This window comes from Dongia sp. agr-C8 (genome assembly GCF_054658695.1).
Map to the genome: position 1 here is coordinate 1,350,044 of NZ_BAAGHZ010000001.1, position 56,461 is coordinate 1,406,504.

The window sequence follows — 56,461 nt, forward strand, 5'->3', positions numbered from 1 at the left end:
GCATTCCGGACAGAAGAAGTAGCTGACGCGGTTTCCCGCGTCGCTGATCCGCGTGTACTCTTTTGCCACTCCTTCGAAGGAGACGCGATCCTCCGGGAAGCGCGCATTGTTGCTGAAGGCGCTGCCGCTGCGCCGCTTGCAGTCCAGGCAATGGCAGACCGAAACCCGCACCGGCTCGCCCTCGCAGATCGCGGCGAGCTTTCCGCAGGAACATTCGGCGCGACGTGTGGTCATGAGGGCACTCCTCCAAGCAGGTCGGCGAAGGAACCTACAATCCCAGCGCGGTCAGCCCCGGAAAGTCCTTTGGCCGCGGGCCCTGCGGCCAGGTGAACTTGCGCTCGCTCGGCTTGATCGGCAGGTCGTTGATGCTGGCCTGGCGCCGCCGCATCAACCCGTTCTCGTCGAACTCCCAGTTCTCGTTGCCGTAGGCCCGGAACCAGTTGCCGCTGTCGTCGCGGTATTCGTACTGGAAGCGGACGGCGATGCGGTTGTCGTGGAAGGCCCAGAGCTCCTTGATCAGGCGATAGTCGAGCTCGCGGGCCCATTTGCGGGTCAGGAACTCGACGATCTTGGCGCGGCCGGAGAAGAACTCCGCGCGGTTGCGCCACTGGCTGTCCTCGGTATAGGCCAGCGACACCTTGACCGGATCCTGGCTGTTCCAGGCGTCTTCGGCCATCCGCGCCTTCTGCGCGGCGGTCTCGGCGGTGAAGGGCGGAAGCGGGGGACGCTGGTCGGCCATGACGGACTCCGGGCTGCTGTCGCGATGGGAGGTTTCGCATACGCCCGTGGCGGCGGTGCGTCAAATCAGCGGAATTGATTGCGTCATCACGGCAGGCGAATGATCGCCTCGAACCCATCCGCACGCCCCGTTGCCGGCGAGCGCAGCTCCAGGCGGCCGCCGGCCTGGTCGAGGATCTTCTCGGCGATGGCGAGGCCGAGACCCGACCCCTCCGCCGCCGTGTTGCCGCGCACGAAGCGCTGGGTCAACCGGCGCAGTACGTCCGGCGCCACCACCGGCCCGCCGTTCGCGATGTGGATGCCGCGATCGCCGCCGATCGAAACCGCCACCGGCCGGGCACGGTCGCCGTGCAGCAGCGCGTTCTCCAGCAGGTTGCGGAACACGATGGCGAAGGCGTCGATGTCGATCCGCGCCGCCAGCCGGTCGGCCGGGCCAGAATCGAAGTCGATGCGCCCGGCATATCCAGGAATGCGTGCGAACTCGTCGATCACCAGGCCCATGATCGGCAGCAGGTCGGCGGTCTCGCTGGTGACGGCGACGCCGCTGTCGGCGCGCGAGAGCTGAAGCAGCTTCGCGACCCGGCTGGCGAGGCGGCGCAGCGCATCCTCGATGGCGTGGATGCGCGCCTGCTGCGGACTGCCGGCGAGTTCCGCGCCGAGGCGCTGCACCTGTGCCAGCGCCGCTGCCACCGGCGTGCGCATCTCGTGCGCGCTGTTGGCGGCGAAGGCGCGCTCGGCCTCCAGGGTGGAGCCCAGCCGCTCGATCAGGCGGTTGACGTCGCGCACGATCGGCGTGAGCTCATTCGGCAGGCCGGCTTCGGGCAGCGGCTCGAGATTGGATCCGCCGCGGCTTGCGATCTCCTCGCGCAGTGCGCGCAGCGGGCGGATGCCGCGGGCGACCGTGCGCCAGATGATCAGGCCGGCAAGCGGCGGCAGCAGCAACAGGGGCACGATCAGCGAGATCAGGCCGCGCAGCATGGCGCGATAGCGGTGTGCCTGCTTCTCTGCGACCTGGATCACCAGCTTGCCGTCCGGCGAAGGCTCGGTGTAGACGCGCTGTCCCGCGACGTCGGTGAAGCCATGGAGCAGCGGGACCGCGAACGGGTCATGCGGCGCATCATGCGAGCGCAGCAGGACGCGCCCGTTGCGGTCGCGGAACTGGTAGACCAGGTATTCGTCATGGCCCGGCAGCGGAATCGTGTCCTCCGCCTCGAAGCCGTCATCCTCGGCCCGATCGGCCAGGTCGTCGATGTCGTCCACTGCCAGGGCCAGCAGGCGCTGCGCGGTTTCCTGCAGCGCGCTGTCGAAGATCTCGTTGGTCTCGTGCACCGCCGCCCAGCTCGCCAGCGCCGCGGCGACCAGCCAGAGCAGGCCGAGGCTGACGGTGAGCGAGACAATGAGCCGCCGTGACAGGCTCCACGGGCGGACTGCCGTCCCCGGCTTCATGTCTCGCCCAGCCGATAGCCGACGCCGCGCACAGTCTCGATGAACGACTTGCCGAGCTTCTTGCGGAGCCTGCTGACATGCACCTCGATCGCATTGCTCTCGATCTCCGCGCCGAACGGATAGAGCGCTTCCTCGATCTGCTCCTTGGTGACGATGCGGTTGCGCCGGCTGAGCAACTGGTCCAGCACCGCCCATTCCCGCCCGGTGATGTCGACCCGGCGGCCATCGCGCCGCAACTCGCGGCCGCTCTGGTCGATCTCGATCTCGCCGAGGCGGATGATCGGCGCCGGATTGCCGCTCGCCCGGCGCGCCACCGCGGCAACCCGCGCCGTCAGTTCGTCGAGATCGAACGGCTTCACCAGATAGTCGTCGGCGCCGGCGTTCAGGCCCTCGATGCGGTCGCGGATCTGGTCTCGCGCGGTAAGGATGATCACCGGCCGCCGGTCGCCGGCATTGCGCAGGCTCTTCAGGAGATCGATGCCGAGCCCGTCCGGCAGGTGGAGGTCGAGCAGGATGAGGCCGTAATCGACGCCGCGCAGCGCCGCCCGTGCGTCATCCAGCCGCAGCACGTGATCGACGGCATGCCCCGTGGCCGCGACATGTTCGCGAACGGCTTGGCCCAGGCTCGGTTCGTCTTCGATCAGGAGTATGCGCAAGATCTGGATCCAGTTTCGTCCGGGCAATCTGCCGAAAGCACCTTAAGCCAGGCTGAAGAAGAATTTCATGCCGCTTCAGGTCGCCTTCAGGAGGCGCCCTCATGTTGTCCCGCGTCAACCCCAACTTGAAGAGGTTTCCAGTATGAAGCGTTTCGCCCTTTCCCTTCTGATCGCCTCCGTCGCCGGCATCGGCACCGCCGCCGCTGCCGACATCTGCAGCGTCCCGCAGGCCGAATGGCAGCCGAAGGAAGCTCTGCAGAAGAAGCTGGAATCAGAAGGCTGGACGATCAAGGCGATCAAGATCGACGAAGGCTGCTACGAGGTCTACGGCAAGGATGCCGCGGGCCAGCGGATGGAGACCTACTTCGATCCGAAGTCCTTCGCCGTGATGAAGCAGGACTGAGGACAAGGGATATGGCGGCGACGGTGAAGATCTGGGATCCCTTCGTCCGGGTATTCCACTGGAGCCTGGTGGCGAGTTTTGCCGTCGCCTGGCTCACTGCGGAGGACGTGCGGGTGCTGCATGAATGGGCCGGCTACGCTGCCGGCGCGCTCATCGGGCTCCGGCTGGTCTGGGGCATCATGGGCACGCGCTACGCCCGGTTCCGGCAGTTCATCCGCTCCCCCGGTGCCGTCGCCGCCTATCTCCGCGATATCGCCACCGGCCGGGAGGCGCGCTATCTCGGCCATAATCCGGCCGGCGGCCTGATGATCCTCGCCTTGCTGGCGACGATGGCCGCGGTGGCCACCACCGGCTGGATGCAGACCACCGATACCTGGTTCGGCGTCGATTGGGTTGAAGAACTGCACGAGGCCCTGGCCAGTGTGATGCTCGGCCTGGTCGGGCTGCACGTGCTGGGCGTCGTGGTGGCGAGTCTCCGCCATCGCGAGAACCTGGTACGCGCCATGTTCACCGGCCGCAAGCGCGTGCCGGGCGGTGCCGACATATCCTGATCGAACGTGTTAGCATGGCGGTCTTCATTCGGAGACCGCCGTGCTCGATCAAGCCTTGATCGCCGCCTACCGCGCCACCGACTACGTTCTCTTCGTGGCCGCGGGGCGGGAAGTCACCCTCAACATCGGGGTGCCGAACGCCGCCTTCGATCGCGAGCTCGAGAGGCGCGGCGTGGCCACGGCGGCGGTGGTGACCGCCTACAATCCCCGCAGCATCATCCTGTCGGAGGGCGAGAATCGCGCCCGCCATGCCGAGCTCACCGCCTTGCTGGAGCAACGCGGCCATGCCTATGCGCTCGGCGAGGGCAGGGACCCGACCGGCCGCTGGACAGCCGAGCTGGAATGCGTCGTCTTCGGCATTCCGCTGGGGACGGGACTGGAGATCGCGCGCCGCTTCGAGCAGAACGCGATCGTCTTCGTGCGAAAGGGTGGGGTGCCGGAGCTCGCCTATCCGGAAGGCGCCTGATCTACTCGGCGGCCTGCCGCGCCGGACGGCGCTCCGGCTCCGGGCTCTCGGCGCCTTCGATCATGGCCTGGGCGACCCGGCCATAGGCGTTCTTCCAGGCTTCCGCCAGCTCATTGGTCCAGCCGGTGCCGAGCCCGATCTCCAGAGTCCAGAGCAAGGCCGCGCCGACCACGTCGTAATGCCGGTCGCGTACGCCGTAGGTCTTGTGGCGGCGGCCCAGCTGCCGGACCGAAGGCAGCAGGCTGTCCATCTTGTCGAGATTGGTCACGACCAGGGCGATTGCCACCATCAGCTTCTGCTTCTGCTCGGTCAGGTCCGACCGGAACATCAGGCGCAGTGAAGGATCGAGCTCGAACAGCCGGCAATAGAACAGCTCGGCCGCCTGGTCCTTGAAGGGCATGATCTTCGCAAAGCTCAGCTTCACGATCTCAATCTGGCGCGGGGTCATTTCGGTCTTCCGTTAGGTGCCTGCCTTAGGCGCAGTGGCCCGGATCAAGGTTCGACCCTAGCGGAGCGATCCGGCCCCTGCTGTGACCCCAATCACAAGGCCGGGTGCCGTCGCGCCCAGCTGTGGGGGCCGTCACCGCCCGGTCATGCCCGGAAGGCATCGAATCCGGTCACGCCAGGGTGATTGGCTCGGCCCCTGGAGGCGCTTATCTTCAGGGCCGGATTCACCTTCTAGGATCGCGACTCATGCGGGCGCCCTGGCGCGAGCGCAACGGCAGTTTCTCCTGGTTCCGGGCCGCCATCCTGCTGGCGGTCTGCCTGCCGGGCATCGTGACCGCGATCCAATATTCCGCCGGCTTCTTTCCGGTGCGGCCGATCACCGAGATCATCCATGCGACGGGCTTGTGGACCATCCGCTTGCTGATGATCAGCCTCGCGGTGACGCCGTTCCGGCAGTCCTTCCGCTGGGCGCGCCTCGTCACCGTGCGGCGCATGATCGGCGTCGCCGCCTTCGCCTATGCCGTGCTGCACGTCGCCTTCTATGCCGCCGACAACATGTTCGACCTCTATAAGGTGGTCGGCGAGATCGCGCTGCGCATCTATCTCACGATCGGCTTCGCCGCCTTGCTGATCCTAGGCGCCCTGGCACTCACTTCGACGGACGGCATGGTGAAGCGGCTGGGCGGCAAGGCCTGGGCGCGGCTGCACCGCTGGATCTATGCCGCGGGTGTGCTCGCCTGCATCCACTACTTCATGCAGTCGAAGCAGAATGTCAGCGAGCCGCTGGTGGTCGCCGGCCTGTTCCTCTGGTTGATGGCCTATCGCCTGGTCTATTGGCTGAGCTCCGCCGAGCGCGCCGGCGCGCTCTCGACCCTCGCCGGACTCGGGGTCTTCGCGACGCTGGCGACCGCGCTCGGCGAGGCGGCCTATTATCATTTCCGGTCCAACGCGCCGTTCCTGCGCGTGCTCGAACCCAATTTCACCTTCCACGCCGGCATCCGTCCGGCCTGGGTCGTGCTCGGCATCGTCACCACCATCGTCATCGTTGCCGCCTGGCGGCAGTGGCAACGGACACGCCAGGGGGCTTTGGCCTCGGCCTGAGCTTGCCAAGCGCCGTCCCGAGGCTCAGACTTAACCGGATATGCAACGCCGGTCGGGAGTGGGCGTCTTTGCATGCGTGGGTTCTATCCAGGCTGATCGGGTTCGCGCTGCTCTGCGGCGTTTGCTGTATTGCGCCGGCGGCGGCGCAATCGACCGAGCCCCGGGTCGCGCTGGTGATCGGCAATTCGAGCTATGGCGGGGAGATCGGCGACCTCGCCAATCCCGCCAACGATGCCAGGCTGATGGCGGATACGCTGCGCAAGCTCGGCTTCGAGGTGATCGAGCGGATCGACGCCGACCAGAAGCAGATGCAGCGCGCGGTGATCGACTTCGGCAAGAGCCTGTCGCAGGCGGGCTCCGAGGCGACCGGGCTCTTCTATTACGCCGGCCATGGACTGCAGGTCGATGGCGAGAACTACCTCATTCCGGTCAATGCCGCGATCAACGACGAGCGCGACGTCGAGGTCGAGGCGGTCGCCAGCAATCTGGTGCTGAAGCAGATGGATTTCGCCGGCAACGCGGTCAACATCGTGATCCTGGATGCCTGCCGCAACAACCCGCTGTCGCGCAGCTTCCGCTCGCAGGTGAGCGGCCTCGCCGAGCCGCGGCGCAAGCCGCGCGGCAGCTTCATCGCCTATTCGACGGCGCCGGGCGACGTGGCGGCCGACGGCGCCAGCCGGAACAGCCCCTACACGCGCGCACTGGTCGACGCCATGCAGAAACCCGGCGCCGCGTTGGAAGAGATCTTCCGCGACGTGCGCAGCAGCGTGATGGCGGCGACGAAGCAGAAGCAGGTGCCCTGGGACTCTTCCTCGCTGACCGCGCCATTCTATTTCATCCCGCCGACCGAGACCGCCGCCGCGGCCGAAGCGCCGCCACCCGCACCCGCGCCGGGCGGCGACACCAAGGCGGTGGAACTGGCCTATTGGAATGCCATCGCCAACAGCAGCAACCCGGCGATGTTCCAGAACTATCTGAAGAAATACCCGAACGGCGAGTTCGCCGACCTGGCCGCCGCCAAGCTGGAGGAGCTGAAGCAGCCCGCCGCCGAGAAGTCGCGCACGCCCGAAGCGCCCGCCGATGCCGGCGCGGAGATAGCCGAGCTCGACGCGACCTATGTGGCGGTGCAGGGCGCCAACATCCGCGCGGCGCCGAGCACCGATGCGAAGATCGTGGCGCGCTTGAAAGCCGACGATCCGGTGCTGGTGACGGGGCAGGTCAAGGGCAAGGACTGGTACCGCGTCGAGTCCGAAGCCGGCTCGGGCTTCGTCACCATGAGCTTGCTGGCTCAGGCGGATGCAAACGAGGTCGCCGAATGGCGCGATCTCAAGGCCTCGCCCGAGGTCGATGCGGCGAAGGCCTTCCTCGCCAGGCATCCGGACGGCTATTTCAAGCCGAAAGCAGAGGCCCTGCTGGCCTCCCTGCAGCAACCGGCACCGGCACCGTCTCCGGCACCGATGCCTGCTCCCGCGGCGCCGGCCGCTGCTGCGAGTTCGGCGAAACCGGGCCAGGTGATCCGTGACTGCGCCGACTGCCCGGAGATGGTCGTGGTGCCATCGGGAACCTTCGTGATGGGTGCGGCGAATGGCGAGACCGGAACCTACACGAACGAGAGCCCGCAGCGGCAGGTTGCCATCAGGGCCTTCGCCGTCGCCAAGTATGAGGTCACGATCGGCGATTACGCGGCATTTCTGCAGCAGTCGGGCTACGACAACGGCGCTGGTTGCTACATCGACACGATCAACGTGGCGCCCGGCGTCAACTTCAGGAATCCCGGCTTTTCCGGCTACGCGCCGGGCTCGCGCGACGCCGCGGTCTGCATCGATTGGAATGCGGCCCAGGCCTATGCCGCCTGGCTTTCGAAGAAGACCGGCAAGCGCTATCGCCTGCTCACCGAGGCGGAGTTCGAATATGCGACGCGGGCCGGCTCCACCGGCTTCTTTCCCTGGGGCATCGACGCGAACCAGGCCTGCGCCTTCGCCAACATCGCCGACGTGACCGCGATGGGCGCGCCCTGGTGGCAAGCCGGCTATACCGGGGTCAACTGCAGCGACGGCGCGAGCTATACGACCTCGGTCGGCCGCTACCAGCCCAATGCCTTCGGCCTCTACGACATGATCGGCAATGTCGCGGAATGGGTGGCCGACTGCTACTTCGACGGCTATGCCTCGGCGCCGACGGATGGCAGCGCGGTCGATGTCGCCGGCTGCCAGCAGCGCGCCTTGCGCGGCGGGAGCTGGGGCAGCAATCCCTATCTCTCGCGCTCGGCGGCGCGGGTCTATGCGGGGCCTTCGGCGCGCGTCACCGTCTACGGCTTTCGGGTCGCGCGCGATCTCTGACCGCTATTCGGCGGGCGCCTCGGCGGCGCGTGCAGTCCGCGCCCGGCGCCATTCCTCGATCACGATGAAGGCGCCGCTCACCATGATGAGCACGGCGCCGGCGAAGACGTTGAGCCCGGGCATGTCGGCCCAGATCCAGTAGCCGAGCACGAAGGACCAGACCAGCGCTGTGAACTCCAGCGGCGAGACCACCGAGGCGGGGGCGCGGCGGATGCCTTCGATCAGCAGGTACTGTGCCAGCGCGCCGAGCACGCCGATGCCGATCATGAAGGTGAGGTCCATGAGGCCCGGCGTCACCCATTTGAACGGCATGACCGCGCCGGTCATCAGCACGAAGGAGAAGCCGGAGGTCAGCATCTGGACCAGGGTCGGCTCCTTGGTCGCGATCTGCCGGATCAGGATCATCGATCCCGCCCAGAGCACGGCGGCCAGCAGCGCGAGGCCGATGGCGCCGGCATGGCTGAGATCGCCCGGGCGGCAGGCGATCAGCACCCCGCCGAACCCGATCAGGATGCTGATCCAGCGCATGCGGGTGACCGTCTCGCGCAGGAGCGGCACGGCCAGCACCGCGACCAGCAGCGGCGAGGCGAAGTAGATCGTCATCAGCTCGGCGAGCTGCAGTTTTCCCGCCGCGGTGTAGAAGCAGAGCCAGGCCAGCAGCAGGCCGATGGCACGGGCGAGCAGGGCGTTGCGGATCGGCGAGCGCAGGGTCTGGATGACCACGCGCTTGCGCCCGACGGCGAGGCAGATCACCAGGATGACGACACTGCGGATGAACAGCACCTGCCAGGGCGAGTAGTCTGCCATCACCACCCATTTGATCGCCGCGTCATGCAGCGCGAAGATCGCGAAGGCGGCCACGGCACAGGCGATTCCGGTCAGCACGGCGCCGCTGGGGGCGGCGGATCGGCCGCGACTCTCGGGGCTGGCGCCTTCGGACATGGGACTCGGACTGCATATAGAGGTGAGGTTCGGGCACCTTATGCCGCAGGCCGCCCGGCCGACAAACGCCGCTGCCGCAACCGGGCTGCGACCCCGGTGCATGGGCGAAAACCGCGTTTTTCCAATCGGTTATCTACAGGCGCTCCAGCGTTCGGAGGCGGCGGAGAGGCAGGAAATTACCTAAAATTCTATTAAACTCGCAGACGAAAGAACTTGCGGGTTGCGGTCGGAATGCTCAGATTCTGGGCAGGACCGCAGAGGTCAGGAGATTGGTGATGAATATCTCGGGAGTGACCGGGGTCGCGGCGGCCTTTGAAGGCGCCCGGATTGCCGGACAGCAGCAAGCCTCGGCTTCGTCGTCGGCCGCGCAGACCCAGCGCGAGAACGACCGTCAGGCCGAAGAGGTCGATCTGAAGAAGACCGAAACGGTGAACCAGGGCCAGGGCTCCTCGAGCTCCAGCGATGCCGGTGAGCGCCGCCTGAACATCGTCGTCTGATCGGGACGGCAAGAGAGAGTTTGAAAGCGCGCCCTTTCGGGCGCGCTTTTGTTTTCAGCCCTGCTGAAACCCGGTGAGGAAAGCGGCGAGATTGCCGCCGAGCTGCGGCGTCAGATAGCCGCCCTCCTGCGTGATCACCGTCGGCAGCTTCAGCCCCGCGATCATCCGCGCCATCTGCGTGAAGCCTTCCGTCGTCACCGCGCCGCCGGCCAGCGGATCGGCCTCATGGGCGTCGAGGCCGAGCGCCAGCACCAGCGCCCCCGGTGCGAAATCCGCGATCCGCTGCAAGGCCGCGCCCAGTGCCTGCTGCCAGACATCGTCCTTGCTCTTCACCGGCACCGGCAGGTTGAGGTTGAAGCCCTCGCCGTCGCCCTGGCCCCGCTGGTCGCCATAGCCGTAGAAGAACGGATAATAGTTGGCGGGATCGCCGTGGATCGAGACGGTCAGCACGTCGGGACGCTGGTAGAAGATCTCCTGTGTGCCGTTGCCGTGATGCACGTCGATGTCGAGGATCGCGACCCGCGCATGCTTCTGCCGGAGATGCTGCGCGGCGATCGCCGCGTTGTTGAGATAGCAGAAGCCGCCGGCGCGCTCCGGATAGGCGTGGTGTCCCGGCGGCCGACAGAGCGCGTAGGCGGCGCGCGCGCCGTTCAGCACGAGATCGGCGGCGGTCAGCGCCGAGAACGCCGACGTCCGCACCGATTCCCAGGTCTCGGCGGTGATCGCCGAGGAAAAGTCCATGATGTGCCAGCCGGCGCGGCCGAGGATGTTGTCAGGATAGCCCGCGGGGCGCTCCAGCGGCCGTATGCTCGGCATCATCTCCGGATAGGCATCCGGCACCTTCATCCATTGCGCATGGCCGTGCTCAAGGAAGTCGAGGTAGCGCTGCGAATGCACGGCGGCGAGGTGCTGCAGCGGGAATGCCCGCGGTGCGGCGATCTCCAGACCGGCACGGTTGACCCCGTCCAGCAGCCGGGTCACCCGTTCCGGGGTCTCCGGGAACTCGCCGATCCGGCCGTAACGCATGTAGCGGACCGGGGCATGGGCGTTCTGGGCGGCGCCAAAGATGCACTTCATGATCCAACTCACAGTTTCCGATACTGATATCGATTGAACCAGATCGCGGGTTGGGTGGACAACATCGACCTGAAGCTCGGGGAGATCATCGTGTTCAGGACGGAACTGGAAGCCGCGGTTCAGGCGGGCATCATCACGGCGGACCAGGCACAGCGCCTGATCGCCTTCCTGGAGTCGCGCGCGGCGCCGGCCGTCGTGACGCCGGTCACAGCCCCGACCGTCGCGCCGTCCAGGTTCGATTTCGTCCATGTGCTCTGGTATGCCGGCGCGCTGATCGTGATCGGCGCGCTCGGCCTCTTCACCACGGCGGCGTTCGGTGCGATGGGCGGATCCGGTCTCGCCGTGACCGCGCTTATCTACGGCGCCGGCTTCATAGCGCTCGGCCGTTATCTCTGGGGCCGCCCCGGCTTGCGGACGCCCGCCGGCTTGCTGATCACCTGCGCGGTCAACATGGTGCCGATGGCGGTATACGGCATCCAAGCCCAGTTCGACCTCTGGCCGATCCCGATGCAGGATCCCATCGGCTATGACGACTTCTTCTCTTGGTTGAACGCGAGCTGGGTCTATATGGACATCGCGACCATCGCCGCCGGCGCCATCGCGCTCCGCTTCTATCCGTTCCCTTTCATCGCCGCGATCATGGCGGGCGCGCTCTGGTTCCTCTCCATGGACCTGGTGCCGTGGGTTGCCCTCGGGTTGCAGGGCAGCACCGACTTCACCTGGGTCCTGCGCGAGAAAGTCTCGATGTATTTCGGCCTGGCGGTGATCCTGGTCGCCTGGGCGCTCGATTTGAAGCGCTGGCAGGCGGGGGACTTCGCCTTCTGGGTCCACTTGGCCGGTGTGGTCTGCTTCTGGGGCGGCCTGACCTCGCAGAACAGCGACAGCGAGCTCTTGAAGCTGGTCTACTGCCTGATCAACATCGGCATGGTGGTGCTGGCGGTATTCCTCGGCCGGCGCATCTACGCGGTGTTCGGTGCGCTCGGGGTTTCCTTCTATCTCGGCTATCTCGCCTACGAGAAGTTCGACGACGTCTTTCTGTTCTCGTTCGTTCTGTCGGCGATCGGTCTCGCGGTGATCGGCCTCGGCATCTGGTATTTCAAGAAGCAGAAGGCCATCGCCCACTGGCTGACCACCAGCCTGCCGCCCGAGCTGCAGCGCCTGCGCCCGGTGCATGCACGGATGGCGGGGGCGTAAGCTGGTCGGATAGACCCGTCGACCCCTCACCCCGCGGACGAATGTCCGCATGCGGGGACGGGCCCTCTCCCGCAAGGGGAGAGGGGACGCCGCCGCAGCAGCCTTCAGGAAACCTCTCACGCTGTGCAGCGAAGAGAATCTCCCTCTCCCCTTGCGGGAGAGGGCTGGGGTGAGGGGTCGAAGACTTTCGCCGCGTTTGTCTTTATGTTCGACGCAACTCGAACAAGAGACACCATCCTCGCATGTTCTCCCTCCCCAAATTCGCGACCGCGCCCTTCTGTCCTTCGGAGGTGCAAGGCACGGTCGCCGTGCCCGCGGGCCTATCCAGCGGGCAGAAGCTGCTGCGCTATCTCGGGCCGGGGCTGCTGATCTCGGTCGGCTATATGGATCCCGGCAACTGGGCGACCGACATCGCGGCGGGATCGGGTTTCGGCACCGATCTGCTGTTCGTGGTCGGCCTGGCGAGCCTCGCCGGCATCCTGCTGCAGACTCTTTGCGCCCGGCTCGGCCTGGTGGCGGGGAAGGACCTGGCGCGACTCTGCCGCGACCACTACCCGCGCCCCGTTGCCTTCATCCTCTGGATCTTCGCCGAGCTCGCGATCATCGCCTGCGACGTCGCCGAGGTGCTGGGATCGGCGCTGGCGCTGAACCTGCTGTTCGGTCTGCCGCTCTGGCTCGGCGTGGTGCTGACCGGCTTCGACACCTTCATCGTGCTGAGCCTGAAGGGCCGCGGCTTCCGGCAACTGGAAGCGATCGTGCTCGGGCTGGTCGGCACCATCTTCCTCTGCTTTGCGATCGAGATCCTGATGCTGCAACCGGCCTTCGCCGACGTGGCGCGCGGCCTGGTCCCGAAGCTCTCCCTGACCCAGAATCCGGAGGCCTTCTATCTCGCGATCGGCATCATCGGCGCGACCGTGATGCCGCACAATCTCTACCTCCACAGTTCGATCGTGCAGACCCGCGTCACGCAACCGACCGAGGCGGCGAAGCGCGAAGCCATCCGCTTTGCGACCATCGACATCGTGGTGGCATTGCTGCTGGCGATGCTGGTCAACGCCGCGATCCTGGTCGTCGCGGCCACGGCCTTCCATGCCACGGGCCAGACCGAGGTCACCGAGATCGACGAGGCCTATCGCCTGCTGGAGCCGATCACCGGCACTGCCTTGGCCGCAATCCTGTTCGGCCTGGCCCTGCTGGTTTCCGGCCAAAGCTCGACCTTCACCGGCACCGTGGCGGGGCAGGTCATCCTCGAAGGCTTCCTCGACCTGAAGATCCCCTGTTACCAGCGCCGCCTGATCACTCGCGGCCTGGCGCTGGGGCCGGCGCTCATCGGGGTGCTCTGGCTGGGCGAGGGCTCGGTCGGCAAGCTGCTGGTGCTGAGCCAGGTCGTGCTGACGGTGCAGCTTCCCTTCGCGCTCTGGCCTCTGATCCGCTTCACCGGCAACCGCGAACTCATGGGCGTCTTCGCCAGCGGACCGCTGATGAAGACGCTCGCTTGGGCGATCTTCGCGGTGATCGCAGCGGCGAATACCTGGCTGATTTGGGGAATCGTGGCCGCGTAGCCGGCGCCTATTTCACCTCGAATGGAACGGCGGCGAGACGTGAATAGCCGTCATCCAGCTCCAGGCGCAGCTCATAGGCGCCCGGCTCGAGATCGGCGCCGACCAGGTCCTTGGTGATATCGAGCGAGCCCGCGACCGAGCCGTTCACGTAGAAGAAATAGAGATAGTTGTCGTCGGACGCCTCGTCCTTCTTGTAGATCCCGAGCCAGTCGTAGCGGTTGCCCGGCGCATTCGACCAGGTCGCGGTGATCGTCTCGCCGGCCGCGTAGCTCGGCTTGTCCAAGCCGAGGCCGGCGGCGCCGTCGCGGGCGACCAGCCAGAACGGCGCGCGGGCCAGCTCTTTGCCGGCTTGATCGCGCAAGGCGACGACATAGGCGCCCGGCGGCAGGCCGCCGGTGCCGAAATCGACGCTGCTCGCCCGGTCGGTGCCGTTGTTGCTGACGCGGACGACCAGCGGTGCCGCATCGGCCGCGGCTCCGGCCTTCAGGATGGCCAGGGTGCCGCCTTCAAGCCTTCCGTCCGCGGTCTCTGCGTGGAACCGCGCGCTGAGGACCGCGCCGGCGGGGATCGAGCGGCGGTCGATCGAGACCATGGCCGAGGCCGGGCCGGGCTCGACCTCCAGGGTCGAGACCACGGCGCGGTGATCGGAAGGCCAGGGCGAGATGCCGATGTCGGTGTCGGGCATGCGGATATCGCCGAGCACCGCGCTCTGGAGGGTCTTCACCGCGCCCGCGGCCATGATGAAGTCGATGCGATCGAGCTGCTCGTTCGGCTTTAGATACGGATAGGGATAGCCATAGCTCCAGGTGATGCCGGTCCGCGCCGCCGGATCGGGATGCGCGGCGCGATAGGTATCGACGAAGCCGGCATCGAGCAGCGCCTGCTGCGCCGGCCAGGCGATCTTCGCTTTCACTTGCGGCCAGCGCTTGGTCAGTTCCGGGGTCCAGTCCAGCGGCGAGGGCGAGTTGAAATCCCCGGAAAGGATGACGGGCGTCCCACCCTTCACCAGCGCGGCCATCGGCGCGATATAGGACTCGATTGCGCTGAGGCGCGCGCTGCGTTCCGTCTCCAGCACCTCGGCCACCGACTTCCCGTCGCGCAGCTCATTCGGCCCGTAAGGATCGGAGGGCAGGTGCACATTGGCGATCGCGATGAAGCGGCCGGGCTCCAGCTCGGCATAAACGGTGTTGAGATCGTTCCCGTCATAGCCCCTCGTCATTGCCGGCGGCGCGAAGAGCGGCACCCGCGCGATCACATGCCGGGCCGGCACCGCATAGTTCCAGCCGAGCGCCGCCGCGATCCGAGCTGTATTACCGCCGGCCTCCTGGAGACAGACGATGTCGGCATCGGCGGCCTGAATTGCCTCGACCAGCTTCTGGAAATTCACCTGGTCTCCGCCGAGCCAGATGTTGAAGGTCATGACCTTGACGGTGACTGGCGCTGGTTCCGCGGCTCGCACGTTCATCTCCGGCACAAAAAGCAAGGTCAGGGCGAGCAGCCAACCGAAGACACGCGACATCGATTTCCCCTTGAAGGTCTGCAGCCCGAATCGAGTGAGCTGTATCCTAGCTTAGGCGATGTTTGTCGTGCGAGAAGTTTCCGTGAAAGCCGCTAGGCCAATCCGCGCCACACGCCGGCCTCGGTCCAGCCCATTTCCTTGAACTCCGCTGCGCGCAGCGGCGCTTCGTCGGTCATGAAGAATTCGTCGAGCTGCGGTGGCGCCACGGCGGTGCCGGCCAGCATCGCATGGGCCTGGCCGCGGTGGTGGATCTGATGCTCGAAGAGATGCAGCAGCACCTTGTCGGTGCGGTCGGCCTGGATCCGCTGCTGGCGATGGATGCGGGTTTCGGCGGCCAGCGCCGCGTCGGTCAGTCGGTCGCAGAAAGCGACCAGGCGGCGATCGACCGCCGCCTGCGCGGGCAGCAGCGCGGCCATGGTCGGGCAGGGCGTCTCGTTGTCGAAGGCCTTCGGTCCCAGCGTGCCGCCTTCCAGCGCGTCAACGTAGAACCAGTCGACAGTGAGGTTGTGGTTGAGCGTCTGCATGAGGCTCGGGAAGAAGCTCACGCGCTCGGCCTGGAAATCGGCATCGCTGAGCTTGGCGCAGGCGCCGAGCAGGCGATGGTTGGCCCAGGCATTGTTGCAGGCCATGGCACGAAAATAAGTGGCAGCGTTGCTCATCGATCCTCCCGTTCAATCGCCATGCCGGAGGGCAGCAGGACGAAGCCAATCTCGTCCGCAGTGCCGGCGCGGCGGCGCAGCACCGCATTGACGCGCTCGATCCCGCTCGGATCGACCTCGCCGGCGACCGGCCAGATCCGTCCAGCCGATGCCAGGGCGATGATCTGCGACACCACGGAATCAGCGGCATGGCCTTGCGCAGAGAGCGCGATCGGCGCCGCCGGTCCCTGCTCGAGCAAGGCCAGGATCGCCTGGGCGGCCGGATGGCTAAAGGGGATGCTCGCATCCTGCGGCCGCGCCAGCATGAATCTCGTGTTGCAGATACGCGCGCGGGCCGCCGCCGCGTCGAGCGCCGCCACCGCGCGGCCGAACACATCGCGGCGGAAGCGCTTCATCAGCAGGTAGTCGCGCAGCAGCTCGCGAAGGTCCGGATCGGATGCCGCGGCGACCAGTTCGCGCGCCGGCCGCTCCAGGGTGAAGGCGTCCACATTCTCGCGGATCGTCGCCGAGCCGATGGGCGCTAGGCCGATGCCGGCGACCGCTTGCCGCAACTCCGTGACATAGACCGGCTTCCAGGCCGGCGGCAGGAACTGGTGGACGAAATAGCTCGGCGGCAGCCTGCGGCGAAGCTCTTCCCATTCGCGGCCCATGGCGCCCAATCGCAGCACCTCGGCGCCGAGACCTTGCAGCGCCGTGATGACGCGATCGGCGCTGTCGAGGCGCGCGACGCTGTCTCCCGTACCGCCTGCGGTCAGGGTCCGCAGCAGATGCTGCAAGGGCATGTCGCCGGCCCAGCCCGGCAGGCAGTCATAGCTCAAGTAGAGCAGGCCGCCCGGCTTCAGCAACCGATCGACGAAGTGCAGGAGGTCGGCCTGGGCCGCGGCATCGACCCAGGTGTAGACGCCGTGGGCGACGATCATGTCGAAACGCGGCAGGTCGAGCGTCGCCGCGCCGGCGAAGTCGAGCGCATGGAAACGTGCGTTGGGGATCTCGGCCTCGCGGCAGAGCGTCTCGGCAAATTCGATATGCCGCGGCATCAAGTCGATGCCGTGGAATTGCCCTTGCGGATGTGCTGCCGCGAGCAGCGCCGGCGTCACGCCATGTCCGCAGCCGAGCTCGCACCAGGCGAAGCCGTCTTCGCGCGGCGGCGGCTGGAAGCCGCAGATCAGCGCGGTGAAGTCCAGCCAGGCCGGGCCGAGCTCGCGCACGAAGCGGCGCGCATAGGGGACGTCGGTGACATAGCGCGCGGCGGGAGTCGTGGAGTCCATAAGGGAATTATAGATCGCTGCGGGGTTCCGACAAGCGGAGCGGTTTAAGGCCCGGTGCAGCTCCAGGCCTGAATGGCGCATTGCGCACCGCCATCCTCTTGGCAAGCGGCGAGGGCACCGCCTTCTGCCTGTCCTTGGGTGTCGCCGAGGCCGTAACGCACCACGCCGCCGCCGGCCGCGACCGCCGCGCAGGTGTTCCAGAAATCCACGACGACCTGGCAGTCGTTTCCGTTGGCGCTGCAATTCTTCAGCGCTTCGTTCTCCGCTGACGGCGCATCGTTGAAATCATACGACCAGCCGACGGCGCCGCTTTGCGTTCCATAGGCGATGGCCCCGTAGAGCATTTTGTTGCACTCGTTGATGTAGCAGTCGTTGAGCAGCCGACCGCATTCGCCCGACGCGTTCATTTCCGAATCGCAATAGGTCGAGGCCTGACAGGCGGAGACGCAATCGGCCTGCGCTGCCCCGGCGGCCGCGAGCAGACCGAGGCCGGCGAGTAGGCCAAGTCTGGCGAGAAGGCCAAGTCTGGCGAGAAGGCCAAGTCTCGCGAGAACGATCGGGATGGAGACGCGAAAGCCCGGCATCGAACCCTCCAACAGCTCGCCCCGATCATAGCGGCCGCTTGGGCTTTGCACTATCCTGCCCGCGGGAGGTAGATCCATGCTGGGATGTGCAGTGGCCGCGGCCGTCGATCACGAGTTCTTCCGCTGGTTCCACCTGGTGCGATATGAGGCGCCGCGCGAACTGGCCGATGGTGCGACCTGGCACGGCTTCCGGCCGGACGGCGCAAAGTTCCGGGCACTGGTGACGGTCAATCTGGAGACTGACCGCGCCGGCTGTATCGCCGATGCGAAACTCTGTCTCGATCGTGCCTTCATCGAGCATGCTAAAGACGGCCCCTTCGCCCGCGACATCACCGCCAGCTTCCTGCGCTGGATCCTGCCGGAGGCAGCGCAGCGGGAGGCCGGCGGCTTCCTGCAAGAGCTCGGCGACCTCGGGCCGAACGTGATCCGCCTCAAAGGCGCAGCGGCCCCGGTTGCGGCAGCCGAACCGAGTGCGCTGCACCGCGTCTATCTGGGCCGGGACAAGGATGCGGCGCTGGATCTGGGTGAGATCGCGCTCCGGCTCACCAATCTGCAGGCCCGCGACGGCCCGCGCGACCCGCAGCACGACTGGATCTGGATTCGGGTGGTGCGCCGGTGAGCGCGGCATAAGGTTACTGCACAGCCCCGTGTGGGTGGCGATGCCGCGATCCGATTGATTTCCCAAGCCGAAGCTGCCACGATTCCGAGCAGCTAAGAAACGCTGATCTCAGACCGGGGGAGGGTCATGAGGGTGGCCTGGGTCGCAGCTCTGTTCGGCGCGCTGCTCTTCATCATGCCGGGTCTGGCTTTCGCCGAGCCGCGCATTGCACTGATCATCGCCAACAGCAACTACAAGGGCGATATCGGGTCGCTGAAGAATCCGGTCAATGACGGCAAGCTGATCGGCGAGGCGCTGAAGAAGGTCGGCTTCAACGTGCGCCTGGTGACCGACGGCGACCAAACCGCCATGAAGAAGGCGCTGAACGGCTTCAGCGAGGACTTGGCCAAGGCCGGGTCGAGCGCCACCGGTCTCTTCTACTATGCCGGCCACGGCTTGCAGGTTTCCGGCCAGAACTATCTCGTGCCGGTCAGCGCCAACATCAAGCGCGAGGGCGATGTCGATCTCGAGGCGCTCTCCGCCGAAGCTGTGCTTAAGGTGCTGAGCTTCTCCGGCGTCAAGGTGCAGATCGTCATCCTGGACGCCTGCCGCAACAACCCGCTGATGCGCAGCTTCCGCAGCAACACGATGGGCCTTGCCAAGGTCGATGCCCCGATCGGCAGCTTCGTGGCCTATTCGACGGCGCCGGGCTCGGTGGCGGCGGACGGGCAGGGGGCCAATTCTCCCTTCGCCACCGCTCTGGCGGCCGAGGTGCAGAAGCCGGGCGCCTCGATCGAGGAAATGTTCCGCAATGTGCGGGCCAAGGTGATCGCCGACACCGACAGCCAACAGGTGCCTTGGGATTCCTCCTCGCTGACCGCGCCGTTCTATTTCTCCAAGGACTTCAGCGCGGCGGGCTCGACGGCCGCAGTCGAGCAGGCCTTCTGGCAATCGATCCAGGGCAGCAGCGATCCCGCGGACTTCGAGGCCTATCTCAAGAAATTCCCCAAGGGCAGCTTCGTCGATCTTGCCAACAACCGGGTGAAGGCCTTGAAGGAGGGCGCTGCCACAGCGCAGGCCGCACAACCTGCCGCCGCGCCTGCGCCGACCCAGACGGCGGCACTCACGCAGCCGGCGGCGACCGGCGGGTCGAAGAGCATCGAACTGACCCCGCCACCCGCCAGCCTGAAACCGGGCGTGGTGTTTCGCGACTGCAAGGATTGCCCGGAGATGGTGGTGATCCCGGCCGGCAGCTACATGATGGGCTCGCCCGACGGGGAGAAGGGGCGCAGCGAAAGCGAGGGCCCGCAGCACAAGGAGACGATCCCGCGCGCCTTCGCCATCGGCAAGTTCGAAGTGACCGTCGGGCAATACCGGCAGTTCGTGGCGGCGACCGGCCACGGCATCGGCTTCTCCTGCCTCTATTATCGGGATGACAAGAACCAGTTTGAGCCGCGACAAGGCGCTACCTATGCCGAGCCGGGCTGGGAGCAGGGGGAGGATTATCCCGCTGTGTGCCTGATCTACAGTGACGCCCAGGCCTATGCCGAATGGCTTTCGAAGGTGACCGGCCAACGGTATCGGCTGCCGACCGAGGCCGAATGGGAATATGCCGCCCGTGCCGGCACCAAGACGTCGCGCTATTGGGGCGATACCGCCGACCAGCAATGCAGCTACGCCAACGGCGCCGATCAGACCTACAAGAAGCGGGTTCCCGACGACCCCGGCTTCATTGATTGCAGCGATGGCTACAAGAACACGGCGCCGGTTGGCACTTTCAAGCCGAACGCCTGGGGTCTGTACGACATGCTGGGCAACGCCTTCGAGTACACCCTGGACTGCATGAATACCGGCTATGACGGCAGCGACCACAAAGGCGCCGCGGCCGGCGGCGGCGCTTGCGGGAAATACGTGATCCGCGGCGCCTCGTGGGGGCGGCCGCCGAACGACATCCGCTCGGCCAAGCGCGTCGGCATGGCGCCGGACCTGCGCGGCGTGACCAACGGCATAAGGTTGGTCCGAGAATTGTGACACCCAAGCCGAGCAGCGTCCGTGCCGTCGAGCTCGATATTGACTGTCAGCGGTACCCGGAAATCGATCGGATCCTTGCCTATTGGCGCGCCAAGAAGGGCGACCGCGCCTTCCCTTCGCGCGCCGACATCGACCCCCTGGAGTTTACCCGCGAGCTGCCCCGGGTGATGATGGTCGAGGTCTCCTACGATCCGCTGGAGTTCCGCTATCGGGTGGCGGGCACCGGGCTCTTCGCGATGCACGGCCAGGAGCTGACCGGCAAGCTGGCGCGCGAGCTCGATCCGCCGGAATTCGGTGCGCTGATCCACCGCCACTATGCCGAGGCGATCGAACGCCGCGCGCCGATCCTGCACCTGATCGAGCTGACGGTGGATTCCCTCACGACCTCGTATGCGCGGATCATCCTGCCGCTCTCAAGCGACGGCAAGGTGATCGATCGGTTGATCACCTGCGAGGCGCACGAGAACCACGCCCACGAACTGCAGAAGTTCTTCCACGATACAAAGGAGTAGCGGCGCTCAGCGCCAGCCGACGCGGTCCATCAGCTTCACCGCCTCGGCATTGTTCTTGCCGAGCGCGGTGACGCTGACCGGGTCGGCCTTGAAGTCGCCCCAGGCGGCCACCACGGGGGCCGGCGGCACGTCGGCGCGCACCGGGAACTCGTTGTTGGCGTCGGCGAAGACCTTCTGCGCTTCGGGGCTCACCAGGAACTCCAGGAACTTCACCGCGTTCGCCTGGTTCGGCGCATAGGCCGCGACGCCGGCGCCGGAGATGTTGATATGGGTCCCGCGTTCCTGCTGGTTGGGAAAGAAGATCTTCAGCTTCTCGACCTTCGCCTTCACCTCCGGCTTGTCGCTGTTGAGCATCCGCGCGAAGTAGTAGGAGTTGCTGATTGCGACGTCGCCGAGGCCGGCGGTCAGCGCCATGATCTGGTCGATGTCGCCGCCTTCCGGCTTGCGGGCGAAATTCGCCACCAGGCCCTTGGCCCAGGTCTCGGTCTTCTCGACGCCATCGGTCTCGATCATCGCCGCGACCAGCGACTGGTTGTAGATGTTGTTGGAGGAGCGCACCAGCACCCGGCCCTTCCACTTCGGATCGGCGAGGTCCTGGTAGGTCGAAAGCTCCTCGGCCTTCACCTTCTCCGGATTGTAGATGATGACGCGCGCGCGCTTGGAGAAGGCGAACCAGCGGCCTTGCGGGTCGCGCAGGTTCTCCGGGATCTCCTGCTCCAGGATCGCGGACTTGACCCTCTGGAACAGCCCCATCTCCTGGGCGCGCCAGAGATTTCCGGCATCGACCGTGACCAGCACGTCGGCGGGGGAGTTCTCGGCCTCCTGCTTCTGCCGCTGCATCAGCTCTTCGGCATTGCCGTTGATCACCTGGACCGCGATGCCGGTCTCCTTGGTGAACATGTCGAACAGGATCTGGTCGGACGGATAGTGGCGCGCGGAATAGACATTGACCGTCTCCGCGGCCCAGGCGCCTCGTGTCGCGACCAGGCCGAGACCCGCGGCGCTGGCGGCGAGAAAGGAGCGGCGCTTCATCATTCTATCTCTCCAAAGCTAGCGCCAGCCGGCGCGGTCCATGATCCGCACCGCCTCGGCGTTGTTCCTGCCGAGTGCGGAGACATTCACCGGATCGGGTTTGAAATCGCCCCAGGCTGCGACGACGTCGATCGGTGCCACCCCGGCGCGCACCGGGAACTCGTAATTCGCGTCGGCGAAGACCTTCTGCGCCTCGGGGCTGATCAAGAACTCCAGAAATTTGACCGCGTTCTCCTTGTTCGGCGCGTAGGCCGCGACGCCGCCGCCGGAGACGTTGATATGCGTGCCGCGGTCCCCCTGGTTCGGGAACACGATGCCGATATGGTCGAGCTTCTTGCGGGTCTCGTCGTCGCGGCCGAGCAGGCGGCCGAAGTAGTAGGAGTTGCTGACCGCGAGCGCGCCGACGCCGGCCGCCAGCGCCAAGGCCTGCTCGGTATCGGCGCCTTCGGGCTTGCGGGCGAGATTGGCGACCAGGCCTTTGGCCCAGGCTTCCGCCTTTCCGGGTCCGTCGGCTTCGATGATCGAGGCGAGCAGCGACTGGTTGTAGATGCTGTTCGACGTGGTGATGAGGATCTTGCCCTGCCATTTCGGGTCGGCGAGCGCCTCATAGGTCGGGATGTCTTCCGCCTGCACCTTGCTCTTGTCGCGCAGGATCACCCGCGCGCGGGTGGAGAAGGAGAACCAGAGATTCTCCGGATGTCGCAGATTGGCCGGGACTTCCTTGTCGAGAATCTCGGAATGGACCGGCTGCAACAGATTCCATTGCTCGGCGCGCCAGAGATTGCCGGCATCGACGGTGATCAGCACATCGGCCGGGGAGGAATCGCCCTCCATCTGCTGGCGCTGCATCAGCTCTTCGGCGATGCCCTGGATCGCGTTGACCGCGATCCCGGTCTCCTTGGTGAACATGTCGAACAGGGTCTGGTCGGAGGGGTAGTGCCGCGCCGAATAGACGTTCACCACGCCGGCATCGGCATGGGCGCGGCGGATCCATGGAAAGCCGGGGACGAGACCGGCCGCGACAACGGGTGCGGCGGCGATCAGGCGTCGCCGCGTCAGGCCCCGCCGCGTCAACTCTTTGTGCATGCAGCGCTCAGTTGCGAATTATTCTCAAGCCGACCCGAAACCTAAGGAGCGCGCCGGGGTTCGACAAGAGGACAATTGGTAACAGTCTGCTGAGCGCACAAAGAAAAGAGGCCCCGTTTCCGGGGCCTCTCTCACGAACCGTTTGGTCGCGACGGTCAGGCCGCGGCTTGCAGCTTCTTGCGGCGATAGCCGAGGAAGCCCATGCCGCCCAGCGCCGATCCGAAGAGCAGGATCGCGCCCGGGATCGGGGTCGCGGCGATGGTGATGTTGTCGAGCGCGACGCCGGCCGGGCCGCCGGTCAGGCCGAGGAAGGTGAGCGTCTCGGTAGTGTTGGTCGCGACGAACAGGAAGGTCTGCAGTGCCCAACCCATGCTGCTGTTGGTATTCGTCCCGTTGGGGAAGCTGTAGAAGTTGTTGACGCCCGCCGCCGAGACTTGCAGCTGCTTCGAGGCCGGCCCGGCATTGGGGTTCGCGGCGCCATAGAACGAGACCTTGTATTCCAGGCCCACCGTCAGGCCCGAGATGTCCTGGGAGATGCTGCCGATATCGTCGTCGTTCAGGTCGAGGCTCTGGTTGCCGTCCTGCGACACCCAATAGCTGCCGATGTGGTTGACGCCGGCGCCGCCGATCGTCCAGCCGGTCAGGCTGGAGCTGCCCGCTTCATAGGTGTCGAAGGTGCCGCCGACGATCGGGGTTTCGAAGCTGCCATTGACGATGGTGACCGCATGGGCGGCTTGCGCGCCCAGCAGCATCGCCGCACCGGCGATCAGGCCCAGAATCTTCATACGCGTACCCCTGACAGAATGAATTGGCGTTGCCGCTAATTTGCTGAGCATTTTAGGTGAAGTCAATCTTCCGGTAACCTTGCAAGCCCCTATGGAATCTTGATTCCTCACATCAAGAGGTCGCAGTCATCAATCGTTAACTACGATTCCGATTTAACCGGCTCGGTTGAGTTCATAGAGCGCGACCGCGGCGGCATTGGACACGTTCAAATGGCCGATCGGCCCGCTGGTCGGCAGCCGCACCAGGAGATCGCAATGGGTGCGGGTCAGGCGCCGCAAGCCGGCGCCCTCCGCCCCGAGACAGAGGGCGACTCGTCCCGACAGCCGTGCCTCGGCCAAGCTGCGCTCGCCTTCGGCGGCAAGGCCGGCACACCAGAATCCGGCGGCTTTCAACTGCTCGATGGCTCTTGCGAGGTTGGTGACCCGAACCAGCGGCACGATCTCGAGCGCACCCGAGGCGGCCTTGGCAAGGACACCGCTTTCCGGCGCGGCGTTGCGTTCGGTCAGGACCACGGCGAGCGCGCCGAAAGCGGCGGCGGAGCGGAGGATGGCGCCGACGTTATGGGGGTCGGTCACCTGGTCCAGGATGACGACCTTCGCCTCCGGCCGATCGGCGGCCAGGGCGGCGATGTCCTCCACGTCCGACTCCGGCAGCGGATCGACCTGGGCAGCGATACCCTGGTGCACCGATTCCCGTCCGGCCACCCGGTCGAGGATGGCGCGGTCGACCGTCTCCCAGCGGGGCAGGGGGCGGTCGCCGGCGCCCCGCACCGCCTTCTCGGCATCGGGATGTGCCTGGAGCAGGCGACGGATCCGGCGCTTCGGGTTGTCGATCGCGGCGGCTACGGCATGATTACCGTAAATCCAATAGCTTCCACCGCCGGCCTTGTATCCGGCCTGAGCTTCATCGCGGCTCTCATGGCGCTCGCGCTGGGCCTTGGAATCACCTGATTCTGAACTATATTTTGGCGGTGACGCGCGCTCGTCCCGGCGGTCTTCCGGGCGCGACCGATCTCCTGCCCTCCAGGCATGCCCGGGCGCCTTCTTCTCCTGCGACCGGTTGTCCCGATTCTGGCCGCGGTGACCCGATTCTGCGTCCCGAGACCCGTGCGGCGTGCGACCCCGGTCGCGGTTTTTGTCGGGTCGGAAAGGCTTGCGCGGGGGCATGAGGGGGTCCTAGGATGGGAGCGGCTAAAAGCTTTACAACAACTCCCTCCGGGCCGGAAATTGAAATCGGCGCGGGTGGGAGTTTTTCGTGTGTTTTCAAGTTGACAGCACCCGGTAAATGCTCATAGTCCGCGTCTCCGCCGCGGGGCGGAGTCGGCGCTTCGGAAGGGTGCCCGAGTGGCTAAAGGGGACGGGCTGTAAACCCGTTGGCTTCGGCCTACGTAGGTTCGAATCCTACCCCTTCCACCAAGCCCGACTCTCCTGATTGCGGAGACAGGGCGCGAGGGTGCCCCTTCGGTTTGAGGGGGGCTGAGCCGGGCGGGTGTAGCTCAATGGTAGAGCTCCAGCCTTCCAAGCTGGCTACGCGGGTTCGATTCCCGTCACCCGCTCCAAAGCTCCGGCTATCTCGGGGCGGCGGCGCAAACAGAAACCGATCGGGCCTCCATCGGAGGGGCTTCGGTCAAACGGTCGAAACAAGAGCCGGTTCCGGCACATAAGGTCGAGAGAAGATGGCGAAAGCTAAGTTTGAGCGGAACAAGCCGCATTGCAATGTTGGCACGATCGGTCACGTTGACCACGGCAAGACGTCGCTGACGGCGGCGATCACGAAGGTGCTGGCGGAGACCGGCGGCGCGACGTTCACCGCGTACGACCAGATCGACAAGGCGCCGGAAGAGCGCGCCCGCGGCATCACGATCTCGACCGCGCATGTCGAATACGAGACCAAGAACCGGCACTACGCGCACGTGGATTGCCCGGGTCACGCCGACTACGTGAAGAACATGATCACGGGTGCGGCGCAGATGGACGGCGCGATCCTGGTGGTTTCGGCGGCCGACGGCCCGATGCCGCAGACCCGCGAGCACATCCTGCTGGCGCGCCAGGTCGGCGTTCCGGCGCTGGTGGTGTTCATGAACAAGGTCGACATGGTGGACGACCCGGAACTGCTGGACCTGGTTGAGCTGGAAGTCCGCGAGCTGCTGACCTCCTACCAGTTCCCGGGCGACAAGATCCCGGTGATCCGCGGCTCGGCGCTTTGCGCGCTGGAAGACAAGCAGCCGGAGATCGGCCATGACGCGATCCTGAAGCTGATGCAGGCGGTGGACGAGTACATCCCGCAGCCGGAGCGTCCGAAGGATCGTCCGTTCCTGATGCCGATCGAAGACGTGTTCTCGATCTCGGGCCGCGGCACCGTGGTGACCGGCCGTGTCGAGCGCGGCATCGTGAAGGTGGGCGAGGAAGTCGAGATCATCGGCCTGAAGCCGACGGTGAAGACCGTGGTGACCGGCGTCGAAATGTTCCGCAAGCTGCTGGACAGCGGCGAGGCGGGCGACAACATCGGCGCGCTGCTGCGCGGCACCAAGCGCGAGGAAGTCGAGCGCGGCCAGGTGCTGGCGAAGCCGGGTTCGATCACCCCGCACACCAAGTTCAAGGCCGAGGCCTACATCCTGACCAAGGAAGAGGGCGGCCGTCACACGCCGTTCTTCACCAACTATCGCCCGCAGTTCTACTTCCGCACGACCGACGTTACCGGCACCGTGCAGCTGCCGGCGGGCACCGAGATGGTGATGCCGGGCGACAACATCTCGATGGAGGTGCACCTGATTGCGCCGATCGCGATGGACGAAGGCCTCCGCTTCGCGATCCGCGAGGGCGGCCGCACCGTCGGCGCCGGCGTCGTTGCCAGCATCATCGAGTAAGTCACTCGGTTGGAAGACTCGAGCGAGAGGGCGGCCGGACCACCGGCCGCCCATCGCACTGAAAAGAGATAGAGGAACCGCTTCGAATTCAGTCGTGCATAGGGGCATAGCTCAACTGGTAGAGCGTCGGTCTCCAAAACCGAAGGTTGCGGGTTCGATCCCTGCTGCCCCTGCCAGGCTCCAAGTGGGGCAGTTGAAGGCGACGAAAGTGCGAGAGCGGAAAGAACGGATTTAAATGGCGCAGATGGCAAGCAAGAACCCGCTGGAGTTCTTCCGTCAGGTCCGGACCGAGGTGGCGAAAGTCACCTGGCCGACCCGCAAGGAGACCACGCTGACCACGACGATGGTGTTCGTCATGGTGCTTCTGGCGTCGATCTTCTTCCTGGCGGTCGATGCCACGCTTTCGACCCTGATCACCTGGATCCTGGGCTTCGGAGGCTGATCATGGCGCAGCGTTGGTACGTGGTGCACGTCTACTCCGGCTTCGAGCGCAAGATCGCCCAGTCGATCCGCGAGCAGGCCACGCAGATGGGCATGTCGAGCCTGGTCTCCGAAGTGCTGGTCCCGACCGAAGAGGTCGTCGAGATGCGGCGCGGCGCCAAGGTGAATGCCGAGCGCAAGTTCTTCCCGGGCTATGTCCTGGTGAAGATGGAATTGACCGACGAGACTTGGCATCTCGTCATGAACACGCCGAAGGTGACCGGCTTTCTCGGCGGCAAGGGCAAGCCCACGCCGATCTCGGAAGCCGAGGCGATGCGGATCCAGCATCAGGTGCAGGAAGGCATCGAGCGGCCCAAGCGCGCGATCATCTTCGAGGTCGGCGAGCAGGTCCGCGTCAACGACGGTCCCTTCACCTCCTTCACCGGCATGGTGGAAGAGGTCGACGAGGAGAAGGGCCGGCTCAAGGTGGCGGTGTCGATCTTCGGCCGCGCCACGCCGGTCGAACTGGAATACTCGCAGGTCGAGAAGGTCTGACGGCCTTCCTGGCTCGCGAGCGAGACCGACCGACGGCGGGACCGTCGGAAAGTTGCGGGAGGCCAGCCAGGGCCTTTGACCGCGAAACCCCAGGGCGGCATTGCGCGGCCCGAATATGAGGTTGGACCATGGCGAAGAAGATTGAAGGCTACATCAAGTTGCAGATTCCGGCCGGCAAGGCCAACCCGTCTCCGCCGGTCGGTCCGGCGCTCGGTCAGCGCGGCTTGAACATCATGCAGTTCTGCAAGGAGTTCAACGCGGCGACCCAGCAAATGGAGCAGGGCATGCCGATCCCGGTGGTGATCACCGCTTTTTCGGACCGCTCCTTCACCTTCGTGACCAAGACTCCGCCGGCCAGCTACTTCCTGAAGAAGGCGGCGAAGATCGAGAAGGGCTCGAAGACGACCGGCATCGGCGCCTTCGTCGGCAAGGTGACGATGAGCCAGTGCCGCGAGATCGCCAAGACGAAGATGGCGGACCTGAACGCGCATGACCTCGACGCCGCTGCGGAGATGATCAAGGGCTCCGCGCGCTCGATGGGCCTGCAAGTGGTGGAGGGCTGATCATGGCTGGTAAGCGTTACAAGGCGGCCACGAAGGGCCTCGATCGCAACAAGTTCTACTCGGTCGAAGAGGCCGTGAAGCTGGTCAAGGAACGGGCCAAGGCGAAGTTCGACGAGACCATCGAGATGGCCTTCAACCTCGGCATCGATCCGAAGCATGCCGACCAGAACGTGCGCGGCGTGATCTCGCTGCCGCATGGCACCGGCAAGACGGTCCGGGTCGCCGTCTTCGCCAAGGGCGAGAAGGCGGAAGCCGCCAAGAAGGCGGGTGCGGATCTCGTCGGCGCCGACGACCTTGCGGAAAAGGTCCAGGCGGGCCAAATGGACTTCGACCGGGTGATCGCGTCGCCGGACATGATGGTGACCGTCGGCAAGCTCGGTAAGGTCCTCGGCCCCCGCGGCCTGATGCCGAACCCGAAGCTCGGCACCGTGACCAACGACATCGCCGAAGCCGTGAAGGCGGCGAAGGGCGGCCAGGTCGAATACCGCGCGCAGAAGGAAGGCATCGTCCATGCCGGCGTCGGCAAGGCGAGCTTCAGCGAGCAGGCCCTGGTCGAGAACGTGAAGGCGCTGATCAACGCGGTCAGCCGGGCGAAGCCGGCCGGCGCCAAGGGCACCTACATGAAGAAGGTGTCGCTGAGCTCCACGATGGGCCCCGGCCTGAAGCTGGACATCAGCGCGGTGGCCGTGGCCCCCACGGCGGCCGAATAACCGCGGCCGAGTAAGAGAGTAGGTCTTTCTTGAAATTCCATCGTCGCCCGATGAGGGCGCCGATGGATCGGCGGGATCCACAAGATCCCGCTGCCCTGTCCGAGACTGCTGGTCCTCTGCTCAGAGGGTAATGGGAACTCCGGTTCCCGCCTGCAATAGACAGGAGTTGAAGCGATTTCGCCGATGACCGGCAAGTTTGGTTTTCGACGAAACGCGGCTTGAACTTCTGGGACAGGTACGCCGGACTTTCCGGATACCTCCGATCGCAAGATCGGCTCCGGAAGGTCCAATCGTAACCGGTTCGGGAGTCTTGAGTTCCCGGGCCAATATCGGAGACGAACAGTGGACCGTTCTGGCAAACAGAAACTGGTGTCCGAGATCCAGGAGACGCTGAAGGACGCGGAGCTGGTGGTGATCACCCAGCAAAGCGGCCTCACCGTCGCCCAGGTCAGCGACCTGCGTCGCAAGATGCGGGCCGCGGGCGCCGGCTACAAAGTCGCCAAGAATCGGCTCGCAATGCTCGCTCTGAAGGGCACGAAGTACGAAGGTCTTGAAAAGCTGCTGAAAGGTCCTACGGCGATCGCTTATTCGTCGGATCCGATTGCAGCCGCCAAGGTCGCCGTCACTTTCGCCAACAGCAACGAGAAGCTCAAGATCGTCGGTGGCTCGATGGGCGCCGACGTGTTGGGTCCGGATGCGATCAAGGCCTTGGCCACGCTTCCGAGCCTCGACGAGCTTCGCGCCAAGTTGGTCGGCATGCTGCAGACTCCCGCCACCCGCGTGGCGACGATCCTGCAGGCACCTGCCGGCCAGCTGGCACGTGTCTTTGGCGCCTATGCCAAGAAGGGCGAAGCCTAAGAGCCGATCCCGAGCTCAGAAGAAGTTCAAACCCGTTAGAAGTCGAAACTAGGAGAATACAATGGCTGATCTGCAGAAGTTGGTGGACGAGCTCTCGAAGCTGACCGTCCTCGAGGCTGCCGAGCTTTCGAAGAAGCTCGAAGAGGCTTGGGGCGTCTCGGCGGCGGCTCCGGTCGCGGTTGCGGCTGCTGGTGGCGGCGCTGCCGCTCCGGCTGCCGAAGCGCAGACCGAGTTCACCGTGGTTCTGGTCGATGGCGGTGACAAGAAGATCAACGTCATTAAGGAAGTGCGCGCGATCACCGGTCTCGGGCTGAAGGAAGCCAAGGACCTGGTCGAGGGCGCGCCGAAGCCCGTGAAGGAAGGCGTCAACAAGCAGGAAGCCGCCGACCTGAAGAAGAAGCTGGAAGAAGCCGGCGCCAAGGTCGAGCTGAAGTAGTTCGACTGCCGGCCTTTTGGCCGACTGAAGTGGGGGAAGCGCCGGCCGCAAGGCTTGGCGCTTCCCGCCATTCCGATTCGACCAATGGGAGACGGGCGATTTTCCGCCCGAAGTGACGCCCCGATCGGCGTCGAAGCTAAACGATCGGAACGGCCGCCGCGGCCGCCCGGATGGGCCCCTGGGATTTTAAAGGGGCCGAAGGGGAATACGGCACTTGGCGTTCGAGATCGGGCGCGAACTGACGCGAGGAATGCGATGAACAAATCCCTGACTGGCCGCAAGCGTATCCGCAGGACCTTCGGACGGATCTCCGAAATCACGACGATGCCGAACCTGATCGAGGTGCAGAAAAGCTCCTACGACCAGTTCCTGCAGATCGGCGTGGCCGCGGAGAACCGGCAGAGCATCGGCCTCCAGGAAGTTTTCCGCTCTGTGTTCCCGATCCGGGATTTCTCGGAGAAGGCCGAGCTGCAGTTCGTGCGCTATGAGCTCGAGGAGCCGAAATACGACGTCGAGGAATGCCAGCAGCGCGGCATGACCTTCGCGGCGCCCTTGAAGGTGACGCTGCGCCTGGTCGTCTGGGACACCGATGAAGAGACCGGTGCGCGCTCCATCCGCGACATCAAGGAGCAGGACGTTTACATGGGCGACATGCCGCTCATGACCCGCTCCGGCACCTTCATCGTCGCCGGCACCGAGCGCGTCGTCGTCTCGCAGATGCACCGCTCGCCGGGCGTGTTCTTCGATCACGACAAGGGCAAGACCCACAGCTCGGGCAAGTATCTGTTCGCGGCCCGCGTCATTCCGTATCGCGGCTCCTGGCTCGACTTCGAGTTCGACGCCAAGGATCTCGCCTATGTCCGCATCGACCGTCGCCGCAAGCTGCCGGCGACCACGCTGCTGCTCGCCCTCTGGGGCAAGGAAGCGGCGGCGAAGATCGCCAAGGGCGAGCCCTTGACCGAGGAAGACCGTCGTTTCGGCGGCATGTCCCCGGAAGAGATCCTGAACTTCTTCTACAAGCGCGTGGTCTTCACCAAGACCAAGAAGGGCTGGACTACCGCCTTCGACCCCAGCCGCATGAAGAGCATGAAGATGCTCAACGACCTGGTCGATGCGAAGACCGGCAAGGTCATGGCGGAAGCCGGCTCGAAGATGACGCCGCGCGTGGCCCGCAAGCTGCAGGAGCAGGGCCTGAAGGAACAGCTGGTGCAGCCGGAAGAGATGCTCGGCCGCTTCTCGGCCGGCGATCTCATCAACGAGAGCACCGGCGAGATCTTCATCGAGGCCGGCGACGAGATCACCCAGGCGGTGCTCGACCAGCTCGACGAGGCGGGCATCAAGGAGATCGCCACCCTCAACATCGACAACGTGATGGTCGGTCCGTACATCCGCAACACGCTGGCCGCCGACAAGAATTCCGGCCGCGAGGAAGCGCTGATCGACATCTACCGCGTCATGCGCCCCGGCGAGCCGCCGACGCTGGACACGGCGGAAGCGCTGTTCAACGGCCTGTTCTTCGACCTGGAGCGCTACGACCTCTCCTCGGTCGGCCGCGTGAAGATGAACTCGCGCCTCTCGGTGCTCTCCGAGGATCGTTTTGATCCGAAGGGCGCCGACGACCAGACGCGCGTGCTCCGCAAGGAGGACATCCTCGCGATCCTCATGGTCATGACCGAATTGAAGGACGGTCGCGGCGAGATCGACGACATCGACCATCTCGGCAACCGCCGCGTCCGTTCGGTCGGCGAACTGCTGGAGAACCAGTATCGCCTCGGCCTGCTGCGCATGGAGCGGGCGATCCGCGAGCGCATGAGCTCGGTCGAGATCGACACGGTCATGCCGCATGACCTGATCAACGCCAAGCCGGCGGCGGCGACGGTGCGCGAGTTCTTCGGCTCGTCGCAGCTCTCGCAGTTCATGGACCAGACCAACCCCTTGTCCGAGATCACCCACAAGCGCCGTCTCTCGGCGCTGGGGCCGGGCGGTCTGACCCGCGAGCGCGCGGGCTTCGAGGTGCGCGACGTGCATCCGACCCATTACGGCCGGATTTGCCCGATCGAAACCCCGGAAGGTCCGAATATCGGCCTGATCAACAGCCTGGCCACCTTCGCCCGCATCAACCAGTACGGCTTCATCGAGAGCCCGTACCGCAAGGTCGAGAAGGGCCATGTCACCGACGAGGTGATCTATCTCTCGGCGATGGAAGAGGGCAAGTACACCATCGCCCAGGCCAACGCCGCGGTCGATGCCAAGGGCAAGCTGGCCGATGACCTGATCTCCTGCCGTCGCGCGGGCGACTTCATCATGGCCCGCCGGGACGACATCGAATACATCGACGTCAGCCCGAAGCAGCTGGTCTCGGTCGCCGCGGCGCTCATTCCGTTCCTCGAGAACGACGACGCCAACCGCGCTCTGATGGGCTCGAACATGCAGCGTCAGGCGGTGCCGCTCCTCCAGGCGCAGGCCCCGCTGGTCGGCACCGGCATGGAAGGCACCGTCGCCCGTGATTCCGGCGTGGCGATCGGCGCCCGCCGTGGCGGCATCATCGACCAGGTGGACGCGACCCGTATCGTCATCCGCGCCACCGACGAAACCGATCATGCGGCGCCGGGCGTCGATATCTACAACCTGCTGAAGTTCCAGCGCTCGAACCAGAACACCTGCATCAACCAGCGTCCGCTGGTGAAGGTGGGCGACGTGGTGGAGAAGGGCGACATCATCGCCGATGGTCCGTCGACCGATCTCGGCGAGCTCGCGCTCGGACGCAACGTGCTGGTCGCCTTCATGCCGTGGCAGGGCTACAACTTCGAAGACTCGATCCTGATCTCCGAGCGGATCGTCAGCGACGACGTCTTCACCTCGATCCACATCGAGGAATTCGAGGTGATGGCCCGCGACACCAAGCTCGGCCAGGAGGAAATCACCCGCGACATTCCGAACGTCGGCGAAGAGGCGCTGAAGAACCTCGACGAAGCCGGCATCGTCTACATCGGTGCCGAGGTGAAGCCGGGCGACATCCTGGTCGGCAAGGTCACGCCGAAGGGCGAAAGCCCGATGACCCCGGAAGAGAAGCTGCTGCGCGCGATCTTCGGCGAAAAGGCCTCCGACGTGCGCGACACCTCCATGCGCCTGCCGCCGGGAGTCTCCGGCACGGTGGTTGAAGTGCGCGTGTTCTCCCGCCGCGGCGTCGACAAGGACGAGCGCGCGCTGGCGATCGAGCGCGCCGAGATCGAGCGTCTGGCCAAGGACCGCGACGACGAAAAGGCGATCCTGGAGCGGAACGTCTACTCGCGCCTGAAGGAGCTCTTGCTCAATCAGACCGCGGCGGGCGGCCCGAAGGCCCTGAAGCCGGACACCAAGATCACCGATAAGGTGCTCTCGGAGTTCACGCCGGGCCAGTGGCGGCAGATCTCGGTGAAGAACGACAAGCGCATGGCCGAGATCGAGGCCCTGAAGAAGCAGTTCAACGAGAGCGTCCAGGCCCTCGAGAAGCGCTTCGAGAGCAAGGTCGAGAAGCTGCAGCGCGGCGACGAGCTGCCGCCGGGCGTCATGAAGATGGTCAAGGTGTTCGTCGCGGTGAAGCGCAAGCTGCAGCCGGGCGACAAGATGGCCGGCCGTCACGGCAACAAGGGCGTGGTCTCGAAGATCGTCCCGGCGGAAGACATGCCGTATCTCGAGGACGGCACGCCGGTCGATATCGTGCTGAACCCGCTGGGCGTGCCATCGCGCATGAACGTCGGTCAGATTCTGGAGACGCATCTCGGCTGGGCCTGCTCCAGCTTGGGCAAGCAGGTCGGGCAGATGCTCGACAAGCTGCACCACGAGAACGGCAAGACCACCGATCTCCGGAAGGCAATGAAGGACATCTACGGCGACAAGTCCTTCAAGCACGACATCCAGGACATGCCGGACGACCAGCTGATCGAGATGGCCGAGCACATCCGGAACGGCGTTCCGGTGGCCTCGCCGGTGTTCGACGGCGCGCGCGAGGAGGACATCGTCCAGATGCTGGAGAAGGCCGGGCTGCATCGCTCGGGCCAGGTCTATCTGACGGACGGCCGCACCGGCGAGCGCTTCGAGCGTCAGGTGACCGTCGGCTACATCTACATGCTGAAGTTGCACCACCTGGTGGACGACAAGATCCACGCGCGTTCGATCGGCCCATACAGCCTCGTCACCCAGCAGCCGCTGGGCGGCAAGGCGCAGTTCGGCGGTCAGCGCTTCGGCGAAATGGAAGTCTGGGCCCTCGAGGCCTACGGCGCCGCCTATACGCTGCAGGAAATGCTGACGGTGAAGTCGGACGACGTGTCGGGCCGTACCAAGACCTACGAGGCGATCGTCCGCGGCGACGACAACTTCGAGGCCGGTATCCCGGAATCCTTCAACGTGTTGGTGAAGGAACTCCGGTCGCTCGGTCTCAACGTCGAGCTGACGCAGACGAACTATTGATGGCGAACGACTGAGCCAGAAGAGACTGAATCGGATCGCCGCCCGGTAGGGCGGCAGGATGGAGATGGTAATGAACCAAGAACTGATGAACGTGTTCGGCCAGCCGAGCGGCACGCAGACCTTCGATCAGATCAAGATCGCGATCGCGAGCCCCGAGCGGATTCGTTCCTGGTCCTTCGGCGAGATCAAGAAGCCGGAGACGATCAACTATCGAACCTTCAAGCCGGAACGCGACGGTCTGTTCTGCGCCCGCATCTTCGGGCCGATCAAGGACTACGAATGCTTGTGCGGCAAGTACAAGCGCATGAAGTATCGCGGCATCATCTGCGAGAAGTGCGGCGTCGAAGTCACGCTCTCGAAGGTGCGCCGCGAGCGCATGGGCCATATCGAGCTCGCTTCGCCGGTCGCCCATATCTGGTTCCTGAAGTCGCTGCCGAGCCGCATCGGTCTGCTGCTCGACATGACGCTGAAGGATCTGGAGCGGATCCTCTATTTCGAGAACTACGTCGTTATCGAGCCGGGCCTGACCCCGCTGAAGCTGCACCAGCTGCTCAGCGAAGAGCAGTACCTGGACGCGCAGGATGAGTACGGCCAGGACTCGTTCCAGGCCGGCATCGGCGCCGAGGCGATCAAGACCATGCTCTCGGCCCTCACCATGGAGACCGAGCGCGAGACTATGAAGGTCGAGCTCCGGGAAACCGGCTCGGAGGCCAAGCGCAAGAAGCTGGTGAAGCGTCTGAAGCTGGTCGATGCCTTCCTGGAATCCGGCTCGAAGCCGGAGTGGATGATCATGGACGTGATTCCGGTCATCCCGCCGGAGCTGCGCCCGCTGGTGCCGCTCGACGGCGGCCGGTTCGCGACCTCGGATCTGAACGATCTCTATCGCCGCGTCATCAACCGCAACAACCGCCTGAAGCGCCTGATCGAGCTGAAGGCGCCGGACATCATCGTGCGCAACGAGAAGCGCATGCTGCAGGAAGCGGTCGATGCGCTGTTCGACAACGGGCGTCGTGGAAGGGTCATCACCGGCGCCAACAAGCGCCCGCTGAAGTCGCTTTCCGACATGCTGAAGGGCAAGCAGGGCCGGTTCCGCCAGAACCTGCTCGGCAAGCGCGTCGATTATTCGGGCCGTTCGGTCATCGTCGTCGGCCCGGAACTCAAATTGCACCAGTGCGGCCTGCCGAAGAAGATGGCGCTGGAGCTGTTCAAGCCGTTCATCTATTCCAAGCTCGAGCTCTACGGCATGGCTTCGACCATCAAGGCGGCGAAGCGCATGGTGGAAAAGGAGCGCCCGGAGGTCTGGGACATCCTCGAAGAGGTGATCCGCGAGCATCCGGTGATGCTGAACCGCGCCCCGACCCTGCATCGCCTTGGCATCCAGGCTTTCGAGCCGGTGCTGATCGAAGGCAAGGCGATCCAGCTGCACCCGCTGGTCTGCACCGCGTTCAACGCGGACTTCGACGGCGACCAGATGGCGGTCCACGTGCCGCTGTCGCTGGAAGCCCAGCTCGAGGCCCGCGTGCTGATGATGTCGACCAACAACATCCTCAGCCCCGCGAACGGCAAGCCGATCATCGTGCCGAGCCAGGACATCGTGCTCGGTCTCTACTATCTCACGATGGAAGCGGACAACCAGCCGGGCGACGGCATGGCGTTCGGCTCGATCGCCGAGCTGCTGCACGCGCTCGAAGCCAAGGCCGTGACCCTGCACACCAAGATCAAGGCGCGGCTCGAGGTCTATGACGACGCCGGCAAGCTGGTGACCAAGGTCATCGGCACCACGCCGGGCCGCATGTTGCTTTCGGAGATCTTCCCGAAGCACCCGAACCTGCCGTTCTCGATCATCAACCGCCTGCTGACGAAGAAGGAGATCACCAATGTGATCGACGCCGTCTATCGTCACTGCGGCCAGAAGGAGACGGTGATCTTCGCCGACCGCATGATGGGTCTCGGCTTCGGCCAGGCCTGCAAGGCGGGCATCTCCTTCGGCAAGGACGACCTCATCATCCCGGAGAGCAAGCACCGCCTGGTAGCCGACGCTCAGGAGAAGGTGAAGGAGTTCGAGCAGCAGTACCAGGACGGCCTGATCACCCAGGGCGAGAAGTACAACAAGGTGGTGGACGTCTGGTCGACCTGCACCGACAAGGTCGCCGAAGAGATGATGAAGTCGATGTCGAAGAACTCGACCGGCGTCAACATCAACTCGGTCTACATGATGGCCCACTCGGGCGCCCGCGGCTCCGCGGCGCAGATCAAGCAGCTCGCCGGCATGCGCGGCCTGATGGCCAAGCCGTCGGGCGAGATCATCGAGACGCCGATCATCTCGAACTTCAAGGAAGGCCTCACCGTGCTCGAGTACTTCAACTCGACCCACGGCGCCCGCAAGGGCCTGGCCGACACCGCCTTGAAGACGGCGAACTCGGGCTATCTCACCCGCCGTCTGGTCGACGTGGCGCAGGACGCGATCATCACGATCGAGGATTGCGGCACCGATGACGGTCTCACCGTGAAGGCGGTGGTCGAGGGCGGCGAGGTCATCGCTCCGCTCGCCGAGCGCATCCTCGGCCGCACCACGGCCTGGGACGTGAAGGACCCGCTCTCCGGCAAGATGGTGGCGAAGGCCGGCACCCTGATCGACGAGGCCCTGGTCGATGCAATCGACCGGGCCGGCATCGACGTGGTGAAGATCCGCTCGGTTCTGACCTGCGAGGCGCCGACCGGCGTTTGCGGCAAGTGCTACGGGCGCGATCTCGCTCGCGGCACCCCGGTCAATATCGGCGAGGCGATCGGCGTCATCGCGGCGCAGTCGATCGGCGAGCCGGGCACCCAGCTCACCATGCGCACCTTCCACATCGGCGGCGCCGCCCAGCGCGGCGCCGAGCAGTCCTCGATCGAGGCGACGTATGATGCCACGTTGCAGGTGAAGAACCGCAACGTCGTCGTCAACAGCGAGGGCCTGCCGGTCGTGATGGGCCGCAACTGCGAGATCGTCCTGGTCGATGACCAGGGTCGTGAGCGGGCGCGCCATCGCGTTCCCTATGGCGCCAAGCTGCTGGCCGACCAGGATGTCAAGGTGACCAAGGGCCAGAAGCTGGCCGAGTGGGATCCCTACACCCTGCCGATCCTGACCGAGCGCGACGGCATCGTGAACTACATCGACCTCGTCGAGGGCGTGTCGGTCCGCGAAGTGGTGGACGACACCACCGGCATCTCGAACCGCGTGGTCATCGACTGGAAGCAGCAGCCGCGCGGCAACGACCTCAGGCCGCGCATCACGCTGCGTGACGACAAGGGCGAGCTGATCATGCTGCCGAGCGGCATCGAGGCGCGCTACTTCCTCTCGGTCGACGCCATCCTGTCGGTCGAGAACGGTGCGGCGGTGCGCGCCGGCGACGTGCTGGCCCGTGTCCCGCGCGAAGGCACCAAGACCAGGGACATCACCGGCGGTCTGCCGCGGGTGGCGGAGCTGTTCGAGGCCCGGAAGCCGAAGGATTTCGCGATCATCAGCGATATCGCCGGCCGTGTGGAATTCGGCAAGGACTACAAGACCAAGCGTCGCGTGGTCGTGGTGCCGGAGGATGCCAGCCAGCAGTCGTTCGAATACCTGATCCCGAAGGGCAAGCACATTTCGGTGCAGGAAGGCGACTACGTCCAGAAGGGCGACTACCTGATGGACGGCAGCCCGGTGCCGCATGACATCCTCAACGTCATGGGCGTCGAAGCGCTGGCGCAGTACCTGATCAACGAGATCCAGGAGGTCTATCGCCTGCAAGGTGTGAAGATCAACGACAAGCACATCGAGGTGATCGTCCGCCAGATGCTGCAGAAGATCGAGATCACCGATCCGGGCGACACCACCTTCCTGGCCGGCGAGCAGGTCGATCGCGGCGAGTTCGAGGAAGAGAACCAGAAGGCGCTGAAGGAAGGCGGCCGTCTCGCCCAGGGAGCCCCGGTGCTGCTCGGCATCACCAAGGCTTCGCTGCAGACGCGCTCCTTCATCTCGGCGGCGTCGTTCCAGGAGACCACCCGCGTCCTCACCGAGGCGGCGGTCTCCGGCCGGGTCGATACCTTGATCGGCCTCAAGGAGAACGTGATCGTGGGGCGCCTGATCCCGGCCGGCACCGGCTCGGTGATGGCGCGCTTCAAGCAGCTTGCTGCCGAGCGCGATCGCCAGCTCCAGGCCGAGAAGGCCCCGGCGGCCCTGCCGGACGCCTCGGCCGAAGCGAAGGCGGGCGCCGCTTAAGCGTCCGGTTTTTTCGATCAAATGTGACAGAAACCCCGCCGGACCTCCGGCGGGGTTTTTGCTATCTCGGGCGGGACCGATTAGAATCCGGCAAAAGATCCGAACGGACCGGGACGTAGGTTTTTTAAGATTCGAGAATGCTGAGTTTGAGCTTCATCCTGTCGATCCTGGCGGTCGGCATTTGGACGTATCTGTTGCTGTTTCGCGGCTTCTTCTGGCGCGAGGCGCCGCAGGCCGCGCCGGTGCCGGCGCTCGACGCCTGGCCTGCGGTCGTCGTCGTGACTCCGGCGCGCAACGAGGCGGACGTGGTCGGTCAGTCGATGGCGGCTTTGCTCGCTCAGGATTATCCCGGCAGGATTCACATCGTGCTGGTGGACGATGACAGCACGGATGGCACCGGCGAAGCCGCCGAACGCGCCGCCGCGAAATCGCAGACCCGCCACCGCCTCACCGTGGTGAAGAACGCCGCCTTGGCCCCGGGCTGGACCGGGAAGATGTGGGCGGTCAACCGCGGCTTGAGCGAAGCCGAGCGGCTGGCGCCGGATGCGAAATACGTGCTGCTGACCGATGCCGATATCCTGCACGAGCGCACCAGCTTGAAGCAGCTGGTGAGCCGGGCGGAGCAGGGCGGCTTCAAGCTGGTCTCGCTGATGGCGCGGCTGAAGACCGCGACCCTGGCGGAACGCGCCTTGATCCCGGCCTATATCTTCTATTTCCAGAAGCTCTATCCCTTTTCCTGGGTGCGCGATCCGGGCAACAAGCTGGCGGGTGCCGCGGGCGGCTGCATGCTGGTCGATCGCGCCGCCCTGAAGGCGATCGGCGGAATCGCCGCCATCCGCAGCGCGCTGATCGACGATTGCGCGCTCGGCAAGGCGATCAAGACCCAGGGCCCGATCTGGCTCGGCCTGGCCGACGGCGTCGCCAGCCTGCGCGGCTATCCGCGCTGGAGCGATGTCTGGATGCTGATCGCGCGCTCGGCATTCACGCAATTGGGCTTCAGCGCCGCGATGCTGCTGGTCTCGACGGTGATGATGCTCGCGACTTATGTCCTGCCGCTGGCGCTCATCCTCTTCGCCGAAGGTCCGGCGCGTCTGCTCGGCGTTCTTGCCTTTGCCGCCATGGCCTTGGCCTATCAGCCGACGCTGCGCTATCACCGCCTGTCGGCGCTCTGGGTCCTGGCCATGCCGCTGGTCGCCGGCTTCTACACTGCGGCCACCATCGACTCCGCGCTGCGCTATTGGTCCGGGCGGGGCGGGCAGTGGAAGGGCCGCCTGCAAGCATCCCGCGGGATCGAGGGCGAGGCATGACCGCGGCCGCCGTCGATATCGCGACACCTTCGGGCAAGCATGCGGGCAACGAGAATTTCCCGGTCGGTTCGGCGCTGATCCGCGCCGATCTCAGGCCGCATGTCCATGCCTTCTACCGTTTCGCGCGGATGGGCGACGACATCGCCGACAACCCTGCGCTCGAACCGGAGGACAAGGTCCGGCGTCTCAACCTTATGCAGGACGTCTTGCTCGATCCCGGCCGCGAGGACATTCCCGAAGGCGCCGCGCTCCGCCGCAGCCTCGCCGAGACCTATGTCTCGCCCAAGCATGCCTGCGACCTCCTGACCGCCTTCAAGATGGACGCGACCAAGCAGCGCTACGCCGACTGGGGCGAGCTCATGACCTATTGTCGTTACTCGGCCTCGCCGGTCGGGCGCTATCTGCTCGACCTGCACCGCGAGGATCCGGCCGGCTGGTTCGCCTCGGACGCGCTCTGCAACGCGCTGCAGGTGATCAACCATTTGCAGGACGTCCAGGTCGATTTCCTGGAGATGGACCGCATCTATGCGCCGCTCGACCACCTTTCGGCCGCCGGCGCGGAGATCGGCCATCTCAGGGGCAAGATCTCCAGCCCCGGCCTCCGCAAGTCGCTGGACAGGTTGCTGGACGAGACTGACAAGCTGATGATCGATGCCCGCCGATTGCCCGACGTCTTGAAGGATTTCCGCCTGCGTGCCGAAAGCGCCACCATCGTCCGCCTGGCCGATCGCATGATCGCCGCCCTGCGCAAGCGCGACCCGCTGGCGGAACGGGTGAAGCCTGCCAAGCGCGACTTCTTGTTCTCCGGATTGGAAGGCATCGGCTGGGCCATCATGGTCGGCCTCCGGAAGAAGCCGCGCGAGGCGGTGTTGTGACCGATATGGCCTTGAATCAGCTGCAATCCGCCATCGCCGCCAAGGTCCAGGCCAGCGGCACCTCCTTCTATTCGGCGATGCGCCTGCTGCCCGCCGAGCGGCGCAACGCGATGTATGCGATCTATGCCTTCTGTCGCGAAGTGGACGACATCGCCGACGAGGGCGGCTCGCTGGAAGCCAAGCGCGCCGGGCTCGAGGAATGGCGCGCCGAGGTCGACCGCATCTATTCGGGATCGCCGCAAAAGCCGATCGCGCAGGCGCTGCTGACGCCGGTCAAGGCCTTCGGCCTGCGCAAGCAGGATTTCCTGGCGGTGATCGACGGCATGCAGATGGATGCCGAGACCACCATCGTCGCCCCGGATCTCGCCACCCTCGATCTCTACTGCGATCGCGTCGCCAGCGCGGTCGGCCATCTCTCGGTGCGGGCCTTCGGCGCCACCGAGCCGGAGGCCGACGAGGTCGCGCATCATCTCGGTCGCGCGCTGCAGCTCACCAACATCCTGCGCGACCTGGTGGAGGACGGCGAGCGGGGCCGGCTCTATCTGCCCAGGGAGCTGCTGGAGCAGCATGGCATCCCCTATGCCGATCCCGTGGCGGTGCTCAAGCATCCGAAGCTGAAGAAGGTCTGCCGCGACGTCGCGATCCTGGCGCTCGACCATTATTCCAAGGCGCGCAGCGCGATGGATCGCTGCGCCAAGGGGCCGATGCGGCCGGCGGCGATCATGGGCGCTGTCTATCGCGCGATCCTGAAACGCCTGATCAAGGCCGACTGGCGCAACCTCGACGAACCGGTGAAGCTGCCGAAATGGCAGAAGCTTTGGCTGGCCTTCCGCTACGGTTTCCTCTGAAATGAGCGGTACCGTCCATGTCATCGGGGCCGGCATGGCGGGCCTCGCCGCCTCGCTGCGGCTGGCGCAGGCCGGACGGAAGGTTGCGCTCTACGACGCCGCAGGCCAGGCGGGCGGGCGCTGCCGCTCCTATTTCGACGAGACACTCGGCTGCCGCCTCGACAACGGCAACCATCTGCTGGTCAGCGGCAACACCGCCGCCATGGCGTATATCGCCGAGACCAATGCCGCCGCGACCTTCGTCACCGCCGACATCGCCGCCTTTCCCTTCCTGGACTTGAGGACGCAGGAGCGCTGGTCGGTGCGGCCGACCGAGGGCCGCGTGCCTTGGTGGCTGTTCGTCGCCGGCCGCCGCGTCGCCGGCACGCGCGCGCTGGATTACCTCGACGCGCTGAAGCTCAGACGGGCCGCCGCGACCGCCACTATCAGCCAGACCCTGGACGCGCGCCGCGTCATCTACGAACGGCTCTGGGTGCCGCTGGCCGTCGCCGCGCTCAACACCGAGGTCGAGCAGGCCTCGGCGCAGCTGCTCGGCATGATCTTCGCCGAGACCTTCGGCCGCGGCGGCGCCGGCCTGCACCCGCTCTATCCCAGGGAAGGCCTGAGCGAGAGCCTGGTCGATCCCGCCCTCGCGGTGATCCAGGCCAAGGGCAGCACGCTGCGCTTCGGCCAGCGCCTGAGGTCGTTGCGCTTCGACGGCGAGCGCGTCGTCGCGCTGGATTTCGGCCGCGGCGAAGTGGCGCTCGAAGCCGAGGACAGCGTGGTCCTCGCCGTCACCGCGCCGGTCGCCAAGGACCTCATCCCCGTGCTCGATGCGCCCGATTCCTTCCGCGCCATCACCAACGCCCATTTCCGGGTCGAGACGCTGCCGGGGCAGGCCTACAGCTTCCTCGGCCTGGTCAACGGCACGGCGGATTGGATCTTCCTGAAGCCCGGCGTGGTCTCGACCACGACCAGCGCCGCCGACCGCCTGATCGATCGCGACGCCGAGGATCTCGCAACTTCGCTCTGGCAGGACATCGCGCAGGCCTATCGTCTGGATCCCGCAAAGATGCCGCCGCACCGCGTGGTGAAGGAAAAGCGCGCGACCTTCGCCGCGACGCCCGCGCAGCTGCTGCGCCGGCCGAAGGCCCGCACGCGGTGGCGCAATCTCGTTCTCGCCGGCGACTGGACCGACACCGGCTGGCCCGCCACCATCGAAGGCGCCATCCGCTCCGGCTTCACTGCCGCGTCAGAACTCGCGGCATGAGCGCGCTGCGCCCGCTGTCGGCACTCTCGGCCGAGGAGCGGGATTGGATCGCAAGCTTCCTCGGCGATGACGGCATCCTGCCGCTCTATTTCGACACCGCCATCGAGGATCTCGCGCGCGGTATCGACAACCGACTGGTGCTGATCGGAGGCGAGCGTCAGGGTTTCATCCTCGGTATCGCCTTTGCCGGATTGGAGGTCTTCACCATCGTCGGTGCGTTGAGCGATGCGGAACTGCGCCTGACCTATGCGCGGCCGATGCCCGGCGAGCTGCATGTCACGGCGGACCTCGCCGCGTCGCTGCGCCCGCATCTGCAGGATCGTCTTGCCGCTGAACTTGCGATGCGCGTCGAGACCTGCGCGATCGGTTCCCGGATGGCGGATCCGACCTGCCGGCTCATGACCGTAAGCGATGCCGATCGCTTGACGGCCTTCTATGACGCGCACAACCCGCGCCATGTCTTCTCGCCCTGGATGCTGGAGCATCCCTTCATCGCGGTCGAGGAGAAGGGAGAAATCCTGGCCGGCGCGGGCGTGCTGGCGCTCAGCAGACGTCTTGGCTGGGCATTGATCGGCAACTTCCTCACCCGGCCCGATCGGCGTGGCCGCGGGCTGGCGCGCCGGGTGGGGCAGACTTTGCTGGCGGCGCTGCGGCGGAACGGGATCGGCCACGCCGCGTTGGTGACGACGGACGACAATGCGGCTGCCCGCAGCGTCTATCGGGACCTTGGATTCGGCCTCGCCGAGGCCCGGGTTGAACTCGACCTCAGATAATCTATCTATCTGATATGAATTGATAAAAACCGATCCGCGCCCGCGTTGCATTTCGTGCCTTCGGGCGTATACTCCGCGCTTTCCAACAACCGACCGAGGTCTTCTCATGTCGCAAGCTGCCGCCAAGGCGCCGACTGCGGCTTCCCTCCCGCTCAAGGACAAGTCGCTGTTCCGCGAGCAGTGCTACATCGACGGCAAATGGGTCGATGCGGATTCCGGCAAGACCGTCGCGGTCACCAATCCCGCAACCGGTGAGACCCTCGGCACCATCCCCAACATGGGCACGGCGGAAACCAAGCGCGCGATCGAGGCGGCCAATGCCGCCTGGGGCGCCTGGCGCAAGAAGACCGGCAAGGAGCGCGCGGTCGTCCTGAGGAAGCTCTTCTCCCTGATGATGGAGAACCAGGAAGACCTGGCGGTGCTGATGACGGCGGAGCAGGGCAAGCCGCTCGCCGAGAGCAAGGGCGAGGTCGCCTATTCCGCTTCCTTCATCGAGTGGTTCGCCGAAGAGGGCAAGCGCGTCTATGGCGACGTGATCCCGACCTGGGCCGCCGACAAGCGCATCGTCGTGCAGAAGGAGCCGATCGGCGTGGTGGCGGCGATCACCCCCTGGAACTTCCCCAGCGCCATGATCGCGCGCAAGGCCGGCCCGGCTCTGGCCGCCGGCTGCCCGATCGTGATCAAGCCCGCAACCCAGACCCCGTATTCGGCGCTGGCCCTGGCGGTGCTCGCCGAGCGTGCCGGCATTCCGGCCGGCATCTTCAACGTGCTGACCGGCTCGGCGCGGGAGATCGGCGGCGAGATGACCTCGAACCCGATCGTGCGCAAGCTGACCTTCACCGGCTCGACCGAGATCGGCAAGCTCCTGCTGCAGCAATGCGCCGGCACGGTGAAGAAGGCCTCGATGGAACTCGGCGGCAACGCGCCCTTCATCGTGTTCGACGACGCCGATCTCGACGCGGCGGTCGAAGGCGCCATCGCCTCCAAGTATCGCAACACCGGCCAGACCTGCGTCTGCGCCAACCGCCTCCTGGTCCAGGACGGCGTCTATGACGCCTTCGCCGCCAAGCTCGCGGCCGCGGTCGCCAAGCTCAAGGTCGGCGACGGCTTGAAGGGCGAGACCCAGCAGGGCCCGCTGATCGACGACAAGGCCGTGGCGAAGGTCGAGGAGCATATCGCCGACGCGGTGAAGAAGGGCGCCCGCATCATCGCCGGCGGCAAGCGCCATGCCCTCGGCGGCACCTTCTTCGAGCCGACCATCTTGGCCGACGTGACGCCGGCCATGGCGGTCGCGAAGGAAGAGACCTTCGGTCCGGTCGCCCCGCTGTTCCGCTTCAAGACCGATGCCGAAGCGGTGCAGATGTCGAACGACACCGAGTTCGGCCTCGCCTCCTATTTCTACAGCCGCGACATCGGCCGCATCTGGCGCGTCGCCGAGCAGCTTGAATACGGCATGGTCGGCATCAACACCGGCCTCATTTCGACCGAAGTGGCGCCGTTCGGCGGCGTCAAGGAATCCGGTCTGGGCCGCGAGGGGTCGAAATACGGCATCGACGACTACCTCGAGATTAAATACATGTGCCTTGGCGGCATCTGATCGCTGCTCCTATGATCTGACCGGCCCTCGATTGAGAAGGGGGCCGGTCGTTTCATTGGCGGCGGCGGGAACCCAACGATGATCCGCGTCGAGCATCTGATCTTCGACTATCCGGGTCACCGCGCCCTCAACGACGTCAGCTTCCAGATCGCGCCCGGCACCATCACGGCGCTGGTCGGCCCCAACGGTGCCGGCAAGTCGACCTTGATGCGGGTCTGCTCCGGGCTGGAGCGGCCGTTTGCCGGAAGGGTGAGCCTGCAGGACATCGACGTCCACGAAAGCCCGCGCGAAGCCCACGAGCGGATGGGCTACCTCCCGGATTTCTTCGGCCTCTATGACGAGATGACCGTGCGGCAATGCCTGGAATACCGCGCGGCCGCTCAGGGCGTCTCCAAGGAGAAGCAGTGCGAGGCTGTCGACCTCGCTGCCGCGCGCATGGAGCTCACCGACCGCCTCAACCAGCGCGCCGGCGAATTGAGCCGCGGCTTGAGGCAGCGCCTGGCCATCGCCCAGGCCACTATCCACAACCCGGTCTTCGTCATGCTGGACGAGCCCGCCTCAGGTCTGGACCCGGAGGCGCGGATCGGCCTCGCCAACGCGCTGAAGACGCTCTGCGCCGAGGGCATGACCATCATCGTCTCCTCGCACATCCTGGCCGAGCTCGACGACTATTCGACCCACATCCTGATGATCCGCGACGGCCAGATCATCGAGCATGCGCCGTTGCGCGATCTCGGCAACGCGCCCGGCGATCAAGTGCGGATCTCGGTCACTTTGGCGGAGCCCGATCCGCGGCTGCCGCAGGTGCTGAGCGCAGTTCCCGGCATCGTGGTCGAGCGCGCGGACGAGCGCACCGCGCTGCTCTCGACCAACGGCGGCGCCACCACGCGCCAGGCGCTGCTCAAGGGCCTGGTCGAGGCTGGCCTGCCGGTGGTCGAGTTCAGCGCCGAGCGGCCGGGCCTGCAGGATGCTTATCTCGCGCGGATGCGCGCGGTCGACGGTCGTTCCGCCAATAGTCCTTCCAAATGAGGATCAACCCGGAGTTCCGCCGCAATGTCTGGGTGCAGTTCACCTGGACGCGCCTGCTGGCGGCGCCGCTGCTCACCATCATCGCCTGCTACGGCTACCTGCTGATTTCCGGCTACGATTATCGCTGGCTGCAGAACGCCGCGGAGCTGATCGGCGGCGGCGTCATCATCGGCCTGCTCGGCACCCGCCGCGCCGCGGATTCGCTGGCCGAGGAGGTGAGCGGCGGCACCTGGGACAGCCAGCGCATGTCGGGCCTGGGCGCCTGGCAGATGACCTGGGGCAAGCTCTTGGGCAGCACCGCCTTCAACTGGTACTGCGCGGCGATCGCCGTGCTGGTCGTGCTCTGGACCAGCAACCGGATCGAGGCCCTAGGCGGCATTGGCCGGCCGCCGTTCGAGGTGATCTTCAATGTCGCGGTCGGCGGCTTGATGGCCCAGGCCGCGGCCTTCGCCATCGCGCTCATCCTGATGCGCAAGGCGGCCCGCTACCGGCGCCTCACCATCACGCTCGCCCAAAGCTGCGGCTTCCTGCTCTATTTCTTCTTCGTGCGCGGTGGCTTCGGCGGCCAGACGCCGGCCCGTTTCCACTCGGACGCGGTCTGGCTCGGCGGGACCGTCACCTGGTACGGCAGGGAATACCCGACCGAGCTCTTCCGCCTCACCGTGCTCGCGATCGCCTGTGCCTGGGCGGTGCTGGGCGCCTATCGGCTGATGCGCAACGAGCTGCAATATCGCAGCCAGCCCTGGATCTGGACCCTGTTCAGCGTCTTCGTGGTGCTCTTCGTCGCCGGATTCCCGCCGGCGCCGCAGCTCGGCTATGCCTTCGTCGCGTTGGTGGTGCTGACCTATGCGGCATTCTTCGCAGATCACCGCGATCCCGTGCGCTATCGCTGGACGCTGCAGGCGGTCCGCGACCGCAACTGGCCGGAGGCCTTCGCCGCCATTCCCTGGTGGCTGATCAGCTACGTCTTCGCGGCGGTCGTCGGCGCGCTGCTGGCACTCACCCTGCCGGACAACATCGATGTCGGATACGTGCCGGACAATGCACCCCCCGCGCTGCAGATGGCCATGATGGTGCCGCAGCACCTGTCGACCGCGATGCTGCTGACCCTGCTGTTCGTGCTGCGCGACCTGCTGGTGATGCTGTGGTTCAGCTGCAGCCCCTGGCGCGCCAAGGCCGACGTCGCCGGGATCATCTATCTCGCCTTGGCCTATTGGCCGCTGGCGGCGATCCTCTGGGTGACCGGCGCGCCGCATCTGCTTTCCGTCGTGGTGCCGATCGCGACCGGCAACTTCGGCACCGACTTCGTGCCGATCGCCATCGAGCTCGCCTTCGCGATGTTCCTGTTCTACGCCCGTTGGCGCGAGATCACTAAGCTAAGGCCGAGGTAAGGCCGTGCGCTGCCAGCCAGGCGTCTGAGATCTCGCCCTCGGCGATGAGCTCCGCCGGCCCGGCCAGGGTCACCTCGGCGAACCCGGCCTCCGACGCGCGGAAGCCGATCCGCAGCAAGCCGCCGCCGGTCGGGTGAATGAGCACCGGCGACGCACTGCCGAACTTGCGATGCGCCATCAGCCCGACCGCCACCGCGCCGGTGCCGCAGGCCAAGGTCTCCATCTCGACGCCGCGCTCATAGGTCCGCATCCTGAAAGAGCCGTCGGCCCGGCGCACTGCGAAATTGGCATTCACCCCGCGCGGCGCAAAAGCCGCGTGATGCCGCAGCGCCCGGCCGATCCCATCGACATCCAGCGCCTCCAGGGCCGCCTCGCTCTCCAGGAAGATCACGACATGCGGCACGCCGGTATCGATGGCGAAGCCTTCGAAATTTTGTCCCGCGACCTCGAGGCGGAGCGGGGGGCGTTCATCGACCGGCGGCGTCATCTGCAGGGTGATGATCGCGCCGTCCAGCGCTGCCTTGATCGGTCCGGCATCGGTCGCCATCGTGCCGGCGCCGCGGATCAGCCCGAGCTGGGCGGCGCGCAGCACGGTGCAGCGGGCGCCGTTGCCGCACATCTCGCCGTCCATGCCGGTGCGGTTCACATAGGTCATGCGGAAGTCGGCGCCGTCGCGGCCCGGCTGGATCAGGATCAGCCCGTCGCCGCCCAGGCCCTTGCGCCGGTCGCAGATCTCCCGTGCCAGCGCCTCGCGCCGTGCATGCCAGAGGCCGACACGGTCGTCGATCACCACGAAGTCGTTGCCGCAGCCATGCATGCGCGCGAAGGGGAGGCCGAGCGGTTTCGAAGCCGCGTTCATTTCAGGCCGCCGTCGGCATCGGCCGGGCCGCCGACATGGCCGATGAAGCGGCCGTAGAGGCCGGAGACTTCCGCCATCCGCTTCTCCACCGCCGGCCCCAACTCCTTGAAGATCTCGTTGATCATCAAGTTGCTGAAGCTTGCCATCTGCGCGGTCGATTCCCAGAACATGTTGAACTCGGTCGGGATCACGAACATCTCATCCACGACCTCGTGGCCCCAGTTGCAGTAGATGTCCGTGATCAGCGTGGTCGGGATTTTGGCGCGCCGCGCCTCCCGTGCCAAGTCCAGGGCCAGCCGGGAATAGCGCCGCGCCTCGAACAGCACGAGGGCATTGTCCTTCGGCGCCTCCAGCAGCACATCGACGAAATTGCCGCCGGCGAGGTCGACCAATTGCACACCGGGCCGCAGGTATTGCAGCTGGTTGCAGAAGAACTGGGCGATTCCGCGCTCGGTCTGGAAGCCGGCGACATGGACCCGGGAGACCCGGGCCAGCCGCTTCACGACCCGTTTCCACTCCTTGGTCTGCGCCGTCTCGTAGATGCTGACCAGCGCCGCGATCTCCAGCTCCAGCCCGCGGGCCAGCGCATCGGCGCGCCGCCCGCTGCGCGCGCGGAAATCCTTCAGCCGGTCGCCGATCAGCCAGGGCGCGTCGCCGATATCAGCCTTGAGATCCGCCTTCAGGTCCTTGAAATGCCGGTAACCGAGGCTGCGGCAGAAGCGCCCGACCATCGGCTCGCTGACCCCGGTCTTCTCCGCGACCGTCGCCGAGGTCTCGAACGGCAGGGCGGAGAGGTTGGCGAGCATGTAGCTGGCGACCGCCTTTTCCGCCTTGGTGGCTTCGGCGAGGCTGGCGGTCAGGCGCTGTCGAACCGAACTGCTCATGGGCCCCGGCCGTGGAATGATGGACCAATCTCGCCAGTTTTCTAAAAGCGGGTCAATTGATTTCCATTTTCTGAACGCCTAGACTTGGCGGCTCAGGACTGAAGGCAACAAAGAAACGGGCCGCAACGACGGCCGACCGCAGGGAGCATCGGGCGTTTTGGTCAAGGCGGAACATCGGCCTTATCTGCTGCTGTCGCCGGCGCTGCTTTCGCTCGCCCTGTTCCTGATCGCGCCGATCGTCTTCATCTTCGCCTATTCCTTCTGGCTCAGGGCCGATAACGGCCAGGACATCCCGGCCTTCCAGTTCGGCAACTGGCAATCCGTGCTCACGGATTCCTTCTACTGGCTGGCCCTGCGCGAGACCTTCATCACCTCGGCGGTGACCACGCTGATCTGCATTCTGGTCGGATATCCCGCGGCGTATTTCCTGGCCCGCTGCCGCTTCAACAACAAGGCGCTGCTGCTGTTCTTGCTGTTCCTGCCGTTCTGGATCTCCTACATCATCCGCACCTTCGCCTGGATCAACGTGCTGGGGAAGAACGGCTTCGTGAACTCGGTGCTGATGGCGACCGGCGTTATCGATGAGCCGATGAAGCTGCTCTACAACGATTTCTCGGTGATCATGGGGCTCGCCTATTTCCTGCTGCCCTACATGATCATCAACGTCTATGTCAGTCTCGACGGCATCGATCGGAACCTCGAATCCGCCGCGCGCACGCTCGGCTGCACGGCCTGGCAGACCTTCCGCGAGGTGACCCTGCCGCTGTCGCTGCCTGGCCTGGGCGCAGGCAGCCTGCTCTGCTTCGTGCTGGCCGCCGGCAGCTTCGTGACGCCGCGGCTGCTGGGCGGCACCGATACCCTGTTCTATTCGGAGCAGATCTACGACGTGGTGATCGGGCAGCTCGACTGGCCGACTGGATCGGTGCTCTCGCTGATCCTGCTGATCTCGCTTGCCATCGTGGTCGCCGTCTACAACCGCTTCATGAGCCTCTCCGACATCTACCGGAGCTTCGCGAAATGAGCGGGGTGAGCGAGCGGCAGGGCCTGGGCTGGAACGCGCTCCGCCTGGTGACCTTCTGCGTCTACACCTTCATGTTCGCGCCGATCGTCGTCGTCATCCTGCTGGCCTTCAACTCGTCCCGCAGCGGCTCCTTCCCGATGGAAGGCTTCAGCCTGCAATGGTTCGTGAAGCTCTCCGAGAACCAGTCGATCGTCGATGCCTTCAAGACCTCGCTGGTCCTCGCCGTGACCTCGTCGCTGCTGGCGACCTTGATCGGTGTCATGGCGGCCCTGGCGCTGATCCGCTACAGCTTCCGCGGCAAGGCGGTGATCAACAATATCCTCAGCCTGCCGCTGCTGATGCCGGAAGTGGTGCTCGGCGTCGCCCTGCTGATGTTCCTGAAGTTCCTCAGCATGCCGCGCAGCTTCCTGGTCCTGCTGGTCGGCCACACCGTGCTCTCGCTGCCTTACGTGGTCCTGGTGGTGCAGGCCCGGCTGGTCGGCCTGCGCCAGCATTATGAGGAGGCGGCCCTGAGCCTCGGCGCCAACCGCATCCAGACCTTCACCGCGATCACCCTGCCGCTGATCGCGCCCGCGGTGATCGGCGGCTTCCTGTTCGCGGCGACCCTGTCCTTCGACAACATCACCGCGACCCTGTTCTGGAAGAAGCCGGGCATCGAGACGGTGCCGACCAAGATCTTCGCCATGCTGCGAACTTCGATCAGCCCGGAAATCAATGCGCTCGGCGCGGTGATGATCGTCATCACCATCGCTTTGCCGCTGGTCGGCGGCTTCATGATCCGCAGATTGAGCAGAGTTCGATAAAGAAGGAGCGGACGGCATGGTGCCGAGCCGCGGTCAATGGAGGGAATGATGGATCTCGGAGACAGCAAGAAATACCAGCGCCTGCTGGATGCCTATGAGAGCGGCGACGTCGATCGCCGCACGCTGCTGAAGATCATCGGCGGCATGGCGGCCGCGGTCGGCGTGGTCGGCCTGCCGGTCGCGGGCTTCAGCCGCAGCGCGCTCGCCGCGGTCGAGAGCATCCGCTTCGACGGCTGGGGCGGCATCGTCTCGGAAGCCTTCCACAACTACGCCTTCCCTCCGTTCACCGAGAAGACCGGCATCAAGGTGGTCGAGGGCGAGTTCGGCGATACCGAGGAGTTCCTCTCCCTGGTGAAGGCGGCCCAGCCGGGCGACTACAACATCTTCCTGGTCAGCGGCGTCTACGACTATGCGCGCTTCTGCAAGGCCGGCTTCGGCGAGGCGATCAACGAGGCGAACATCCCGAATCTCAACCTGGTCCTGCCGGCGACGCTCGAGGCCTTCCGTTCGGAATCCGAGGGCAAGCTCTACGCCGTGCCGTTCGACTACGGCGTGACCGGCCTTGCCTATAACCGCAAGTACATCTCCGACGCGGAGGCGAAGGCGCAGGGCGTCAAGCTGCAGTTCGACGAGAAGTACAAGGGCAAGATGGCGCTCTACGACAGCTTCCAGACCCGGGTCTGGATGTCGAGCCTGCATCTCGGCCAGGACCCGCAGGCCGCGACCGACATCAACGCGATCTGGGACGATCTCAGGAAGCAGCGCGAACTCGTCCTGAAATACTGGAACTCCGGCCAGGAGTTCATCGACCTGATGGCCAAGGAGGAGATCATCCTCTCCGACGGCTGGTCGGGCCGCGTCGCGGCCTTGCAGCAGGACGGCCATGACATCGGCTTCCTCGCCGATGTCGGCTTCGCCTGGCTGGAAGGCCTCTATGTGCTGAAAGGCAGCCCGATGGAGGCCGCCGAGCAGCTCCTGAACTTCTGCATCGAGCCGAAGGTGTCGATCGCCATCGCCGAGGGCCAGAACTATCCCTCGTCGCTCGATCCCACCAAGGTGCCGATGACCGACAAGATCAAGAAGCTGCCGGCCTATGACGACACCGGCAAGTTCGAGGGCTATGTCTGGGAGAAGGCGAAGTACTGGTACGACAACCAGGACGCCTACAAGAAGGAGTGGGAGCGGGTGAAGAAGGGCGCGTAAGTCCGCCGCTTCGTGCAACCAGTCTGTGGCACCCCCTCCCAACCCTCCCCCGTAGGCGGGGGAGGACTCTTCTTCTCCCTCCCCCATCTTTGGGGGAGGGGCGGGGAGGGGGTGCCACGCAATAACTCTGTGAAGCAGTGAACTGATGACCAACGCCGTCGAACTCAGCAACGTCACCCGCCGCTTCGGCAATGCCGTCGTCGCCGTCGATGACATCGATCTCGACGTGCCGAAGGGCGCCTTCGTGACCCTGCTCGGGCCCTCGGGCTGCGGCAAGACCACGACCTTGCGCATGATCGCGGGACTGGAGACGCCGGATGCCGGCGAGGTCCGGATCAACGGCCGGCGGATGAACGAGGTCGCGATCCACAAGCGCAACCTCGGCATCGTGTTCCAGAATTATGCGCTCTTCCCGCACAAATCGATCTTCGCCAACGTCGCCTTCGGCTTGAAGTACCGCGGCGTCGCCCGGGACGAGATCGAAAGGCGGGTCAAGCAGGCGCTCGACATCGTGCGGCTGCCCGGCGTCGAGGAGCGTTTCCCGAGCCAGCTGTCCGGCGGCCAGCAGCAGCGCATCGCGCTGGCCCGTGCGCTGGTGATCGAGCCCGACGTGCTGCTGCTCGACGAGCCGCTCTCGGCGCTCGACGCCAACCTGCGCGAGGAAATGCGGGTCGAGCTGAAGAACATCCAGCGCCGGGTCGGCGTCGCCACGGTCTTCGTGACCCACGACCAGGGCGAGGCGCTGGCCATGTCCGACGTCGTGGTGGTGATGAACAAGGGCAAGATCGAGCAGATGGGCGCGCCCGCCGAGGTCTACGAGCAGCCGCAGAGCGAGTTCGTCGCCAACTTCCTCGGCAACGCCAATTTCCTGACCGCGACCGTGGCCGGCGGTGAGGGTGGGGCGATCCAGGCCCGCCTCGCCGATGGCTCCACGTTGCACGTCGGCGGCGGTGCGACCCGCCAAGTCCATGCCGGCGATACGGTCAAGGTCGTGGTCCGCGCCGAGAAGGTGGTGCTGGGTTCGCCGCAGATCGGCGCGCTGGCCGGCAAGATTGTCGATGTCGATTACCTCGGCGCCCTCGCGCGTTACGAGGTCGAACTCCAGGGCGGCCAGCGCCTGCGGGCGCTTTCCTCGCTGCATGAGAAGGTCCGCGGCCTCGGCGAGACGGTCGGGGTCGGGATCGACCCGGAGCATTGCCGGATCCTCTAGCCGCGCCTACATTCCCCGGAGTGTGGCGAGGAGTGGGCCATGGCGCTCTACGACTATGATCTTTTTGTGATCGGCGGCGGCTCGGGCGGCGTCCGGGCGGCGCGCATGGCCTCGGGCTACGGTGCCAAGGTCGGGATCGCCGAGGAATACCGCTGGGGCGGCACCTGCGTCATCCGCGGCTGCGTGCCGAAGAAGCTGCTGGTCTACGCATCCCACGTCCATGACGAGATCGCGGATGCGGCCGGCTTCGGCTGGACCATCCCGGAGGCGCAGTTCAGCTGGCCGAAGCTGATCGAGAACAAGGACAAGGAGATCGCGCGGCTCTCGCAGATCTATGTCGATCTCTTGACCAAGGCGAAGGTCGAGGTGATCGAGGCCCATGCCCGCCTGGTCGATCGGCACACGATCGAGCTGGACGGCCGACAGGTCAGGGCCAAGACCATCCTGCTCGCCACCGGCGGCAAGCCGGAGCGGCCGCAGGTTCCGGGCATCGAGCATTCCATCACCTCGAACGAGGCCTTCCACTTGCCGCATCTGCCGAAGCGGGTCGCGGTGGTGGGCGGCGGCTATATTGCCGCCGAGTTTGCCGGGATCTTCAACGGGCTCGGCGCCAAGACTCATCTCCTCTATCGCGGGGCGCCGATCCTGCGCGGCTTCGACGATGACGTCCGCGCCTTCGTCACCGAGGAGATCAGGAAGAAGGGCGTCGAACTCCGCACCAACAGCGATGTCGAGGCGATCGAGCAGGCCGGGACGCATCTGCGCCTGAAGCTCAAGGGCGGCGAGAGCCTGGAGGTCGATCAGGTGCTCTATGCCACCGGCCGCGTGCCGAACACCGAGGGGCTCGGCCTCGCGGCCGTCGGCATCGACGTGGACAAGAAGGGCGTCATCCGGGTCGACGGCCATTCCCGGACCTCGATCGACAACATCTATGCGATCGGCGACTGCACCGATCGCCTCGCTTTGACGCCGGTTGCGATCAAGGAGGCCATGGCCTTTGTCGACACCGTCTTCGGCGGCAAGCCCTGGGCGATGGACCACAGCAACGTGGCCCACGCGGTCTTCTGTCAGCCGCAGGTCGCGACCGTCGGCATGAGCGAAGCGGCGGCGCGCAGCGAAGGCCGCCGCCTCGACATTTACAAGACCAGCTTCCGGCCGTTGAAAGCGACGCTCTCCGGCTCGACCGAGCGCGTTTTCATGAAGCTGGTGGTCGATCGCGGCACTCAGGTGGTGCTCGGCGTCCACATGGTCGGCGCCGACGCTGCGGAGATCATCCAGTCGATCGCCATCGCCGTGAAGATGGGCGCCACCAAGGCCCAGTTCGACCAGACGGTCGCGCTGCATCCCACCGCCGCCGAGGAATTCGTCACCATGCGCACCCCGGAGCCGGAACCGGTCGAGCCCGGCCTGGAGGACATGCAGGCGGCGGGGGAATGAGCCTGGCGACGCCTTCGCCAGCCCCCGTCCTCAGGGCAGATGCGATATCAAGGGTAAGATTTCCTGAATTTCGACCGCCTGCGTTAGGACAATCTCCACCATCTCTCCCTTACCCTGGCTCACCGTTGCGCGTCGAAATCGACGGCAATCTGGCCTCGTGGAGCGAAGGGGCATGGCGGCAAGCGTCGCGGTCCATTGGAAAACGGCGGAGGAGAAGCTGCAGGCGGCCTGGCGGCTCGGCTGCACCGGCCAGTCGCTTGACGCCTTGGCGCAGGCCCTCGAGGTCTGGGACGACGCCAAAGCCAAGCGCGACATCCGCCTCGAGGCGCGCGCCTCGATCGACATCGCCTGGTACTGCTTCCAGGTCGGTGAGGCGGAGCAGGGGCGGCAGCACGCCCGCCGTGCCGCCCAGCTTGCGCAGGGCCTCACCGAATCCGCCTGGGAGGCCAAGGCCCGCGCGCTGCATGCCTGGCTACTGACCGAGCTCGGCTGTCCGGAGGAGGCGGTCGAGGAAGCGATCCGGGCGCTGGGCCTCGCCGAAACCTGCGGCGACCAGACCGTGCTCTGCTGGGCCCTGAACGTCATGGGCATCGTCTTCTGGGTCTGTCGCCAGCCGGAGCGTGCTGTCGAGTTCTGCACCCGCGCGGTCGCGCTCGCGCGCAAGATCGGCGATCCCGTGCTGCTCGCCTGGTGGCTGATCAACCTCGGCGGCGCCCAGGCCGAGCTCGGCTATGCCGCCCGCGAGATGGGCGACGAGCCGACCTTCGAAGCCGCAATGGAAGCTGCGATCAAGGAGACCGAAGAGGCCCGTGCGCTGTCGCAATCCGCCGGCGATCCCTGGGCGCTCCGGCTTTGTCTCGGCAATCTCGCCGAATACTGCACCGAGACCGGCTGGTTCGAGGAATCAAAGCGCCGGCTCGATGCCTATGCTGCCGTCGTCGGCGGCAACTATCACCGCGGCGAGGAGCAGTATCTCTATACACTCGGCCAGACCCTCATCAACCTCGGCCAGGTGGACCAGGCCATCGAGCAGCTGACGCGATCGATCGAGATCGCCGAAGTCACCGGCAACATAGACACCATCGTCCATGCGACCGAGTATCTGTCGGAGGCCTATGCGCGAAAGGGCGACTACCGCCAGGCGCTGCAATTCCATCAGCGCTTCCACGCCGCCTATGTGAAGATGAGCGCCGAGAATGCCCAGCGCCGCGCGCGCCTCGCCGAGATCCGCTACGAGAGCGACAAGCTCCGCTCGCTGGCCGACCAAGATCCGCTGACCGGGCTCTACAACCGCCGCCGCCTGGAGGCGACGCTTGCCGAGCTCCATGCCGCCGGCCATCCCTATGCGATTGCAATGATCGACATCGACCACTTCAAGAAG

Annotated in this window: 51 protein-coding genes and 3 tRNA genes (2 of these 54 cut by a window edge); 37 read left to right on the top strand and 17 right to left on the bottom strand. The window is 65.7% G+C overall.

Annotated elements, in window-relative coordinates; genetic code table 11:
* From ACYQ4T_RS06195 to ACYQ4T_RS06210, 4 genes are all read right to left on the bottom strand, one after another.
* Window positions 1-234 carry the 5' portion of a GFA family protein gene (locus tag ACYQ4T_RS06195; RefSeq protein ID WP_459851494.1) on the bottom strand. 168 nt of this gene lie to the left of the window's left edge, so the window shows 234 of its 402 coding nt (coding positions 1-234); its start codon is at window positions 232-234; its stop codon lies beyond the left edge, outside the window.
* 34 nt (window positions 235-268) lie between these two features.
* Window positions 269-739: a nuclear transport factor 2 family protein gene (locus ACYQ4T_RS06200; RefSeq protein WP_459851497.1), complete on the bottom strand. Its 471-nt coding sequence runs from the start codon at window positions 737-739 to the stop codon at window positions 269-271.
* An 86-nt stretch (window positions 740-825) separates the two neighbouring features.
* Complete coding sequence (locus tag ACYQ4T_RS06205) at window positions 826-2,184, bottom strand: sensor histidine kinase (protein WP_459851499.1); 1,359 nt, start codon at window positions 2,182-2,184, stop codon at window positions 826-828.
* Window positions 2,181-2,840: a response regulator transcription factor gene (locus tag ACYQ4T_RS06210; RefSeq protein ID WP_459851502.1), complete on the bottom strand. Its 660-nt coding sequence runs from the start codon at window positions 2,838-2,840 to the stop codon at window positions 2,181-2,183. The genes ACYQ4T_RS06205 and ACYQ4T_RS06210 overlap by 4 nt, the downstream gene beginning before the upstream one ends.
* 142 nt (window positions 2,841-2,982) lie before the next feature.
* On the opposite strand from ACYQ4T_RS06210, the gene ACYQ4T_RS06215 reads away from it, so the two are divergent.
* From ACYQ4T_RS06215 to ACYQ4T_RS06225, 3 genes are read left to right on the top strand one after another with little or no spacing between them, the layout of a single operon-like run.
* On the top strand, window positions 2,983-3,243 hold the full coding sequence (locus ACYQ4T_RS06215; RefSeq protein WP_459851504.1) for a PepSY domain-containing protein: 261 nt from the start codon (window positions 2,983-2,985) through the stop codon (window positions 3,241-3,243).
* An 11-nt stretch (window positions 3,244-3,254) separates the two neighbouring features.
* Window positions 3,255-3,794 (top strand): cytochrome b/b6 domain-containing protein, encoded by a 540-nt coding sequence (locus ACYQ4T_RS06220; protein WP_459851506.1) that lies wholly within the window; start codon window positions 3,255-3,257, stop codon window positions 3,792-3,794.
* Between the two features lie 40 nt (window positions 3,795-3,834).
* Window positions 3,835-4,260: a DUF3293 domain-containing protein gene (locus ACYQ4T_RS06225; protein WP_459851509.1), complete on the top strand. Its 426-nt coding sequence runs from the start codon at window positions 3,835-3,837 to the stop codon at window positions 4,258-4,260.
* Window position 4,261: 1 nt separating this feature from the next.
* On the opposite strand, the gene ACYQ4T_RS06230 is transcribed toward ACYQ4T_RS06225, so the two are convergent.
* Complete coding sequence (locus ACYQ4T_RS06230) at window positions 4,262-4,708, bottom strand: globin family protein (protein ID WP_459851511.1); 447 nt, start codon at window positions 4,706-4,708, stop codon at window positions 4,262-4,264.
* 245 nt (window positions 4,709-4,953) lie between these two features.
* Between ACYQ4T_RS06230 and ACYQ4T_RS06235 the strand changes: the two genes are divergently transcribed.
* Together ACYQ4T_RS06235 and ACYQ4T_RS06240 are read left to right on the top strand one after the other, a co-directional pair.
* Complete coding sequence (locus ACYQ4T_RS06235; RefSeq protein ID WP_459851514.1) at window positions 4,954-5,808, top strand: protein-methionine-sulfoxide reductase heme-binding subunit MsrQ; 855 nt, start codon at window positions 4,954-4,956, stop codon at window positions 5,806-5,808.
* Window positions 5,809-5,876: 68 nt separating this feature from the next.
* Window positions 5,877-8,147 carry an SUMF1/EgtB/PvdO family nonheme iron enzyme gene (locus ACYQ4T_RS06240; RefSeq protein WP_459851517.1) on the top strand — a complete coding sequence of 757 codons (2,271 nt, stop codon included), beginning with the start codon at window positions 5,877-5,879 and terminating at the stop codon, window positions 8,145-8,147.
* A gap of 3 nt (window positions 8,148-8,150) precedes the next feature.
* Here ACYQ4T_RS06240 and ACYQ4T_RS06245 read toward each other — a convergent pair whose 3' ends face one another.
* Window positions 8,151-9,089: a DMT family transporter gene (locus tag ACYQ4T_RS06245; RefSeq protein ID WP_459851519.1), complete on the bottom strand. Its 939-nt coding sequence runs from the start codon at window positions 9,087-9,089 to the stop codon at window positions 8,151-8,153.
* Window positions 9,090-9,364: 275 nt separating this feature from the next.
* On the opposite strand from ACYQ4T_RS06245, the gene ACYQ4T_RS06250 reads away from it, so the two are divergent.
* On the top strand, window positions 9,365-9,586 hold the full coding sequence (locus ACYQ4T_RS06250; RefSeq protein ID WP_395020718.1) for a hypothetical protein: 222 nt from the start codon (window positions 9,365-9,367) through the stop codon (window positions 9,584-9,586).
* Between the two features lie 54 nt (window positions 9,587-9,640).
* Here the strand turns inward: ACYQ4T_RS06250 and ACYQ4T_RS06255 are convergent, their stop codons facing one another.
* Window positions 9,641-10,663, bottom strand: a complete 1,023-nt coding sequence (locus tag ACYQ4T_RS06255; protein ID WP_459851522.1) for a histone deacetylase family protein — start codon at window positions 10,661-10,663, stop codon at window positions 9,641-9,643.
* A 33-nt stretch (window positions 10,664-10,696) separates the two neighbouring features.
* Between ACYQ4T_RS06255 and ACYQ4T_RS06260 the strand changes: the two genes are divergently transcribed.
* Both ACYQ4T_RS06260 and ACYQ4T_RS06265 read left to right on the top strand, forming a co-directional pair.
* Entirely contained in the window at window positions 10,697-11,857 is a 1,161-nt protein-coding gene (locus ACYQ4T_RS06260; protein WP_459851525.1) for a hypothetical protein, read from the top strand.
* A 242-nt stretch (window positions 11,858-12,099) separates the two neighbouring features.
* On the top strand, window positions 12,100-13,419 hold the full coding sequence (locus ACYQ4T_RS06265) for an Nramp family divalent metal transporter (protein WP_459851528.1): 1,320 nt from the start codon (window positions 12,100-12,102) through the stop codon (window positions 13,417-13,419).
* 7 nt (window positions 13,420-13,426) lie between these two features.
* On the opposite strand, the gene ACYQ4T_RS06270 is transcribed toward ACYQ4T_RS06265, so the two are convergent.
* From ACYQ4T_RS06270 to ACYQ4T_RS06285, 4 genes are all read right to left on the bottom strand, one after another.
* The gene (locus ACYQ4T_RS06270) at window positions 13,427-14,938 is read right to left on the bottom strand and encodes an endonuclease/exonuclease/phosphatase family protein (protein WP_459851531.1); all 1,512 of its coding nucleotides are present in this window, start codon (window positions 14,936-14,938) and stop codon (window positions 13,427-13,429) included.
* 92 nt (window positions 14,939-15,030) lie between these two features.
* Complete coding sequence (locus tag ACYQ4T_RS06275) at window positions 15,031-15,597, bottom strand: DinB family protein (RefSeq protein ID WP_459851534.1); 567 nt, start codon at window positions 15,595-15,597, stop codon at window positions 15,031-15,033.
* On the bottom strand, window positions 15,594-16,865 hold the full coding sequence (locus ACYQ4T_RS06280; RefSeq protein WP_459851536.1) for a class I SAM-dependent methyltransferase: 1,272 nt from the start codon (window positions 16,863-16,865) through the stop codon (window positions 15,594-15,596). Before ACYQ4T_RS06280 ends, ACYQ4T_RS06275 begins: the two co-directional genes overlap by 4 nt.
* A gap of 44 nt (window positions 16,866-16,909) precedes the next feature.
* Window positions 16,910-17,449, bottom strand: a complete 540-nt coding sequence (locus ACYQ4T_RS06285) for a DUF4189 domain-containing protein (RefSeq protein WP_459851539.1) — start codon at window positions 17,447-17,449, stop codon at window positions 16,910-16,912.
* Window positions 17,450-17,525: 76 nt separating this feature from the next.
* Here ACYQ4T_RS06285 and ACYQ4T_RS06290 point away from each other — a divergent pair, with 76 nt between their 5' ends.
* The 3 genes from ACYQ4T_RS06290 (at window position 17,526) to ACYQ4T_RS06300 (ending at window position 20,590) form a co-directional block, all read left to right on the top strand.
* Entirely contained in the window at window positions 17,526-18,068 is a 543-nt protein-coding gene (locus tag ACYQ4T_RS06290) for a hypothetical protein (RefSeq protein WP_459851541.1), read from the top strand.
* Window positions 18,069-18,194: 126 nt separating this feature from the next.
* A complete protein-coding gene (locus tag ACYQ4T_RS06295; protein ID WP_459851544.1) occupies window positions 18,195-20,078 on the top strand; it encodes an SUMF1/EgtB/PvdO family nonheme iron enzyme in 1,884 nt (627 codons plus the stop codon).
* Window positions 20,075-20,590, top strand: a complete 516-nt coding sequence (locus ACYQ4T_RS06300; protein WP_459851547.1) for a PAS domain-containing protein — start codon at window positions 20,075-20,077, stop codon at window positions 20,588-20,590. The genes ACYQ4T_RS06295 and ACYQ4T_RS06300 overlap by 4 nt, the downstream gene beginning before the upstream one ends.
* Before the next feature lie 6 nt (window positions 20,591-20,596).
* On the opposite strand, the gene ACYQ4T_RS06305 is transcribed toward ACYQ4T_RS06300, so the two are convergent.
* The 4 genes from ACYQ4T_RS06305 to rlmB all read right to left on the bottom strand — a co-directional run bounded on the left by ACYQ4T_RS06305 (window position 20,597) and on the right by rlmB (window position 24,357).
* The gene (locus tag ACYQ4T_RS06305; RefSeq protein WP_459851549.1) at window positions 20,597-21,625 is read right to left on the bottom strand and encodes a Fe(3+) ABC transporter substrate-binding protein; all 1,029 of its coding nucleotides are present in this window, start codon (window positions 21,623-21,625) and stop codon (window positions 20,597-20,599) included.
* Window positions 21,626-21,640: 15 nt separating this feature from the next.
* Window positions 21,641-22,708: a Fe(3+) ABC transporter substrate-binding protein gene (locus tag ACYQ4T_RS06310; protein ID WP_459851551.1), complete on the bottom strand. Its 1,068-nt coding sequence runs from the start codon at window positions 22,706-22,708 to the stop codon at window positions 21,641-21,643.
* A gap of 155 nt (window positions 22,709-22,863) precedes the next feature.
* A complete protein-coding gene (locus ACYQ4T_RS06315) occupies window positions 22,864-23,493 on the bottom strand; it encodes a choice-of-anchor C family protein (RefSeq protein ID WP_459851553.1) in 630 nt (209 codons plus the stop codon).
* Window positions 23,494-23,646: 153 nt separating this feature from the next.
* Window positions 23,647-24,357, bottom strand: coding sequence for a 23S rRNA (guanosine(2251)-2'-O)-methyltransferase RlmB (gene rlmB / locus ACYQ4T_RS06320; protein WP_459852044.1), 711 nt, complete (start codon window positions 24,355-24,357; stop codon window positions 23,647-23,649).
* A gap of 466 nt (window positions 24,358-24,823) precedes the next feature.
* Here rlmB and ACYQ4T_RS06325 point away from each other — a divergent pair.
* From ACYQ4T_RS06325 to ACYQ4T_RS06420, 20 genes are all read left to right on the top strand, one after another.
* Window positions 24,824-24,909, top strand: a tRNA-Tyr gene (locus ACYQ4T_RS06325).
* A gap of 69 nt (window positions 24,910-24,978) precedes the next feature.
* Window positions 24,979-25,052 (top strand) — tRNA-Gly (locus ACYQ4T_RS06330).
* A gap of 117 nt (window positions 25,053-25,169) precedes the next feature.
* On the top strand, window positions 25,170-26,360 hold the full coding sequence (gene tuf / locus ACYQ4T_RS06335) for an elongation factor Tu (protein WP_459851555.1): 1,191 nt from the start codon (window positions 25,170-25,172) through the stop codon (window positions 26,358-26,360).
* Between the two features lie 100 nt (window positions 26,361-26,460).
* Window positions 26,461-26,536, top strand: a tRNA-Trp gene (locus ACYQ4T_RS06340).
* Between the two features lie 68 nt (window positions 26,537-26,604).
* Entirely contained in the window at window positions 26,605-26,802 is a 198-nt protein-coding gene (gene secE / locus ACYQ4T_RS06345; protein WP_459852046.1) for a preprotein translocase subunit SecE, read from the top strand.
* Between the two features lie 2 nt (window positions 26,803-26,804).
* Window positions 26,805-27,335, top strand: a complete 531-nt coding sequence (gene nusG, locus ACYQ4T_RS06350; RefSeq protein ID WP_459851557.1) for a transcription termination/antitermination protein NusG — start codon at window positions 26,805-26,807, stop codon at window positions 27,333-27,335.
* Between the two features lie 128 nt (window positions 27,336-27,463).
* The gene (rplK, locus tag ACYQ4T_RS06355) at window positions 27,464-27,898 is read left to right on the top strand and encodes a 50S ribosomal protein L11 (protein ID WP_459851559.1); all 435 of its coding nucleotides are present in this window, start codon (window positions 27,464-27,466) and stop codon (window positions 27,896-27,898) included.
* Window positions 27,895-28,608 carry a 50S ribosomal protein L1 gene (rplA, locus tag ACYQ4T_RS06360; RefSeq protein ID WP_459852048.1) on the top strand — a complete coding sequence of 238 codons (714 nt, stop codon included), beginning with the start codon at window positions 27,895-27,897 and terminating at the stop codon, window positions 28,606-28,608. The genes rplK and rplA overlap by 4 nt, the downstream gene beginning before the upstream one ends.
* Window positions 28,609-28,950: 342 nt before the next feature.
* On the top strand, window positions 28,951-29,466 hold the full coding sequence (gene rplJ / locus ACYQ4T_RS06365; RefSeq protein ID WP_459851561.1) for a 50S ribosomal protein L10: 516 nt from the start codon (window positions 28,951-28,953) through the stop codon (window positions 29,464-29,466).
* 61 nt (window positions 29,467-29,527) lie between these two features.
* Window positions 29,528-29,902, top strand: coding sequence for a 50S ribosomal protein L7/L12 (gene rplL, locus ACYQ4T_RS06370; RefSeq protein WP_459851563.1), 375 nt, complete (start codon window positions 29,528-29,530; stop codon window positions 29,900-29,902).
* Between the two features lie 255 nt (window positions 29,903-30,157).
* A complete protein-coding gene (rpoB, locus tag ACYQ4T_RS06375; RefSeq protein ID WP_459851565.1) occupies window positions 30,158-34,351 on the top strand; it encodes a DNA-directed RNA polymerase subunit beta in 4,194 nt (1,397 codons plus the stop codon).
* Between the two features lie 70 nt (window positions 34,352-34,421).
* Entirely contained in the window at window positions 34,422-38,594 is a 4,173-nt protein-coding gene (gene rpoC, locus ACYQ4T_RS06380; protein WP_459851567.1) for a DNA-directed RNA polymerase subunit beta', read from the top strand.
* 137 nt (window positions 38,595-38,731) lie between these two features.
* Window positions 38,732-39,901 (top strand): glycosyltransferase, encoded by a 1,170-nt coding sequence (locus ACYQ4T_RS06385; RefSeq protein WP_459851569.1) that lies wholly within the window; start codon window positions 38,732-38,734, stop codon window positions 39,899-39,901.
* The gene (gene hpnC / locus ACYQ4T_RS06390; RefSeq protein WP_459851571.1) at window positions 39,898-40,776 is read left to right on the top strand and encodes a squalene synthase HpnC; all 879 of its coding nucleotides are present in this window, start codon (window positions 39,898-39,900) and stop codon (window positions 40,774-40,776) included. The genes ACYQ4T_RS06385 and hpnC overlap by 4 nt, the downstream gene beginning before the upstream one ends.
* A 5-nt stretch (window positions 40,777-40,781) precedes the next feature.
* Window positions 40,782-41,624 (top strand): presqualene diphosphate synthase HpnD, encoded by an 843-nt coding sequence (gene hpnD / locus ACYQ4T_RS06395; RefSeq protein WP_459851573.1) that lies wholly within the window; start codon window positions 40,782-40,784, stop codon window positions 41,622-41,624.
* Window position 41,625: 1 nt separating this feature from the next.
* Complete coding sequence (gene hpnE, locus ACYQ4T_RS06400; protein ID WP_459851575.1) at window positions 41,626-42,873, top strand: hydroxysqualene dehydroxylase HpnE; 1,248 nt, start codon at window positions 41,626-41,628, stop codon at window positions 42,871-42,873.
* Window positions 42,870-43,646 carry a GNAT family N-acetyltransferase gene (locus ACYQ4T_RS06405; RefSeq protein ID WP_459851577.1) on the top strand — a complete coding sequence of 259 codons (777 nt, stop codon included), beginning with the start codon at window positions 42,870-42,872 and terminating at the stop codon, window positions 43,644-43,646. Before hpnE ends, ACYQ4T_RS06405 begins: the two co-directional genes overlap by 4 nt.
* 106 nt (window positions 43,647-43,752) lie before the next feature.
* The gene (gene gabD / locus ACYQ4T_RS06410; protein ID WP_459851579.1) at window positions 43,753-45,243 is read left to right on the top strand and encodes an NADP-dependent succinate-semialdehyde dehydrogenase; all 1,491 of its coding nucleotides are present in this window, start codon (window positions 43,753-43,755) and stop codon (window positions 45,241-45,243) included.
* A gap of 78 nt (window positions 45,244-45,321) precedes the next feature.
* Window positions 45,322-46,272: an ABC transporter ATP-binding protein gene (locus ACYQ4T_RS06415; RefSeq protein WP_459851581.1), complete on the top strand. Its 951-nt coding sequence runs from the start codon at window positions 45,322-45,324 to the stop codon at window positions 46,270-46,272.
* Window positions 46,269-47,663, top strand: coding sequence for a hypothetical protein (locus ACYQ4T_RS06420; RefSeq protein ID WP_459851583.1), 1,395 nt, complete (start codon window positions 46,269-46,271; stop codon window positions 47,661-47,663). The genes ACYQ4T_RS06415 and ACYQ4T_RS06420 overlap by 4 nt, the downstream gene beginning before the upstream one ends.
* On the opposite strand, the gene dapF is transcribed toward ACYQ4T_RS06420, so the two are convergent.
* On the bottom strand, window positions 47,644-48,522 hold the full coding sequence (gene dapF / locus ACYQ4T_RS06425; RefSeq protein WP_459851585.1) for a diaminopimelate epimerase: 879 nt from the start codon (window positions 48,520-48,522) through the stop codon (window positions 47,644-47,646). The two genes, ACYQ4T_RS06420 and dapF, sit on opposite strands and share 20 nt — an antisense overlap.
* Window positions 48,519-49,406, bottom strand: a complete 888-nt coding sequence (locus ACYQ4T_RS06430) for a MurR/RpiR family transcriptional regulator (protein ID WP_459851587.1) — start codon at window positions 49,404-49,406, stop codon at window positions 48,519-48,521. The genes dapF and ACYQ4T_RS06430 overlap by 4 nt, the downstream gene beginning before the upstream one ends.
* A gap of 157 nt (window positions 49,407-49,563) precedes the next feature.
* Here ACYQ4T_RS06430 and ACYQ4T_RS06435 point away from each other — a divergent pair, with 157 nt between their 5' ends.
* The 6 genes from ACYQ4T_RS06435 to ACYQ4T_RS06460 form a co-directional block, all read left to right on the top strand.
* Window positions 49,564-50,427, top strand: a complete 864-nt coding sequence (locus ACYQ4T_RS06435; RefSeq protein WP_459851590.1) for an ABC transporter permease — start codon at window positions 49,564-49,566, stop codon at window positions 50,425-50,427.
* The gene (locus tag ACYQ4T_RS06440; RefSeq protein ID WP_459851592.1) at window positions 50,424-51,230 is read left to right on the top strand and encodes an ABC transporter permease; all 807 of its coding nucleotides are present in this window, start codon (window positions 50,424-50,426) and stop codon (window positions 51,228-51,230) included. Before ACYQ4T_RS06435 ends, ACYQ4T_RS06440 begins: the two co-directional genes overlap by 4 nt.
* Window positions 51,231-51,275: 45 nt before the next feature.
* Entirely contained in the window at window positions 51,276-52,433 is a 1,158-nt protein-coding gene (locus tag ACYQ4T_RS06445; protein WP_459851595.1) for an extracellular solute-binding protein, read from the top strand.
* A 145-nt stretch (window positions 52,434-52,578) separates the two neighbouring features.
* Window positions 52,579-53,643, top strand: coding sequence for an ABC transporter ATP-binding protein (locus tag ACYQ4T_RS06450; RefSeq protein ID WP_459851597.1), 1,065 nt, complete (start codon window positions 52,579-52,581; stop codon window positions 53,641-53,643).
* 39 nt (window positions 53,644-53,682) lie between these two features.
* The gene (gene gor, locus ACYQ4T_RS06455) at window positions 53,683-55,080 is read left to right on the top strand and encodes a glutathione-disulfide reductase (RefSeq protein ID WP_459851600.1); all 1,398 of its coding nucleotides are present in this window, start codon (window positions 53,683-53,685) and stop codon (window positions 55,078-55,080) included.
* Window positions 55,081-55,252: 172 nt separating this feature from the next.
* Window positions 55,253-56,461: the 5' portion of a sensor domain-containing diguanylate cyclase gene (locus ACYQ4T_RS06460; RefSeq protein ID WP_459851602.1), read on the top strand. Its footprint extends 381 nt past the window's final position; 1,209 of the gene's 1,590 nt are visible here — the first part of the coding sequence; it begins with the start codon at window positions 55,253-55,255; the stop codon falls past the right edge of the window.

Excerpts from the sequence above, each read along its gene's own strand:
- ACYQ4T_RS06415 (WP_459851581.1), top strand. The coding sequence starts at position 45,322 with ATGATCCGCGTCGAGCATCTGATCTTCGACTATCCGGGTCACCGCGCC.
- hpnE (WP_459851575.1), top strand. The coding sequence starts at position 41,626 with ATGAGCGGTACCGTCCATGTCATCGGGGCCGGCATGGCGGGCCTCGCC.
- rpoB (WP_459851565.1), top strand. The coding sequence starts at position 30,158 with ATGAACAAATCCCTGACTGGCCGCAAGCGTATCCGCAGGACCTTCGGA.
- ACYQ4T_RS06255 (WP_459851522.1), bottom strand. The coding sequence starts at position 10,663 with ATGAAGTGCATCTTTGGCGCCGCCCAGAACGCCCATGCCCCGGTCCGC.
- ACYQ4T_RS06215 (WP_459851504.1), top strand. The coding sequence starts at position 2,983 with ATGAAGCGTTTCGCCCTTTCCCTTCTGATCGCCTCCGTCGCCGGCATC.
- ACYQ4T_RS06440 (WP_459851592.1), top strand. The coding sequence starts at position 50,424 with ATGAGCGGGGTGAGCGAGCGGCAGGGCCTGGGCTGGAACGCGCTCCGC.
- ACYQ4T_RS06405 (WP_459851577.1), top strand. The coding sequence starts at position 42,870 with ATGAGCGCGCTGCGCCCGCTGTCGGCACTCTCGGCCGAGGAGCGGGAT.
- ACYQ4T_RS06310 (WP_459851551.1), bottom strand. The coding sequence starts at position 22,708 with ATGCACAAAGAGTTGACGCGGCGGGGCCTGACGCGGCGACGCCTGATC.
- ACYQ4T_RS06430 (WP_459851587.1), bottom strand. The coding sequence starts at position 49,406 with ATGAGCAGTTCGGTTCGACAGCGCCTGACCGCCAGCCTCGCCGAAGCC.
- ACYQ4T_RS06280 (WP_459851536.1), bottom strand. The coding sequence starts at position 16,865 with ATGGACTCCACGACTCCCGCCGCGCGCTATGTCACCGACGTCCCCTAT.
- ACYQ4T_RS06445 (WP_459851595.1), top strand. The coding sequence starts at position 51,276 with ATGATGGATCTCGGAGACAGCAAGAAATACCAGCGCCTGCTGGATGCC.
- ACYQ4T_RS06200 (WP_459851497.1), bottom strand. The coding sequence starts at position 739 with ATGGCCGACCAGCGTCCCCCGCTTCCGCCCTTCACCGCCGAGACCGCC.
- dapF (WP_459851585.1), bottom strand. The coding sequence starts at position 48,522 with ATGAACGCGGCTTCGAAACCGCTCGGCCTCCCCTTCGCGCGCATGCAT.
- gor (WP_459851600.1), top strand. The coding sequence starts at position 53,683 with ATGGCGCTCTACGACTATGATCTTTTTGTGATCGGCGGCGGCTCGGGC.
- ACYQ4T_RS06290 (WP_459851541.1), top strand. The coding sequence starts at position 17,526 with ATGCTGGGATGTGCAGTGGCCGCGGCCGTCGATCACGAGTTCTTCCGC.
- ACYQ4T_RS06315 (WP_459851553.1), bottom strand. The coding sequence starts at position 23,493 with ATGAAGATTCTGGGCCTGATCGCCGGTGCGGCGATGCTGCTGGGCGCG.
- ACYQ4T_RS06270 (WP_459851531.1), bottom strand. The coding sequence starts at position 14,938 with ATGTCGCGTGTCTTCGGTTGGCTGCTCGCCCTGACCTTGCTTTTTGTG.
- ACYQ4T_RS06205 (WP_459851499.1), bottom strand. The coding sequence starts at position 2,184 with ATGAAGCCGGGGACGGCAGTCCGCCCGTGGAGCCTGTCACGGCGGCTC.
- ACYQ4T_RS06250 (WP_395020718.1), top strand. The coding sequence starts at position 9,365 with ATGAATATCTCGGGAGTGACCGGGGTCGCGGCGGCCTTTGAAGGCGCC.
- hpnC (WP_459851571.1), top strand. The coding sequence starts at position 39,898 with ATGACCGCGGCCGCCGTCGATATCGCGACACCTTCGGGCAAGCATGCG.
- ACYQ4T_RS06285 (WP_459851539.1), bottom strand. The coding sequence starts at position 17,449 with ATGCCGGGCTTTCGCGTCTCCATCCCGATCGTTCTCGCGAGACTTGGC.
- rplK (WP_459851559.1), top strand. The coding sequence starts at position 27,464 with ATGGCGAAGAAGATTGAAGGCTACATCAAGTTGCAGATTCCGGCCGGC.
- ACYQ4T_RS06245 (WP_459851519.1), bottom strand. The coding sequence starts at position 9,089 with ATGTCCGAAGGCGCCAGCCCCGAGAGTCGCGGCCGATCCGCCGCCCCC.
- ACYQ4T_RS06275 (WP_459851534.1), bottom strand. The coding sequence starts at position 15,597 with ATGAGCAACGCTGCCACTTATTTTCGTGCCATGGCCTGCAACAATGCC.
- ACYQ4T_RS06450 (WP_459851597.1), top strand. The coding sequence starts at position 52,579 with ATGACCAACGCCGTCGAACTCAGCAACGTCACCCGCCGCTTCGGCAAT.
- ACYQ4T_RS06220 (WP_459851506.1), top strand. The coding sequence starts at position 3,255 with ATGGCGGCGACGGTGAAGATCTGGGATCCCTTCGTCCGGGTATTCCAC.
- hpnD (WP_459851573.1), top strand. The coding sequence starts at position 40,782 with ATGGCCTTGAATCAGCTGCAATCCGCCATCGCCGCCAAGGTCCAGGCC.
- secE (WP_459852046.1), top strand. The coding sequence starts at position 26,605 with ATGGCAAGCAAGAACCCGCTGGAGTTCTTCCGTCAGGTCCGGACCGAG.
- gabD (WP_459851579.1), top strand. The coding sequence starts at position 43,753 with ATGTCGCAAGCTGCCGCCAAGGCGCCGACTGCGGCTTCCCTCCCGCTC.
- ACYQ4T_RS06385 (WP_459851569.1), top strand. The coding sequence starts at position 38,732 with ATGCTGAGTTTGAGCTTCATCCTGTCGATCCTGGCGGTCGGCATTTGG.
- ACYQ4T_RS06295 (WP_459851544.1), top strand. The coding sequence starts at position 18,195 with ATGAGGGTGGCCTGGGTCGCAGCTCTGTTCGGCGCGCTGCTCTTCATC.
- ACYQ4T_RS06420 (WP_459851583.1), top strand. The coding sequence starts at position 46,269 with ATGAGGATCAACCCGGAGTTCCGCCGCAATGTCTGGGTGCAGTTCACC.
- ACYQ4T_RS06235 (WP_459851514.1), top strand. The coding sequence starts at position 4,954 with ATGCGGGCGCCCTGGCGCGAGCGCAACGGCAGTTTCTCCTGGTTCCGG.
- ACYQ4T_RS06265 (WP_459851528.1), top strand. The coding sequence starts at position 12,100 with ATGTTCTCCCTCCCCAAATTCGCGACCGCGCCCTTCTGTCCTTCGGAG.
- tuf (WP_459851555.1), top strand. The coding sequence starts at position 25,170 with ATGGCGAAAGCTAAGTTTGAGCGGAACAAGCCGCATTGCAATGTTGGC.
- nusG (WP_459851557.1), top strand. The coding sequence starts at position 26,805 with ATGGCGCAGCGTTGGTACGTGGTGCACGTCTACTCCGGCTTCGAGCGC.
- rplL (WP_459851563.1), top strand. The coding sequence starts at position 29,528 with ATGGCTGATCTGCAGAAGTTGGTGGACGAGCTCTCGAAGCTGACCGTC.
- ACYQ4T_RS06305 (WP_459851549.1), bottom strand. The coding sequence starts at position 21,625 with ATGATGAAGCGCCGCTCCTTTCTCGCCGCCAGCGCCGCGGGTCTCGGC.
- rpoC (WP_459851567.1), top strand. The coding sequence starts at position 34,422 with ATGAACCAAGAACTGATGAACGTGTTCGGCCAGCCGAGCGGCACGCAG.
- ACYQ4T_RS06230 (WP_459851511.1), bottom strand. The coding sequence starts at position 4,708 with ATGACCCCGCGCCAGATTGAGATCGTGAAGCTGAGCTTTGCGAAGATC.